Genomic DNA, 52133 nt, shown 5'->3' with positions numbered 1-52133 from the left:
GTTTATTAAACTGGCATTTTACTATTAATTCTCCATAAAAGTAACCGAAGAACCATTATTTCTTGACAGACTAGTAGGTTGGGTTGAGGAACGAAACCCAACATTTTTAGGACTCATAGATGATAAATATTTTTTATTTCCTTTCAATCCCTAATAGGAATTAGAAGAAATTGCAATTTATGGCGACATTTAGCTACTACCTCACACCGCCATGTTTCAATCCCTGATAGGGATTAGAAGAAATTGCAATAAGAATATAAAAAAGGTTGTAAAGGTGTGTTACCTAGTTTCAATCCCTGATAGGGATTAGAAGAAATTGCAATATTTTGAGGCAATGAAGCGAGCCGGGATTGAACCAACTGGTTTCAATCCCTGATAGGGATTAGAAGAAATTGCAATTTCTATATTCGGTTTCTAGAGTTGTTTCTACTGTAGCGTTTCAATCCCTGATAGGGATTAGAAGAAATTGCAATTCCCAAAAATAATTTCCTCCTCATGATTACTGGGTTTCAATCCCTGATAGGGATTAGAAGAAATTGCAATTAAGTGCGCTTAATGCCCGAATTGGATGATCGTGCGTTTCAATCCCTGATAGGGATTAGAAGAAATTGCAATTGTTGGTCAGGGGGAGTTGCACCCTTCAACGAGTCGTTTCAATCCCTGATAGGGATTAGAAGAAATTGCAATCCCCGAAAAGAATAGAGGCAAGTATGCTTTTGAATTAAGTTTCAATCCCTGATAGGGATTAGAAGAAATTGCAATCTATACCGGACTTCTCAGAATAATACTCAAGCAGTTTCAATCCCTGATAGGGATTAGAAGAAATTGCAATCAATCAAGGAATTCATTCCTACTTTTCCAGAGAGTAATCTGTTTCAATCCCTGATAGGGATTAGAAGAAATTGCAATTTGAATCAAAGACTAATAAAGTTCCTCGCACCTATGTTTCAATCCCTGATAGGGATTAGAAGAAATTGCAATGCAATTCTTTGGTTCAAGGTAGTCAATCGCTTTACTCCCGTTTCAATCCCTGATAGGGATTAGAAGAAATTGCAATTTGGGACGCTGGAGATCGAGGGTATGGTGCAATATGTTTCAATCCCTGATAGGGATTAGAAGAAATTGCAATCAAGCCTTGGAAACAATGGGTTACGGCGAAGACGTTTCAATCCCTGATAGGGATTAGAAGAAATTGCAATGCTTAACACCTTGTTGTAAACTCTGCTGTACTCTTGGCTGTTTCAATCCCTGATAGGGATTAGAAGAAATTGCAATTAGAGGATTCTAACATAGTGCAGATATCTTTAAGTGTTTCAATCCCTGATAGGGATTAGAAGAAATTGCAATAAGAAGAAAAGCAATAATAGAGAAAAGCCCAAGGGAGTTTCAATCCCTGATAGGGATTAGAAGAAATTGCAATTGTAGGTCTGCTAACTCCTGATAGTATTCTAAATGGTTTCAATCCCTGATAGGGATTAGAAGAAATTGCAATTCTTTGTACTTGTCGATGTCAACAAAATACTCGGTTTCAATCCCTGATAGGGATTAGAAGAAATTGCAATGGTAGAGAGCAAGGGAAAGGGGAACAAGTTATGGTTTCAATCCCTGATAGGGATTAGAAGAAATTGCAATCACTATTGTAACTATCCGTAAGCTTTGCATCTGTTTCAATCCCTGATAGGGATTAGAAGAAATTGCAATCTCAGATGAGCAATTCCTGGTGTGGTGCGAAACTAACGTTTCAATCCCTGATAGGGATTAGAAGAAATTGCAATTCAAAGTAATCCATCTTTGCAGGAAAGCATTTACTAGTTTCAATCCCTGATAGGGATTAGAAGAAATTGCAATAGATAAAGAAGATGCAAAACCTGCGCCAATGAAGTTTCAATCCCTGATAGGGATTAGAAGAAATTGCAATTGTCATCCTGGTAGACAACCTTGTCATCCTGGTAGTTTCAATCCCTGATAGGGATTAGAAGAAATTGCAATCTATCACCAAGCTGCCTACAACAGCCACAGCAGGGTTTCAATCCCTGATAGGGATTAGAAGAAATTGCAATCTAGAACTCACATCTAATGTTTTGCCGTGTTGGTTAGGATGGCGTTTCAATCCCTGATAGGGATTAGAAGAAATTGCAATCGTGTGGCGTGTGCCACAGTTGCCGCACTATCGAGTCAGTTGTTTCAATCCCTGATAGGGATTAGAAGAAATTGCAATATTCTGTTGATTCATCCACATTAAATAGAGTTACGTTTCAATCCCTGATAGGGATTAGAAGAAATTGCAATTTCTTATGCTTTTTAGGTTGTACAGTAATATCAACATCACGTTTCAATCCCTGATAGGGATTAGAAGAAATTGCAATTCGTGTGTGCGTATGCGTGTACGCGCGCGCTGAGGTTTCAATCCCTGATAGGGATTAGAAGAAATTGCAATACCTTAAGCATTCAGTTAAGCCTACCTAAACTTAGTTTCAATCCCTGATAGGGATTAGAAGAAATTGCAATCAAAACTAGGAGTGGCTTTCGTCATCCACTCCACAGTTTCAATCCCTGATAGGGATTAGAAGAAATTGCAATAGCGGCGACCTGAAACACAGTCTATATTTAGTTTTCAAGGTGCGGTTGCGCGGATGGAATAATCTTAGCATACAGAATTATAACTGGGTAGAATACAAATGCCCAAAACCCTTACTAAATAAAGTGCGCGGCTATTTTTATTCAAAAAAATCTCAAAAGTCTTACACTGCAAGAACTCCAAGGTCAGTTAATCAGAGTTTGTTTTTAACACCTACCCATCCGCGCATTCGGGCGGAAAGCACTGTTTTTATCAAGTTATTGACCAGCTAATACAGTACAGATTCAACAAAGCCACCATCTGACATCAATACATCATGCTGAGTTATGTTAGCGTAGCGAGTTGTAAATCTGGGCTGAGTAATAATACTAATCACTAGCGTTTAGGCTTTTGTTTTTCAACCGTAATTGTAACTAAAAGTCTTCTGAATTGCAGAAAAAGCGAATAAATTAGCTGTTTTTCAGAAAATTATCAATTTTTAATAAAATTTTTATAAAGATTTGATGAACTTTACTTTTTTCGGATAAAAACTATTGACTAGCCTTCAGAAAATTTCTACAAAAATAGTAGTAGGTTAAATAATCAAATTGAGAGACTGTCAGTTCTTAGTTAATTTTTGCCAGGTGAATGCAGATGACTCATGATCTGCTAATGAAAAAATAGGCAGTGTGGTGTTAGTTTGATGTTAGTAACATTTACTTGCATTGAAATCTAACTAAATAACCCTCTCTGATTGGTATTCGTAATCGCAGCAACTTAAATATTCACTCATTGAGTTTGTACCTACATTCCAGTTTTTAGCAACATCCTGATAACAAAATCATCATCAGACTTGAGGTAGATTTTCTGATATTAGCAACCAAAATAATTGGTTGGAGTCAATACCAGCGTGACACCATTGCTCAGAAAATTTTATCAAGTTATTGATGCAAGCTTTTGAGGTGTTTTACCAGATATTGCGTTTTTTGAGGCTTTGGAATATTGAATACTTACAGATAACCCCCCTCATTTACCAATTTAAAGGAGGGTAAACACTTGTCATCACATCTGATTTTTCACGTTATGTGGAAAAGCTAACGCGAAACCTAACCCCCTAACCCCCTTCCCTTGTAGGGAAGGGGGAGAAGTTAAAGCCTCTCTCCTTGTAGGGGAGCCAGTGCGTTGCGGGGGTTCCCCCGTTGTAGCAACTGGCGTGAGAGGTACTCTAGCGAGAAGCCGCTCCGCGTCTTTGGAGAGGGGTTTTCCAGATCCTGTGAAAAGTCAGGTCATCACATAGGCTTAATATCTTGAAACAAGAGAATGTAATGCTCTTTCATCAATCTGAGGAAAGCAAAATAATTGTAGCTTGGGTTGAGCGATAGCCTTTTTGTCATCAGTACAGTTGAGAAACTGGAGAAAGCCGACTAAACCTGATGAATTTGAAACTTTGACCTAAACATAAATTAGACATTACCTGGTAATAATTATGTCTGAATATTTTCATCAAGAGCAATTTATTGAAGGTTATGACTTGCACGAAAGTAAGTTTTTAACACCCTTTCAACGGAAAGCTTTGCTCAAGCATTTACAAACTAATTTGCAGCCAGAATATCGTAAACGCATTGAAATTATGTTACTGGCGGATATGGGGACATCGCAAAGCCAAATCTGTGAAAAATTAGGCTGTTCTCAAGAAATGGCGCGTTATTGGATTGGCATAGCTGAAGCAGGTTTGGCACACAAATGGAATGAGCGACCCATAGGTAGACCCAAAATTGTTAATAACCAATATATGGATAGATTGAAGGAATTAGTAAGTAATAGTCCGCGTGATTATGGTTATGCTTTTACCCATTGGACAGCCCAATGGTTAAGTAAGCATTTAGCATCAGAATTGGGCATCACTATTAGCGATCGCCATATCAATCGCCTGTTAAAACAAATGGGACTTTCTACCAAACCAAAAAATAACCGTCCTCAAGTTACTGAGACTGATCCAGATAATAACATTACAATTTCTGACTTGAAATCTCAGTCTGAAACACCTCTGGATTGGTCGTTTAATTTAATTCGTAATTCGTAATTATCATAATGATTAAGAAGTACGAAAGTTCACAATATTTGGTTTGGAGGTGAGGGAATGCCGTCAGGTTTTTCCCAGCAATATTTAGCGCAACAACTTACTCAAACCTTGGGTGAGTTGTTGTCAGAAAAGGAAATAGAACAGTGTATCCAAGAGTTAGAAATTATTGAACCGCCAATTGCCAAGCAGTTTTGGCAAGCTGCTACAGCTTCGGCGGGAATTTACATCATCCTTGGGGGTAAAGTCAGATTACTTGATAGTTCTTTAAACTTAATCACCACGCTTTCAACAGGAGCGTCTTTTGGTGAACTGACTTTATTTCCAGAACAAGAATTTAGTCCTTATGTTGCTAGGGCTTCTGTTAATTTAAAACTTGCTTATCTACCGCAAGATAGTTTACAAGGGCTGATTAGTGAACATTCTAGCATTGGCGATCGCCTAAAAAAACAGGCAGAAACTTGGGATTTATTGGTGTTCTGTAACCAAAATACCTTACTGCCTGAAAATACTTCCGTCGAAGATGCCTTGAGAGCATTGTTTTTATTTGAACGTCAGACTTTAGCTAGTGGTTCACTTCCCCAGTCGCTTTTGCAAGATACCAAACTCTGGCTTTTACAGCGAGGAGAATTAACAGATACCCAAGGACGCAGATTTATACCCGGAACAATCACCACATCTGCAAATGTAGGTAATTGGCAAGTTACACAATCAGCAGTTGTGTATATTTTGAGAAATACCAATTGGCAAATAGCACTAGAATATTGGCCGCAGTTAACAGAATTCCGAGAATCCAGTGTTAGTATTGAAAGTAACCCCTCCCCATCCCCGGTTGTAGAGACGCGATATGTCGCATCTCTACAACCCCCCCCTCCAGAAAAACCCAAACCACGTCGCTCCTATTTCCCTAGCCCGAAAGTGAGAGTAGGGCATTGGTGGGGAAGAATTACCAAACGCTATCCATTATTTGAACAACAAAGTGCAGCTGACTGTGGTGCAGCTTGTTTAGTCATGGTTAGCCGCTACTGGGGTAAAAACTTAAGCGTGAATCGCATTCGGGATTTAGCCAATGTTAGCCGCAATGGTGCATCCCTCAAAGGTTTAACCACAGCCGCAGAGACGATAGGTTTTACTACCCGTCCGGTGAAAGCCAGTTTGGATAAATTAGCACAACAAACCTTACCTGCGATCGCTCATTGGGAAAATAAGCACTACATCGTAGTTTACGAAATTACCAAAAAACACGTTATTGTCTGCGACCCGGCGATTGGACAACGTAGCCTCATACTGTCAGAATTTAAAGCAGGTTGGACTGGCTACGCTTTATTATTGCAACCCACCAGCCAACTACAAGAGGCACAAGAAGTCAGTACCCCATTCTGGCAGATGTTTGAGTTAGTCAGACCTCACTCACGCGTGCTGCTAGAAGTGTTTGGGGCTTCGGTATTAATTCAGTTTTTGGGACTGATTACGCCCCTATTTACCCAGTTGTTATTAGATAGAGTCATTGTGCAGGGTAGCACGCTGACTTTAAACGCTGTGGGTTTAGGGTTGATGATTTTTGGGTTATTCCGCGTCGCCGTCAATGGACTCAGGCAATATTTACTAGACCATACAGCCAACCGTATTAGTGTGTCACTGTTGGTAGGTTTTATTAAACATACCTTCCGTTTACCCTTAGCGTTTTTTGAATCCCGTTATGTCGGCGATATTGTCTCCCGTGTCCAAGAAAACCAAAAAATCCAGCGTTTTTTGACTGGGGAAGCCCTCTCCATCATTTTGGACTTACTGACGGTGTTCGTTTACGTGGGGCTGATGTTTTGGTATAGTGCGTCTATGGCATTGGTCAGTTTAGCGATCGTGCCGCCGTTTGTATTACTGGCACTTGTGGCTACACCATTTCTACGCCGCATTAGCCGGGAAGTTTTTAGTGCTACCGCCAACGAAAACAGTTACCTCATTCAATCCCTAACGGGGATTCGCTCAATTCGTTCGATGGCAATTGAGCAGACAGTGCGCTGGCATTGGGAAGAACTGCTAAATAATGTAATTAGAAAGACCTTTGCTGGGCAGATTATCAGTAATCAGTTACAGATTTTTAGTTCGGCAATTGAAACCCTAGTTACGACCAGCTTACTGTGGTTGGGGGCGTGGTTGGTGATTCAAAATCAACTTACCATTGGTCAGTTAGTTGCCTTTAATATGCTGCTGGGTAACATCATTAGACCTTTTCAGCGTCTAGTCGTGCTGTGGAATCAATTACAAGAGGTAACAATTTCTACAGAACGCATCAATGATATTCTCGAAGCCGAACCAGAAGAAGACTTACAAAACCAGCCCCGGCAATTTTTACCTCGCTTGAGCGGTCATATTCGCTTTGAAAATGTCACCTTTCGCTATCATCCAGAGAGTGATATTAATGTCTTAGAAAATCTCAGTTTTGAAATTAAACCAGAGCAAACCGTTGCTGTCGTAGGGCGTAGCGGTTCTGGTAAGACCACATTGTTTAAATTAATTTTAGGGCTATATCTGCCGACAGATGGCAAAGTGTTGATTGATGGTAACGATGTGACTAGTATAGCCCTGCGATCGCTCCGTTCTCAAATCGGTGTGGTTGACCAAGACACCTTTCTGTTTGGCGGTACAATCCGCGAAAATATCAGCATTGCTCACCCCGAAGCTAGTTTAGAACAAGTGATAACGGCGGCGCGATTAGCTGGGGCTGATGACTTTATACAACGATTGCCAATGGGTTACGAATCCCAAATTGGCGAAGGTGGCGGTATGTTATCTGGCGGACAACGCCAACGCCTAGCCATAGCCCGTGCTTTGGTAGGTGATCCCCGTTTATTGCTTTTAGATGAAGCAACCAGCCACCTCGATTCAGAATCTGAGCGTCTGATTCAAAATAACCTGAAAACTATCCTTCAAGGACGCACCAGTGTAATTATTGCCCACCGCCTGTCCACCGTGCGTCATGCAGACTTAATTTTGGTATTAGATCGTGGCTTATTAGTCGAAAGCGGTACTCACGATCAATTGATCACACGAAAAGGCCATTACTTTTACCTGAACCAACAGCAACTGGCGACTAATTCGTAATTCGTCATTAAGAATTGGTTGCCTTGGGTATTACTGGGAAATTGTTAAAAAAATGGGCATGGGACAAACAGGACATGGGATATCGGGCATTGGGTAATAGTTCTTCTTCCTTTCTATTCCCTAATCCCCATTACCCCTTATCCCCAGTCCCCAGTTCCCAGTCCGCAGTCCCCCTTCAGAGTAATTTATGCCACACATATCCCACAATTCATCATCTGTGCTAGTCAAGTCACAGCCAGATGATCTGCTACGAGTTGAAGAATCGCGTTCTCTAGATAATGAGCAAACACAAGGGGTAAGCGAGACTAATGATTGGTTTTATGGCACTGAGGAATTACTCGATGCCTTACCCAAACGCTGGACTCGTTCCATGCTTTACCTCTTGATTAGCTTTGCGGTGATTATTATCCCTTGGGCATCTCTGAGCAAGGTTGATGAAACAGGAACAGCCAGAGGGCGTTTAGAACCCAAGGGTGCAACGCAAAAACTAGGTATTGCCGTCGCTGGTAAAGTCAAAACAGTGAATGTGGAAGAAGGGGCGACGGTTAAGGCTGGGCAAGTTTTATTAGAATTAGATGCTGACGTTCTACAAAAAGAATTAGAACAAGCTGAAACTAGGTTAGAAGGATTAACTAATCGGCAAGCGCAGCAAGAATTACTCAAAAACCAATTGATGCTCGCCATTAATATTCAAGAACAGCAGAACCAAGCCCAAGCCTTGGAAAAAATGGCACAAGTGAATCAAGCCCAGCAGCACTTAGATGGTAAACAAAGTACCTACCACTTACAAAAACTAGAAAAACAATCTCTAGTAGAACAGGCTAGGCAGAGAATTAATTCTACTCAGATTCTCCAGCAATTGGCTCAAAGGCGTTTGCAGCGAGATTCCAAAGAAGTTACACGCTATCGTGATCTGTTAAGGCAGGGTGCAATTCCCCAAATTAAAATTGTCGAACTGGAAAACTCTGCCGAAGATAGCCAACGCTCTTTGCTGCAAGCCAATGCAGAGATTATGCAAGCACAGTTGCGTTTAAGAGAAGAAGTCAGTCGCTACCAAGCAACCATTAGTCAAATTCAAGCAGAAATTCAGCAAGCACAACTACGTCTGCAAGAGCAGCTAAGTAGTTATCAAGGGGTTGTCCAAGCGGGTAAATTGGCAGTCCTCAAAAGCCAAGAACAGTTAAAAGACCTGCAAAGCCAAATTACTAACTTGCAATCAGAAATGGCGCAAACCAAGAGCCAGATTGCATCATTTAAGCTACAACAACAACAAAGAATAGTGCGATCGCCTATTGATGGTGTAATTTTTGAGTTACCTGTAGAAAAACCAGGCCCCGTAGTCGAACCAGGACAGATAGTAGCTCAAATCGCACCACAAAATACGCCTTTAATTCTCAAAGCCCAAATGCCCAGCCATCAAAGCGGTTTCTTGAAGGTGGGAATGCCAGTTAAAATCAAGTTTGATGCTTATCCTTTCCAAGATTATGGCGTGGTGCAAGGGCGCGTTAACTGGATTTCGCCGGACTCGAAGATCCAAACTACCGCTCAAGGGAACGTAGAAACCTACGAGATGAATATCACTATAGACCAACCATATATCCAAGCTGGTAATAAACGTATTTTCTTAACCCCAGGTCAGACAGCATCAGCAGAGGTAATTATTCGTCAACGCCGAGTAATTGATTTTGTCTTAGACCCATTTAAGAAATTACAAAAAAGCGGTTTAGAGCTTTAGAAATAAGCTAATACGCGCGATGTGCAATTTATTCTTGAAACCTCTCCCATACCAGGAGAGAGGCTTTAATTATTACTCTCCTTCCCTGTCTTTGCTACGCAACGCTAACGCGAACGACACGCTGCGCGTTGGCGTAGCCTCTCGTTCGCGTAGCGTCTCCCTTTGGGAGAAGAGAATGTAGGGAAGGGGTTGGGAGTTAGGTCTGAGAGAACTTTGCACACGACGTTAATACGGTTCAGATCAGCCCCCCCTTATCTAGAGACTTAATAATCGCGTCTTGAAAACCCAACGACTAGGCTGATCAACCTTTGGAGACGTTGCAACGCAACGTCTCTACAAGCCATGCCATTTTTCCACCACCAATTAATTTAAAGGGAGATTTGTATCATGCCAAAACTTATACAACTATCGATTGCAGACATTATTTATCATCTAAAATTATCTTGTCAAATCCCCACAATTTTAGAAGCGATCGCCACCTCCAGAATTATTACTGAAGCTGCCGTCTCAGCAGGCATTGAAATTAGTGTAGAGGAACTTCAACAAGCCGCAGATAGTATGCGCTTAACTAATCAATTATTCAAAGCAGAAGATACATGGAATTGGCTAAACAAATATTATCTTTCTTTAGATGACTTTGAAGACATGGCTAAAACCAACTTATTATCTGCTAAGTTAGCTGGTCATTTATTTGCAGATAAAGTTGAACCATTCTTTTATGCCCATCAAATTGATTACACTGGGGCTGTAACTTATGAAGTTATATTAGATGATGAAGACTTAGCTTTAGAGCTATTTTACGCCTTAAAAGAAGGTGAAATTAGCTTCCAAGAAATTGCCCGTCAATACATCCAAACCCCAGAAATTAGAAGGGCTGGGGGCTATCAAGGCATTCGTTATCGGCGAGACTTTCGACCAGAAATTGCGGCTGCTGTTTTTGCTGCCAATCCTCCCCAAATTCTTAAACCCATAGTTACCCCAAAAGGAGTACACATAATCGCCGTTGAGGAAATCATTAACCCCGAATTAGATGAGGAGCGACGGATGCAAATTGCCAAAGATTTATTTACACTTTGGTTAGAAGAACAAGTAAATGCTGTAGAAATTGTAGCTGATTTCAACCGCCAAGATAATTCGTAACGATGCTTCCCCCCGCTACGCTTTAAGCGCAGCTATGCCGCAGGCTTTACGTAATTCGTAAAAAGATTTGGGGTGGGGGATAATCACATTTTTGCTACAAACCCCACTCCTTCATATCAACACCATAAATGCTACTTTTTATACACAAGGGCGGGATATAGGTTTAGGTTGATAGTTGATAACTTGATCACAACGGGTTAAGCGTCAAAAAAGTTACGCCATACTAGCTGACTAAGTGGGATGCTAGATTCTGGAACTGAAGTCATATCATTGCCGTCGCTTATCATACAGGTGGTAACATATTAAAGTAAATGATTTAAAACATACAATCATTTAACAAAGCTTAAAGTTGCTTTATTATATTGTTTACCAAAGGTGTGAGTTGAGTTGTGGAATTGAATTAGCGATGACTACTTGTATATCTACTATTGCAGAACGTAACTCTCAAGCTGTACGAGTATGTGAGTTAACCAAGACTTGTTATCAAGACGATCAACAAGTCAAGTTCATGAGCTTGCAAGCAGAGGTAGATTCTCTGTGGCAGGAATTACAAAACCTCAAGGAAAAACGTTTAACAACCACTAGCCCAGAATCATAAAACAAATTTACTGTCGAGCGATCGCAAAATCTTCCCAGTCGTCCACTTAAGCTAAATGCCGATTTGACAGAGTTCTCTGAGGCTATGTCAGCAATAGAGACTATTTCAGGGAAGTTACAATCAATCATTAAGATTTTATTAAAATTTGTATATCAATTTACCATTACTTGCACAAAATTTAAGTCAGCAATCACAAAATTTTTGTGATTGCTGATTTTCGCTCTCGGAATGAGGCATGGGGACATCTATAAGACCTAGATTTAAAAAAGGTGAGCCAAATAGCTATCATTGAATGTGTATTTTGAATTGTTCGTATGCTCACACTGTCTCCCAGCCTACAAGCTAGACTTTCTCAACCCCTCAAAATCGGCTCATTTGCAGTCAAAAGCCGAGTTCTTCAGTCGCCTTTATCTGGGGTGACAGATATGGTATTTCGTCGCTTAGTACGACGTTATGCACCCGATTCAATGATGTACACCGAAATGGTGAATGCTACGGGGTTACATTACGTCAAGCAACTACCCAAAATCATGGAGGTAGACCCCAACGAACGACCTATCAGCATTCAATTATTCGATTGTCGCCCCGATTTCCTCGCAGAAGCAGCCATAAAAGCAGTTACCGAAGGTGCTGACACTATTGATATTAATATGGGGTGTCCAGTCAATAAAATTACCAAAAATGGTGGGGGTTCTTCTCTGTTGCGACAGCCAGAAGTAGCAGAAGCTATTGTTCGGGAAGTGGTGAAGGCTGTTAATGTACCAGTCACAGTCAAGACGCGTATTGGTTGGAATGACAAAGAAATCTTCATTCTCGACTTTGCCAAGCGGATGGAAGATGCTGGGGCGCAAATGATTACTGTGCATGGACGTACCCGCGCTCAAGGGTACAATGGTAATGCTCGCTGGGAATGGATAGCGCGTGTGAAGGAAACACTGTCTATTCCAGTGATTGGTAATGGGGATATATTTTCAGTCGAAGCAGCTGTGAGATGCTTGGAACAAACTGGTGCGGATGGTGTGATGTGTTCCCGTGGGACGTTGGGTTATCCTTTTTTGGTGGGAGAAATTGATCACTTCTTGAAAACTGGGGAGACATTACCAGTCCCAACCCCAATTCAGCGTTTGGAATGTGCCAGAGATCATTTACAAGCCTTATGGGAATATAAAGGCGATCGCGGTGTCCGTCAAGCCCGCAAGCACATGACTTGGTACGCCAAAGGTTTTGTTGGTGCGGCTGAATTGCGGGGACAATTAAGTTTAGTGGAAACAGTGCAGCAAGGTTTAGACTTGATTGATAGAGCTATTGAGCAATTAACTCATGGTTATGAACCAATGGAAGAAGCCGAAAATTTCCAAGTTGCTTAATTATATAGGCGATGTCTTTTGTAGACATCGCCTCTGAAGCTCCATACCGATATAAACCAGAATTTATCCGCTTCTTTTTCAATAACTCTATTTCTAATATATCTGCCGAAGTGCGATCGCAAATTGAAGATACCCTACTTTTACACCTTTATTACATCGGGTTTATGACCGTGCTAGGCTAGAACTTGCCATTGACTACAGTCAGTCTTGCATTCCCAAACTATCTACAGAGGATGAAGCTTGGCTACAAAGTTTATTAATGCCGACCTGAAACCGTGATGTTAACATTTTCATTGAGTCGGCGAACCAGACGCGATAACTCACGAATAATATTAACTGCGATTTCAGGAGTCTCTTCAATGGCATCATAAAGTTGTTCTTGGGTCAGTTCCAAAAATTCGCAAGATTCTAAAGTTGTGACGTTAGCCGAACGGGGTTGCGTATCAAATACTGCCATTTCCCCAAAGTATTTCCCCTGATCTACGACTGCTAGTTGTTTATCTCCAATATGAACTTTCACTCTACCTGAGACAACTATATATAGCGATCGCCCTTCTTCTCCCTGTCTGAAGATGGTGTGATTGGCGGGAAAATGTAACTCGTGCATCACTGAAGTCAAGCGCACAATAAAATCATCCCGCAGTTCCTTAAAAATCGGGACTCGGCGGACAAACAATAAACGATCAACACTACTAAGCATAATTTATAGTTAAAACTTACACATTAAAAAATACGTAAAACAAATATTTTCAATCATGCAATTTTCCTACTATATAATGCTAAATCTTGCGTCGCTGGAAGTAAGCTGTGACGATCGCTGATTTTCGATAATAGGTATAAATTACTGTAGCAACATTGAAAAAATACAGTGCTGCCAACTTGAAGTGAAAAGCAACAAGAAGTCATGCTGTGGTAAATACTCCTGATGGATAGATGCAGAAATGACACAACAGATACTCAAAATATCAATGTCAGTTGTTAGCAAGTATACGCTAGTTTAAAAAGTGCCAAATTAGAGGTGCGCGGCGGGAGTGTGTACCGTGATTACACAAGGAAGATTCCCACACCCCAGAGGACTTGTTGGATTTTATTGAAGAGAAGGGAAAGGAGGTGTCCGCAGCGTTGGCAGTGTTACGCGGGTGAAGGGATGCTATGATTGACAAGAGGAAACCGAGTCTCAGTAGTTTCCTAAACTCACTAGGGTTAAATTTTTAAAACACTCAAACCCGTGAGTTCATAGCTGGAGAGGTGTCCGAGTGGTTGATGGTGACGCACTCGAAATGCGTTTTGGGGAAACTCAACGGGGGTTCGAATCCCCCCCTCTCCGTTTAATCTCATCTCAAACTGTAGGATATTTCTCCTGTGATTGCGATCGCAATGAGATATATTTTGTTTGCATGAATTTTGATCCCTTCAAAAAGTCCAGAGTCAAGTTTGGATGTTACTTCCCTTACCTATCAAAAAAAGGGATATTTAAACACATCCTTTAGGAAGATGACCTGGAACAAGAGTAGTTTTAAATTAATTCTGGTGTGTCGAATAACTGCTTTCTATGGAGGTTTAGCACTAGCTAAACCTTTTCTATAGGTATACGAAATTTTGGGTTATCAGGTGAAAATATTTATTTTATTTCCATTAAATGTATATTTAAAAACTTGCCCACTAGATTTTAGGTTATGTTTACATACCTATCGATAGATGGACTAAAGTAATATATTTTTTATATTACGTAGCATATGGTAAACTCTTGGTTTGTATAGGCTTGGTTGTTATCCAAGCCTATTTTGTAAAAACTTAAAAAACAATTTTTCATTTTAATACTTACGACTTTAATTAGAAAATAATTTTTTATTTAAATACTTTAATTAATTTAAAATAATCTGCTAATTATCAAGTAAAAACTGAATCAGCATCTTTCCATAGATGGGGGATATAAATTTGCTAAACAGATAGAATTTAGCTTGTTAATGCCTGAAAAACGTGTGTGTACCCTGGATTATATTCCAGGGTCTTCTTTTAATTTGATTAATTTAATAGACTGACATAGTTAAATTTGTACATAAGACTTAGGATTAGACTTAGGTTGGTTTGATGCAAGTAACCCCAACATAAATAAGGGTTTTGGGTTTCTTTGCGTTAACCCAACCTAAAAAATTTTGCCTCATTTAAGCCTTGTCATACCACTACAAATTAGGGATTTTTTAAATTAAAAATCTCTATAATGCTGAATACAGAATTAGTATTCTAGAATTGCATACCAGATTTTTTAAATTTTGTACACATCTTTTTGACAGATGAATTATTCTCAAATTAGGCATAAATTAAAAGCATATGGTAAACACCTGGTATGCCTAGGGGCTGAGTGATGACTCAAGCCTCTTTTTACTTTTTATTAGTTTTTTGGACATAAAATTTATTGCTGAGAAGTTAAATCTGACAAGATGATGAATTTACCATTTATAGCAATAAATTGATACATACTAAAGGAAGATGCCATGTCAAAACAGTCGTTTTAAATTAATTTTGTACGTTGTTAAGCACAGCAATTATAGAGGTTTGGTCTTTAACCAAACCTTTTTTATTATCGGCTAAGTTAGCACATATCAGCTTTGAGATGATTTGTATACACTCTATAGGAAGATGAACTAAAGTAAGAGTAGGTTTACATTAATCTTGGTGTAGTAAATGCTTGGTATATATGAAGGCTTGGTTTAACCAAGCCTTTTTTTATGAGTAATGGGGATATTTTTGGATGAAATTTAAAGGTTAGTAGTGAGTTAGCTTCAAGAAACATAGGTGACAGGCTTTCCTGCGGACACTCTCGCAAAATTGTCAACTCTAGGATTATTAAAAGTGGTGCAGGTTAGGAGTTAGTACAGTCTGCGCCTAACTTTCTTTCTAAAATACTATTATTCCGTCTAATTCTGACATCATTTGCTCAAGCATATCTTCCATCATTTCCTCATTCAATGAACGTAGCGTTACTGGGCCACTCAGAAATTCTTTAATTGTCAATTTCTGGTCACGGAAATTTTGGACAAAATCACGAATTTCCGTGACTACATTAATTTGATGATCTATTGTCTCTAGCATCATATCAATAGAGTCAATACCTTGTTTAGCTGCTTTACGAGCATCGGCAACCATTGCGCCTTCAGGAGTATTTTTAGCTAAACGTAGTTCCTGTTTCAAGTTCTCATATTGATTGAGTAGAATTTCATTTTGCTGTTCTATAATTTTACATTTGCGAGTTAAATCATCTTCGCTATTATTATCGATAGATTCGCCGACTTGATGCTTTTGCTCTATTTCTAAGAGTCTTGCCAAATCCCCTTCTTGGTAAGCTTTATTGATTTCCTTCATGATTTCGGTATGGTACTGAAGGGTTTCGTTATCTTGGACTTTATCAGGGTGAAAAATCTCTGCTAACCTCAAAAATGTTTGCCGAACTTTTCTAGATTCATCTGTTCTAGTTGCAGAAGGAGATTCTATAGATTGTTGTGTTTCCCAAGCTTGATGGCTGTCTTTACTTGTTTCTTGGGAATTATCATCTTGAGGACGGAGATTTTCAAACAATTCATCTAGTTCTGTATCTGCATCAGAAACATCAAATTTTAAACTGATGATTCCTGTTAACTGGAGTTGTTGATAAACTGCTTCTATATTTTTTTTTGTTTGTTTACCGAACTTTCTTTTAGTTAAAATTTCTTTGAATAGAGTATGAATTTCTTGGTCAAGTTCTGCCATTTTTCGGAAATTGGGATTGGCTTTGTGAAATATCTCCGTGGCTAAAGAACGCATCTGGTCAACAAAATTCTTTAGTTCTGTTCGCTTTCTCTTAATTTGTTTCAGTAGCGATTGATGTTCCTTTTCTAATCCCTCTAAGCGGATATGTAACTCGGAAAGAGCCAAGGGTATTGTTTTGCTGGTGTGAGGTGGAGACGCAATTTTACGAGGCATGGAAGGTGTAGGTAAATTGAGTGCTTCAAGCAGAATAACTGTCAGGGTATGTATAAATCAACTGACACAAGATATATTTAGTATGTAAGTATTGATAGTACATAACTACTAAGTGTATGATCAAAAGTTGCTTCTGTTATAAGAGTATTTAACAAGCGGGTGCTATGGTGAAACGTCTTTTAGTCGTTGAATCCCCTGGTAAAGTTAAAAAACTTAGTCAAATTCTGGGTGCAGACTGGATTGTCCGTGCTAGTTGTGGTCACATTCGAGAACTCAGCAATGAAGGTGAGGATTCACTGGGATTTAGTATGGATGGCGGTATTGTCCGATGCAACTATGTGCCGCGTGACCAACGGGCTAAGGAGACAATTCAGCAGCTAAAGGCGTTTACTAAGCAGGTTGACGAAGTTGTCTTGGCGACTGACCCAGACCGGGAGGGAGAAACGATCGCCTGGCATCTCAAAGAAGTGTTAGGATTAAGTGATGCGAAACGAGTTATATATACGGAGATTACAGCATCGGCGGTGAGGTCTGCGATCGCTCGCCCCAGAAAGCTAGACTCTAACTTGGTAGGTGCAGGATTATGCCGCGACTGTTTAGATAAGTTGGTAGGTTATAAAGGCAGTCCCCTCGTTTGGGCATTAAATAACGGTGCTAAAAGTGTCGGTAGAGTCCAAAGTGCTACATTACATCTAATTTGTCAGCGCGAAAGAGAGATTCAAACTTTTGTTCCCCAAGATTATTGGAATGTCTGGGTAGATTATGCCGAGGGTTTCCGAGCTTTTTACAAGGGTATGGCAAACTCAGCCCAAGAAGCGGAACAACAAGCAGTAGAAACCCATGATGATGCCGCAGATAATACAACAAAAGCACCAGAATCTAAGCGTGTGCTGTCGGAAGCAGAGGCTACAAAGTTAGTCGAGGAAGCACGAAAATATCCTCACCAAGTTATCCAGGTGGAAGGTAAGACAGTTCAGCGTCAACCGCCTCCACCCTTTACCACCTCCACTTTGCAACAAGCAGCCGGTTCTAAGCTGAGATTTGCCCCAGACAAAACTATGCAGGTGGCGCAAAAGTTGTATGAGGCTGGGTTAATTACTTATATGCGAACAGACTCAGTAATATTGAGTCCTGAATTTTGTGCGAGTGCGCGTCAGTGGTTAGAACAAAATGACCCGCAGAACGTGCCACCCCAAGTAGCCAAGCATCGCAGCAGCAAATCTGCACAAGAAGCCCATGAAGCAATTCGCCCTACAGACGTATTTCGTCCCTCAGCACAATTACGAATTGAATTACCAGCCGATGAATTTAATTTATACGTGATGATTTGGAAACGGGCAGTTGCTTCTCAGTGTCGTTCTGCCCAACTCCGTAAAACTCAAGTGGTCACGCAGTCAGGGAATCTGTTGTGGCAAGCTAGAGGGCAAATCATAGAATTTTATGGTTATGCCAAGTATTGGAATAATCTCAGCAAGGATTCGGTTTTACCTTCTGTGCAGCAAGGACAGGCTCTAAATCTGGAAAATGCCAATTTTGAGCAAAAACAGACACAACCGCCGCCACGCTACAGTGAACCCAAATTAGTGCAGTTAATGGAACGTAAAGGCATTGGTCGTCCCAGTACCTATGCGCCTACTGTCGCCACCCTCAAGCATCGGGGTTATGTGGAGTTGGCAAAGGGAAGCTTACAACCCACAGCTTTAGGATTAGAAGTTGATGCCTTTTTACAGAAAGCACTGCCGGATTTACTAGAGGCAGAATTCACCGCTAAAATGGAAGATGCTTTGGATGCGATCGCTCAAGGTAAACAAGGCTGGCAGCAATATCTCACTACTTGGAATCAAGATTACTTTGCACCAGCACTCACTAAAGCAAAAACTGTAGTGGTGAGTGGATCAAATATTATGGCATCTGCTACACGCCAGTATGAAACCTCTAGGACACGCTGCCCTGAGTGTAATAATTTTCTTTCTAAGATTAAAAGCAGTAAACTTAAGAAAAAATATTTTCTCAAGTGTACTAGTGGCTGTGCAAACATTGTACTGTTTTGGAGCGATCGCAGCAAAACTTGGGAAGCACCCAGAAATCAAGCCAGCGCAGGAGAGAATCAGCAAAAGCCGCCTGCTAAGGTCACGTCTTATCCTTGTCCTGTATGCAAACAGCCTTTAGAGGAGTACAGTTACACCAAAGATGGACAGCCCAAAACCATGCTGCGGTGTTCTAATCCCCAGTCACGCCAAGATAAAAAACATAAAGATGTCGCTTATTTCAGCACACAAAAAGGCTGGTGGAGTCCTAAGTTGGGTAATTTAGGAGAGTAATGACCTTTTTCAATTCAAAATTTTGTTAGGAAGAATAAGAATAATTTTGAATTAATTAATTCTGGGTACATATGTTAACCGAAATGTATTGGAAGTGATGAGCCAAGGTAGATCAGGAAAATTGATAAGTGCAACAGCAACCCGTTCCCACAAGATTTGAAAATTTAAGCTAACATAGGTTTTGAATTAACTGTCAGTTTTAGACTTTATGCCTCAAAACCATAACAGCAATTCCCGAAAAACAAGAAAATTTAAACCTAAATTTAGTTATCTTTTGGTAACAATGGTTACTTTAGTAGTTGCATTTCCTTGGTTATACGAAGTTAAAACAAAAGCTGGAATTAATATATCAAAGAGTCGCCACGCGGGTACTTTTATCGAAAAGCATACACGAGGACTATTTCGATGTGAGTGGCTGTACCCTTATCATTGCGATCGCTCTCAGATGAATTAGATTAGCATCTTGGGTTTGTAGTAAGCACTCTAGTGCTTAGAAAATCAGGACTAAAATGCTTACTACAAACTTATTGTTTTATGAATTTCTCAAAGATGTAGAGGAAACAAAAGGCTTAGTTCCATCCTCAGAATTGCCAGTAAATGCGTAGCGTTGTTCAGGAACAGGATAACCAGCTTCGCCAAAGGTTTGTTTGATGACTTTATTCGTGTCAAAATAAACCTGCCAGTAATGTTCATTATTACAATAGGGACGTACCGCTAATACAGTCCCTGCCAGATTAAAATCCAAAATCTCTACATCTGGGGCTGGGTTATTTAACACATGGGGAATTTGGCTGATTCGCTGTTTTAATAGCCTAATTGCTTCGTTATGATCAACTTTGTGATGTAGTTGTGCTGTGAGATCAACACGACGGTAAGGATTGACAGAGAAATTTTCAATATTGTCAGCAAAGATTTTATTATTAGCAACAATCGTCATCACATTATCAAGTGTATTGATAGTTGTTGTAAACAGTCCAATTTCTGCCACTTTTCCTGTTACACCTGCGGCTGATATCATGTCACCTATTTTAAAGGGACGAAAAATCATTAAAAAAGCACCAGCTGCAAAGTTTGCTAATAATCCACTCCACGCTGCACCAATGGCGATACCAATTGCTGCTAACAATGCAGCAAAAGAAGTAGTTTCAACACCAAAAAAGCCAAGAATTGCCACAATTAGAATAATTTTTAGCGTTACTGAAATAATATTCAGTAAATAGCTAATTAGTGTCGGCTCAATATTTTGGCTGCGGAAACCGCGACGTAGTAATTTTAAGCCAAAATCAATCAACCTTTGACCAATAATCCATATGGCGATCGCGCCTAATAATTTCAAACCAAATTGTGTTAAAAGTCCAATGGCAACTGGCCAAATTTGAGTTAAATTCATAGAATTTTCTCGATTTGTAAAATTACTAAAGTTGACAAGAGATTCAGGATAAATTTCTGAAATTATTGGTACTTGCCATAATGGTGTGAATAAGCAGAAAACCCCACCTCTTCCTAAAGAGAGGTTTTGTCGCTGCTGATTTTTAGAAGCTACTTACTTAGTTAGAGTTTTCGCTGAAACTAACAATAAATAATTAACTAAAAAAAGTAGATAAAGTATTTACTTTACCTACTTTGCACTTATTATTTTGTTGTTAATTTAATACGTTGCAAATCAGCGCATAGTTTTTACTGTGAAATAAATTCACTTAATGAGCCAGTGGGAACTACAGCATTCATTGCAACTTCTGAAGGACTGCTGACAGCATAACGTTGTTCAGGAACTGGGAAACCCGCTTCACCAAAGGTTTCCTTAATAGCTTTATTAGTATCAAAATACACTTGCCAATAGTGGTCATTATTGCAATAAGGACGCACCGCTAATACTGGCCCTGCCAAATTGAAGTCGAGAATTTCGACATCTGGCGCGGGATTATCCAACACATTGGGAATTTGGCTAATCTTTGCCTTTAATAGTGCGATCGCCTGATTATGATCGACAGTATGATGCAGTTGAGCTACCAAATCAACTCGACGGTAAGGATTGGCAGAATAATTCTGGATATTGTCACCAAAGATTTTGTTATTAGCAACAATTGTTAACACGTTATCAAGTGTATTGATGCTGCTTGTGAACAGTCCAATTTCGACAACTGTTCCCGTCACACCGCCGGCTGTAATAAAATCACCAACGTTAAACGGACGGAAAACAATTAAAAATGCACCAGCCGCAAAGTTGGCCAATAGTCCACCCCAAGCTGCACCAATGGCTATACCAGCAGCTGCTAGTAAAGCTGCAAAAGAAGTTGTTTCAATCCCAAAAAAGCCCAGAACTGCTACAACTAAAACAATTCTCAGGGTGACGCCAATGATATTGAGCAAATAATTAATCAGCGTCGGCTCAATATTTTGACTGCGGAAAGCGCGTCGCAGCAGTTTAAGTCCAAAATCAATCAGTCTTTGAGCAATCAGCCATAGCGCGATCGCACCTACAACTTTTAAACCAAACTCGGTCAAGAGTTTCAGCGCAAATTCTCCAATCTGCGGCAAGTTCATAAATTATTCTTAATTATTGGTATTTATCAAAGAACATACTAGAAATTCTGCTCAAAATGCGTATAAATACTTTTTTTTAAGATTTAAGAATTTTTATTCTACTCACTTTGTTTTCGTCGCTCTTCAATGCGAGCGAAAATTTCATCAAGGGTGGGATTTCCTAATATTTCATCTCTATCTGTTGTGTAATCTCCACTACCTTTTTCAAATTGCTGCATAAATCGCGCCATTCCAGCAGGAGCAAGAGCCTGAGTGAGTGCCTCTATTCCTAACCGTCTAATCTCAGCTTGAGTCAGCTTAGTTACGTCTAGCATCTATTACCTCCAGTTCTTGTGTCTGGTCATCGAAAGGCCGATTCAGACAACACACATCCAAATAAATTAAACACTCCATAGGTACATCTTGCTCGGTATGATATTTGATCTGCAAGCATTTACCGCATAAAAACTAGCTATGACTCAGAACTACCGTATTACCCTACTCCCTGGCGATGGCATTGGCCCCGAAATTATGGCTGTGGCGGTAGACGTACTGAAAGTTGTAGGACAGCAATTTGATATTCAGTTCGATTTTCAAGAAGCTTTAATTGGTGGTGCAGCCATTGACGCGACAGGTGAACCTTTGCCGGCTGCTACTCTAGAAACTTGTCGCAACAGTGATGCTGTTTTACTCGCCGCCATCGGTGGTTATAAGTGGGATACTCTACCCTCTCACCAACGTCCAGAAGCAGGTTTATTAGGACTCCGCGCAGGCTTAGAACTATTTGCCAACTTGCGCCCAGCCCAAATTCTACCCCAGCTGATCGATGCCTCCACCCTGAAGCGGGAAGTCGTGGAAGGTGTAGATATTATGGTAGTGCGTGAACTCACAGGCGGTATTTACTTCGGTAAACCCAAAGGGATTTTTACCACCGATACAGGCGAGAAACGCGGTGTCAATACAATGGTTTATACAGAATCAGAAATTGATCGGATTGGACGAGTAGCCTTTGAAGCCGCACGCAAACGCCAGGGGAAACTTTGTTCAGTGGATAAAGCCAACGTATTAGAAGTATCGCAGTTGTGGCGCGATCGCATGATCAAATTATCCGCAGAATACCCAGACGTGGAACTCTCACATCTATATGTAGATAACGCCGCCATGCAATTGGTACGCGCTCCCAAGCAGTTCGATACTATCGTCACAGGCAACTTATTTGGTGATATCCTCTCTGATGCAGCAGCCATGCTGACAGGTAGCATTGGAATGTTACCCTCTGCCAGTCTAGGTGCTGCAAGTCCTGGAGTATTTGAACCAGTCCACGGTTCTGCACCCGATATCGCAGGACAAGATAAAGCCAACCCCCTCGCCCAAGTTTTAAGCGCAGCGATGATGTTACGCTACGGCTTAGATCAACCCCAAGCCGCAGACAAAATAGAACAAGCCGTATTGCAAGTTTTAGCACAAGGCGATCGCACCGGAGATATCATGTCAGCAGGGATGAATCTTTTGGGTTGTCGCGCTATGGGTGACTCACTCATTAAAGCTATTAGTTAAGAGTGCTGAGTGCTGAGTAGTGAGTAATGAGTAATGAGTGCTGAGTGGTGAGTAATGAGTAATGAGTGCTGAGTGGTGAGTAGTGAGTAGTTAGTGGTGAGTAGTTAGTGGACATTATATTTTTCTCCCCCTGCTTCCCCTGCTTCCCCTGCTTCCCCTGCTTCCCCTGCTTCCCCTGCTTCCCCTGCTTTCTTTTCCCCAATCCCCAATCCCCAGTCTTTTTCAATAATTTTCTAGTTTAATCGGCCAAATTGGCAACCGTTACCAAAAGTTTCAGCTAAACTAGAAGCAAATCTAGCAAATACGCAGCAATATAGTGTACGCTTTACGACAAGAGCAAGGAAAAGCTAATTTTACTGCCCCCAGAAGCCAGTCTCCTTTGATTGATCCTGCCGTAATCAGAGCTGCGGGGCAAATTTACTACACCCACTGTGAAGTACATCCCGAAATAGCTGGCCAGCCTTCAGGTGTGGCAATTAATCGCATGACGCATCGGGGTAAAGTAATTTTTACCAGTCAACCAGTTCTTTTACCTCAAGAGTGTTTTGTACCCTTGAGCCAAATTGAATCTCATATGTATTAGTGATTACTCTGTGGGTATCTATTAACTTCAAGTGTCGGACAAAAGGCTAACTAAACTTTGAGGATAGAATTTCACCTCAGCTATTTTCTTTTGCGTTTTTTAGCTGAAAGTTTGGCAAGTGTTCCTCTGAAAACAATTGAGATAGGAATCACAGCAATAATTAAAGATGGGATGATAGCTAAAGAAATTGAAGATATAGAAATACTTACAACTAATAAAAACAAACCTCCAAACAATATCCAACCTGCAATTAGCACCCACCAAGGCATTGTTCCAGAAGACATAGTTCTCATGGCTCTACCTCTGACGTAAATCTCACCCATTGGATCATACGCAGAGGGAATTCTCTCGTGATAAACAGGTTCTCTTTGGGCAGGAACTTCAATCCTAATTTTATCTGAGTTGAAATTACTGTCTTCGCCAAAAAAATCTTCAGTTTTGTTGTTGTTACTCATAGTTTGTGGTTGGTAATTTTAACTACACTATCCAGGCATAGTAACAATTCAAAATTAATAAATCCACGCAGGACAGAGATTTTGATGCAAAAATCTGTCACGACTATACTACACAACTGCTAGTCGGGGAATTTCGGATTTTACTGACAAAGACTTCATAAAACTTAATCAGACAATTTCCGCAATACCACCAAAATCTAACTTAGGGACTTTCAATAGGAAAAGTATCCAATTTTGTAGCGTGCGTTAGCGATAGCGTAACGCACCGCCAGATATCTTGGTACTGGGTTGACACTTTCTGGTGGGTTGTTTAGCTGAGAGTTTTGCAAGTGTTCCTCTCCAGACAATTAAGACAGGAATTGCACCAATAATTGAATACGGGATGATAACCAAGAAGAATAATATTAAGGAAAAAGATATTAAAAAGAACATTGAAGGTATAAAAATATTTAGAAGCAATGAAAAAGAAGCACCAAATAATATCCAACCTGCAATTAGCACCCACCAACGTACTCTTCCAGAAGACATAGTTCTCATGGCTCTACCTCTCAAATGAATCGTACTAGAGGTAATCTTCTCCTGATCAGTAGGTTCTATGTGAGCAGGGATTTCAATTCTAATTTTGTTGAAGTCGAAATTGCTGCTTTCGCCAAAAAAATCTTCAGGTTTGCTGTTGTTCATAGTTTGTGGTAGGTAACTTTAACTACATTCTCAAGGCATAGAACCAATCCCAAGTTAGGAAATCCACGATTGACAAAGTTTTTCATGCCATAACCTACCACGACTAGACTATAAAATTGCTAATCGGGGAATTTCAGATTTATTTACAAAGACTTAATAAAACTTAATCACACAACTTCCGCAATTACACATAACTCTAACTATTCACAAGTTAGCGATCGCGTCTAAGAAAGTACCACGCTTCCTCGACAAAAGGCGAAAGATCAACGACAAATGACTCAGAACTTGTGACAAATAATTATATGGATACTTTGATAGTAGCCGTGGCGAGTATGATTGTTTTCGCCTTGGGTGCATCGATTGGCAGCTTTATTAACGTTGTAGTTTATCGATTACCTGCTGGATTATCAATTCTCTGGCCGCCTTCTCGTTGTCCCCATTGCTTAAACCAGCTAAAAGCCTATGATAATGTGCCTGTGCTGGGTTGGGTGTGGTTAAAAGGGCGATGTCGTTATTGTAAAAGCAAGATTTCTCTGCGTTACCCAGTGGTAGAAGGGGTGACAGGGATAATCTTTCTCCTCATATTCTTTTTATTTAACGTCTCAATCTTGACAATCGGATACTGGGTTTTTTGTAGTTGGTTATTAGCATTATCACTGATCGATTTAGATACGATGACTTTACCCAATGCCCTCACTAAATCGGGGTTAGTGTTGGGAATTATCTTTCAAATGGGACTAGGTTATATTACTGAAGCCAGCATTGAGGGAGTAGTCAAACACCTGATGATGGGGATAGTGGGATCTGTATTAGGTTTATGGTTATTTGATGCGATCGCAATTCTCGGTATTTTCCTGCAAAAAGAAGCAATGGGTGCAGGAGATGCCAAACTAGCAGCCATGATGGGTGCGTGGCTAGGTTGGAAGCATTTACTCTTGGCGGGGTTTATCGCCTGCACCCTAGGAGCTTTAGTCGGTATCGGCGCAATTCTACTTTCAAAACGCAAATGGGGACAAAAAATCCCCTTCGGCCCCTTTTTAGCCGCCGGTGCATTCTTCACCCTATTCGGCGGCGAAGCAATTTTATCAGCTTACCTACGATTGTTTTTTTAGGGCTGAGTGAGAGAGTGCTGTTAGCGGTAGCGGGGCGTTTAGCCCGTGCTGAGTAGGTAGACATATTTTTCTCCCCTTGCTTCCCTTGCTTCCCCTGCTTCCCCTGCTTTCTTTTCCCCAATCCCCAATCCCCAGTCCCCAATCCCCTAAATTTTCATGACTGTAGCGTTCATTACCCCATTTACGCTTGACATTTTGGTAATATCAGCTTGTGACCAGTATCACCCTCTAATTGAAAAGTACCTGTTGGTAAATGCTCAATGCTTGTCAACTGGCAAGGCAAACTGCAATCTTGGGGGCAAGATTTCAAGTCGGAGGTTGAGGAAAGGCATACTGTTGGGGGGTTGGTATGATAACGACTTTAATTTTGCCAATACATATACAAGAAGAGACGAACCAGAGACTTGTATTGGCATCAGTATTTTCGTTAAGCTGGCAACCAAAGATGCAAATTTAGGTCTGAATTGCTTATAAGCGTAATTTGGTGATGTAGTCAACAGTTACAGGCTAATAATCAATAGTCAATAAAATTACTCAAGACTAATGATAATTAAATTATCCTAGCTGCTTGACTGATTTTCGACCTCGTACCCACTTGAATAAGATAAAAATGGCAAACAACGAAGAATCACGCGGTTTAAAGTCTCTATTTGATTGGTTCGCAAATCGCCGTAAATCGGGAGCAACGAACCCCGAACGCCAAGAACGTGAGATTGCTGACGGGCTATGGCACAAATGTACTAAATGCGGTGTGTTGACCTATACTAAAGACCTTCTAGCTAATCAGATGGTGTGCGCTGAATGCGGACATCATAATCGGGTAGACAGTGATGAACGTATTCGTCAATTGACAGATCAAAACACTTGGCGACCAATTGACGAAAATTTGCGTCCTACAGATCCTTTGCAATTCCGCGATCGCAAAGCCTATAGCGATCGCCTGCGGGAAATGGAAGACAAACTAGGTCTTCTAGACGCAGTGAAAACTGGTTTGGGTCAAATCAATGGTTTACCCATTGCTCTAGCTGTGATGGATTTCCGCTTCATGGGCGGTAGTATGGGTTCTGTCGTGGGCGAAAAAATTACCCGCCTCATTGAACAAGCTACCCAACGGCGTTACCCAGTCGTTATTGTTTGCACCTCCGGGGGAGCGAGAATGCAAGAAGGTATGCTCTCCCTCATGCAGATGGCGAAAATTTCCGCCGCCCTAGAACGTCACCGCAGTGCTAAATTACTTTACATACCTATTTTGACTAATCCCACCACAGGCGGTGTAACAGCTAGCTTTGCTATGTTGGGAGATATTATTTTGGCAGAACCTAAAGCCACCATTGGTTTTGCAGGTCGGCGCGTGATTGAGCAAACCCTCAGAGAAAAACTACCAGAAGATTTCCAAACGGCTGAAGACTTGCTCAAGCATGGCTTTGTCGATGACATTGTACCCCGCACCCAATTAAAGTCCACCCTAACCAAACTCATCGCTTTACACCAACCCATCCCTACCGCCCCTCCTATGGTGCTGTGGGAGACTATGACTCTTAGTACCACAGCTGTTGAATGAGAGAGTAGGGGAGCAGGGAGCAGGGAGCAGGGGGAGCAGGGGGAGCAGGGGGAGCAGGGGAAGCAGGGGAAAATTTTTCTAAATCCCAATCCCCAGTTCCCAATCCCCCAATCCCCCAATCCCCAGGAGTTCTTTAATTTTGACTTTTGACTTTTGACTTTTGACTTTTGACTTTTGACTTGATTTGTCCCTCACTCCCTGACAAACACTAACGGAATCAAAGCTACTAGGCGCAACATACCCGAAAGAGCAAAAATTCCCAATAAACCGCCATGTTGAGCAAATTGGGCAATGCAACTACCGATAGTTGTACCTAAAGCACCACTAAAGCCAGCCACAGCAGACGCGATCGCAAAATAAAGTGACTGGTTTTTTATTGGGGCAATTTCTAGCTGCATATTGTTATTACATAAATCAATAGCTGCCCAAGTTCCACCAGTTAAAATATGTAACAGTGGCAAGCAAAACCACAAATCAAAATTATTAGTATCTATCCCTAGCCATAAAAATGGTGTCACCGCTACTAAAACACCAATAAAAATCAGAATTAAACGATTACCAATTTTGTCTGCTAACTTGCCCCAAAATATCATCAAGAGCATATTAGCTCCTGTCTGCAAACTAGCATAAAGCGTCACCCAACTGACATCTAAATGCAGCGTATCCAGCATATAAAGATTAAAAAAAGGTGCGCTGAGATTTACAGCCAGCATCCACAAGGCAGAATAAAACAGAAACATCAAAAAGTTAGAGTTTTTCCAGATACTGTCTGTAGTATTTACTGGTAGAGATGTAGTTTTGGGTAAAGATTTAGCCGTATTGCTATTTTCAGCTTGCTGGCGAGGATACTCAACGATCGCATTTTGGACTTTGGGATTAATATCTAGTTTGAAATACTGACAGCCCAAACTCAGCATACCAAAGACGATACTCACCAACAGCACTACACCATAACCTTGGAGAGTACCGCCGTACCAATGAGAAATCAACAAACCCGCTAAAGGTACACACAGCAAGTTAGTTAGACTAGCTGCACTATTGCGTATACCAAAATACCTACCGCGCAACTTTCGGGGAACAATCACGGCTAGCCAACTCAACCAAGATGCGCTTCCCAATCCCCCTAACAGGTGGCTAGCTAAGACAATCGATAGAGTCAGTATTTCTAATTGTAGGGAATACACCCATCCCCAACTAAAACCAACAACCCCAATCAATAAAATCAGCCACAACAGTCTACCAATTCCAACCGTCCACAGTGCATATTGAAATCGGCTGGTACTGCGTTCAGATAAGTAAGCACCCAACGGCTGAATCAGATTTACCAACATTGGGATTGAAGACATCATCCCAAACACCACCGGACTAGCATCTAACTCCACCAAGAAATTACTTAATAAAATTCCACCAGTTGCTAGGGAAAACACAGCTGCGAAAACTGCATCCGCAGTAGACGCTTTTAGACTGGTGCGAATCGCATTCTTAGTAAATCGGGTGCTAGATTTGGAGCTAGGAGTAGGAGTGAGCGGAGCTTGAAGTTGCGGAATCTGGGGAAGTTCCAGAATCAGAGACGAAGCTGTTTCAATCTGAACCGAATCCATAGACAGTATTTATGGGTAACGCACCCTAGCGTGAAATCAGCTTGAGGCATTCAGTATGCCCTCAGAAGCTTTGGTGATAATTCTCGATATTTTACCTTGCATTTCTCAATAAAACTTCGGAATAGGTAGATAAAAATTTAGAAAATTTAACAAAAAAATTAAAATGTGTAAGTTAGGTTGAGGAACGTAGGTGCAGCCTTTCCTGCGGAACTTTGCGCCTACGCAAAGCCTAAACCGAACCTCCAATACACACACTTATCCGCACCGTATTGACTAACTACTCAGCACTATTTTTGTGATGAAAAAAAGCTTTTGGCGGTTTTGGGGAATAGTAATAGCGATCGCCATTACTATTATTAGTTGTCATAGTCTACCCAAACCCAACCATGTCACCATCAAACTCAGTGGCTGGGGAGGTTCGCCTGTAGAGCAAAAATTATTAACACAAGTTCTGCAAGACTTTGAAGCCGAACATCCCCAAATCAAGGTCAAATATGAGGTAATTTCTGACCAATACATGGATGTGATGAAAACTCGCTTAGTTGGGGAAGCCGCGCCTGATGTTTTTTATCTAGATGCGCTGGAAGCTCCTTTTTTGATGAGTCAGAATGTCTTAGAACCTTTGAATAATTACATCACACCCAAATTTGACCTTGCAGACTTTGAACCAACTTTATTAAACAGCTTTAAATATCAAAACTATATTTACGGTCTTCCCAAAGACTATTCCACCTTGGCACTGTTTTATAACAAAAAAGCATTCGCGGCGGCTGGGTTGAACACTCCGCCAACCACTTGGGATGAACTCCGCACCTACTCCAAGCAATTAACGGGTAAACTCAACAGATACGGCTTTGGAGAAATGCCGGAATTAGCACGTCAGATGTATAAAATTAAAGCCTTTGGTGGACAAGTCATTGACGCAAACGGTGACGCTGTATTTGCTAGTCAGCAAGCTTTGCAGGGATTACAGCTAGTCATCGACCAATATCGCCAAGACCGTTCCTCAGCCCAAAAATCTGACGTGGGGACAAACTCAGGTAGTGAAATGTTTGGTCAGGGTAAGGTTGCAATGGTGATTGAAGGTAACTGGTCAATTCCTTACCTGCAAGAAACCTTTCCCGAATTAGAATTTGCTACCGCAGAAGTACCAACTATTAATAATAAAAAAGGCACAATGGTTTATACCGTTGCCTACGTGATGAGCAAGCAATCAAAACATAAAGCTGAAGCTTGGGAGTTAATTTCTTATCTCACAGGTAAAGCGGGAATGCAGAAATGGACAGGAAAAGGGTTAGCTTTACCAACACGCCAATCAGTCGCCGAGAAGTTGGGATATGACCAAGATGTGTTGCGATCGCCTTTAGTCGCTGGTGTTAATTACGCTACACCCTTGCAAGTTGGTAAACATCCAGCCACCATTGTCAACAATTTTGATAACCAGTTTATCAGTGCTTTATTAGGGCAGCAAACATTAAAACAGGCAATGTTGCGAGCGCAAAATGAAGCTAATCAGCAAATCCGAGCGATGGAGTGAACAGGTAATCAAAAAATATCTTTGCGCTTTTGTAAGTAAAATGTCATCATCAAATAAATGATTGTATGTAAGCACAAAACACCCCAATTTACACTTAAATTAGACCATGTGGCTTCATAGATAGATGTAGGTTCAAATGGTTGGGGAACTGTACTACCATTACCTAGGATGATTGGTGCAGGAACTAGGGCATTCAGATTAACTAAAGTACCATAAGCTCCCACTGACCAACGACTGAGCATTAACCAAGAAACTATACTAGCAGCACCTTCTATTTTGAATAAAACGCCAGAAAAAATAATTTGCGGTAGCAATAGCAGTGGTAAAGCACTATTAGCTTGACTAATATTTTTTACAAAGGATGAAACTAGTAAACCTAGACTAATACTAGTTAAAAGTGTCAGAAATGTAGTGATTACTAATCCTAATTGCCAAGGGATTAAGTCGGGCTGTGGTGATTTAAAACAAATCAAAATTATTGTTGCTATCAATAAAGTTTGAAGAAGTGCTAAACCCGAAAGAATTGCTACTTTAGAACTGAGATAAGCCAATAAACCTAAGTTAACTAACCGTTCCCGCAGATAAATTGCTGACTCTTTCACTATTTCTTGTAATGAACTAGAAAGTCCTACCCATAATGCTGCACAAGTAAAGATAAATAACACCCGCAAAGCTAAAGGTGCAAGGGTCGCATCGGATTGTTCTCCTAATACTAAGGGTTCTTGACCTCTGATGGCGAGAGTCATTAAACTAATTCCGATGGGTGCAGTTAAAAGTGCTAAACCAAGGTTAACGCGATCGCGCTTTTGAATCTGCAAGTAACGTTGCGCTAGAATCTGGAACTGTCCCCAAAAGGAAGTTCCAGAACCCTGTGAATTAACTAGATGTGTCTGTGGCGTTTGATTTCCAGGACTGAGGTGATTTTCAATATAAAACCGATAATCATCGGATTGGTGAAATCTGGTAGCCTGATCAACGACATTTTCGGGATTTTCTAGCTGATTATAAATATCCGCAAAATCATCTCTGACACCAAAAAACTGTAAACATTCATCAGGAGGGCCGAAATAACATAATCTTCCTCCTTGACCGAGAAAGACCACGCGCTCGCATAGTTTAATATTAGCTGTAGCGTGAGTCACTAAAACCACCGTCCGCCCTTGATCAGCTAATTTCCGCAGTAACTGCATCATCTTCTTATCCAACCCCGGATCAAGTCCTGAAGTCGGTTCATCTAAAAAAAACAACTTCGGATCAGCTAACAATTCCACGCCGATACTTACCCGTTTCCGTTGTCCCCCACTCAGTTGGGACACCTTCGCCTGACGACGGTGGGACATTTCTACATCTTGTAAGGTCTTTTCTACCACATTTACCACATCAATATCTGGTGGTAGTCGTAACTTAGCGGCGTAAGTCAGCACTTCTTCCACCGTCAATTCTTGGTGAATAATATCGTCCTGTGGGACATAACCAATATGGATGCGGTAGAGGTGGAAATTATTTCGCAGATTTTCACCATTGAGGTAAACTACACCTTGAGTTGTTTGCTCAATTCCCAACAGGGTACGCATCAAAGTGGACTTACCCGCACCGCTACCACCCACCAAAGCCACAAACTGTCCTGGTTCAATGGCTACAGATATATCATCCAAACGTCGCTTGTCTTTATCTTGAATGACCAAATCACAAGCATCTAAACGAATTTGATTACCTTGATCGATAAATTGTAATTCATCACCACGCAATACCAGGGCAAATGGCCCAATACGAATCAATGCACCTGGGGAGAGTACGGTACTGCTGTTAATTCGTTGTCCATTGACAAACACCCCATTGGTACTGTGATCACGCAGAATGTAGCGTCCTTGAGTATCAGTATCAATGGTGGCGTGACGACGGGAAACTGTAGGCGCGTCTAAAGGTAAACTAGAATCGCCATCGCGTCCCAGTAAAACAGACCTGTTTTTGAGAGAAATTCCTTGTGAAATCGGCGCAGGATTCACTACAGGATTGGCTGGATTATAGTATTTCAGCACAACCATATTTTGGGGATCTTGACCAATACTGATTTCTGTATCGTGTGTTAGATAATGCCCAGAATCGGAAGTGATGCGGATGCGATTAATATACAGTCCATTCGTACTAGGCTTTTGACCATCCCCATCATAAATTCGGTAATCTTTGCCATCTTTATATAACAAGGCTTGACATCGCCCCACAACTTGCCAATCTTCTGGGACAACTAGATCAGCCATTGATTGTTCACGCCCAATTATATGCTGTTGCTGGTTGAGTTCAAAGTGTAATATGTTTCCTTGTTTTTCCAAGCTTAAATATGGGTTCGTAATGACACCATTTTTATTTGTATTCATAGAATAAACGTTTTGTATAATTTTCTTGATTTTCAGTTAAATATATGTTTTTGCACCAAATTTTAACAAAGTATTTTTCTGATTTATAAAAGTATATATTCGGAGGCAGATGTATTCAATTATGCTAAAATAATTTTTAATTATTAAAATATAATAATTATGCAAACACCTACATTATTAAATCATCGCTATCGGGTGATTCGGGTATTGGGGGCTGGTGGATTTGGCGAAACATTTTTAGCAGAAGATACCCAAATGCCGTCAGGTCGGAGATGCGTTATTAAAAAGCTCAAGCCTGTAGAAAATAACCCGCAGATTTATCAGTTAGTGCAAGAACGGTTTCAACGAGAAGCTGCCATATTAGAAGAATTAGGCGATGGGTTCAATCAGATTCCTAAACTATACGCCTACTTTGTAGAAGATGATGACTTTTTTCTAGTCCAAGAATATATAGAAGGCGAAACACTACAGGAAAAGTTGCTGCAACAAGGACTTTTAAGTGAAAGTTCAGTCAGAGAAATTTTGAGTAATATTCTGCCGGTTCTGGATTACGTTCACAGTAAACGTATCGTCCATAGAGATATTAAGCCAGAAAATATTTTGATTCGCCATGCTGATGGTAAACCCGTGTTGATTGACTTTGGTGCAGTCAAAGAAACAATGGGAACAATAATGACTGTTTCTGGTGAATCCAGTCGGTCGATAGTGATTGGTACGCCTGGATTTATGCCCAGTGAACAATCAGCAGGTCGCCCCGTATTTGCTAGTGATTTGTATAGTTTGGGGCTAACAGCAATTTATTTGCTAACTGGTAAGATTCCGCAACAATTAGAAGCTGATCCGGGGACGGGTGAGCTGATCTGGCGACACCATGCTTTAAGCATTAGTCCCAGTTTTGCAGCATTTTTAGATAAAGCGATCGCCTCTCACTCACGCGATCGCTACTCCACCGCTAAAGAAATGCTTCAAGCCTTACAACATGGTGTAACACCAATCGCCCCAACCATACCAGTTTCGCCTCCTACATTAGTTTCTGCACCCCCAGCATATGTGCAGCAGCAGCAAACAGTAGTCTCCGCACCACCCGCAGGAGTTCCATCTCAACCACCTGTTTATTCTCAGCCACCAGCACCAGTTAGCAAAGGAATGGGTGATTGGCAAAAAGCAGTCATCATCGGCGGCGTAATTGGGGCCTGTGTCATTGGCGGTTTATGGATAACTAGGCCATCGGAAACGCAAACCAGTTCCACACCAGTAGAAACAAATGCTTCATCAACATCTGTCTCGACTCCTCAGCAACAGCAACAGCAACAGCAACAGCAACAGATACAATCTCCCAATCCACCTGTAGAAGAACCGATTAATCAAAGACCACCTGTCGAAGAACCGCAGTTTTCCTCTCCCAATTCATCAATTACCCAACAAGAAGCCGTAGCTTTAATTCAGAATTGGCAAGAGGCTAAGAGAGTTTTATTTGCACCACCTTATGATCGCCAACGTGGGGCTGAACTAACAACAGGTGAAGCATATAGAAAGAATATTGGATCAGGCAGTTCACAGGAATGGTTAGAAAATAATAACTCTTATTATAGATATGGCGTACAGAGGATCGATTCTGTTAGAAGATTTGTTGCTAATGACAACCAAGCAACCATCGAAGTTGTGATCACTGAAGATCGTAAATTGTATCGAAATGGAAAATTAATAACCGATAAAAATACTGCTTTTGAAACTGTACTAGTACGCTACTCTTTACAAAAAGAGAATGGGCAATTAAAAATAGCTGACTACGCTACCGTACCCTGAAATTAATACTCCTTCAATTACTAGATGCAAATAAATGAAAAATACAGCTAGAAAGATTTCACCAGCACTATTTGGCATGACTTTGATTTGCTTTTTTTTGCCGTTCACGAAACTTTCCTGTCAGCAACAAGAAGTTATGACTTTAACTGGTATTCAGTTAGCCACAGGTACAAGTATTAAGCAACCTAGCTTTGGAGGAGTGGGAAAAAGAGAACAAAAAATACCAGGAGAGCCTTTAGCAATGCTGGCGATCGCTTCCAGTATTATTGGCTTTGCAACTAGTTTTATGAAAGCCAATAATACCGCGATCGCACCAGCTGGTTCTGGAGCAATTGGCTTCATTTTATTGTTAATGCTCAAGTCCAAAATTGATGATTCTATCGTCAGAGAAGGACAAGGTTTGATATTAGTTAGTTACGGATTGGGATTTTGGTTAGCGTTTCTACTTTTTGTCGCTGCAACTGTAATAAATATTTATAGCCTTATACCAGACAAAACAGAAGAGAATCCTCAAGAATAAATAATATTATCTTGTAAGAAGGTTGAGCTTGTGCCTGAAAACCCTCACATCAAACAACGCAATCAAATAATTACTGAACTGCAAGCAGACTTAACTCATGCTTATCAAGTAATTAACCAACAGCAAGAATATATCAATCAACTAGAAGAACAATTATCACAAAAATCTCCAAAGACACATATTTCCTCTGCACCTTCAGATAAATCAGCTTATCCACAAGGAAAAATAAAAACTCGATATCAGGTAAAAAAAAGAGTGTTACCTTATCAAAAAAAATCTGGTAAATTGTCTCAATTGCAGTTTACCGCCATAGTAGCTGTTGTTGTCGTATTCATTACCTTTATAGGTTCTGCATTAATGCGCCGACCCAGTTCCAATCCATCTAAACAAACTACAGATAAAGCTGCAACTTCACCCAAATCAACAACATCATTTCCACCTGCGCCAAATTTAACACCTATTCCTCAAAATAAATCTAATCCTGTTATTTTGCCTCCAAAAGCATTAGTAAATTCAGAATTATCAGAATTAGTATATAACGTTCAAACTCCTCCCAACTTTCGCAAAAGTAAAACTCTGCAATCTACAGTTGATGCTGCTGTTAATCTAGCTGTTTCTCAAGGACTACCAAAAAAGCCATTATCAATTACATTAATTGATGTAAAAACTGGTGAATATGCACAATATCAACAAGAAAAGCCGAGGTTTCCCGCCAGTGTAATTAAAATGTTCTGGATGGTGTATTTATATGGTCAAATTCAAAATGGTAGGGCTGATGAGATAGCATTTACGCCATATATAGATGCAATGGTTAAAAAGTCTGATAATAATGCTGCTAGTACAGTTATAGATGCAGTTACTCAAACTGAATTCACAAAAGACTTAAAAGAAGAAAATTATCAAAATTGGCTAAAAAAACGCAATCAGTTAAACATTTTCTTTCAAAAAGCTGGCTATAACAAAATTAATATTAATCAGAAAACTTATCCTATAACTGATAAAAAAATCTATGAACCCCAAGGTGCTGATCTGAGAATGCGAGGCGACCCAAAAGACCCAATTAGAAATAAAATTACAACACAGCAAGCAGCTAGGATTTTGTATGAAATTTACAGTTCTCAGGCTATATCCCCACTTTACAGTGAAAAAATGGCTAACTGGCTATCAATAGATGCTGAGACAAGAATTGAGAAAAGAGAACAGCAAGATCCTAATGTGTTTAACCCAGTCAGGGGATATTTCAGTGAGTCTTTACCCACAGATGTTTACTTTGGTGGTAAAGCAGGCTGGACTTCTGCATCTCGTCAAGAAGCTGCATATATAGCCACAAGAGATGGAGCTACTTATATTCTAGTTGTCTTTGCTGAGGATCGTGCTTATGCCTACGACTGGAAAATTTTCCCCAAAATATCTGATTTAGTATTTAAACGTATGACAAATACTAATTAAAAAATTTAATCTTGCTCAAATTCAACTCATCACCAATGCTCATTGGTTCACAACCAGTGCGTAAGTCCTATAATAGTTACGCCTCTGGAGATATCGACCTCTGCTTGGGTGGAGAAATCCCTCCTAGTAAGCCCTGACTTTTCACGGGATCTGGTGGAAAAACCCTTTCCAAAGACGCGGAGCGGCTACTATACGAGAACGCTTTGGCGCAGCCTCTCGTAGAGAAGAGCGAACTCGCTAGAGTACCTCTCCCCTACAACTGTAGGGTAGAGACGTTGCATACCATGTCTCTACATACTCCCCCTTCTCTAGTAGGGAAGGGGGTTAGGGGTTTAGGTTTCACGTTAGCTTTTCCACATAACGTGAAAAGTCAGTTAGTAAGCTGAGTCGGGGAAAGAGGAAACCCAAGAAGCGATTCTTGGAATCCCCCGTTTTCTAAACGGGGGAGTATGTCAATAGAATGAAATAATCAAGCCTTGGAGAATCTCCAATCAACAAGCAGCCTATAGCCCCCTCAAACAGATAAAATTTATATTATGAATGCTACACAAGAACAACTAAAAGTAAAACTTGAGCAGGCTTTGGTCGCTGCTTTTGGGGATGAGTACGCTGGAGTAGATCCGATTTTAGTTGCTGCTAGCAATCCTAAATTTGGTGATTATCAAGCCAACGTTGCGTTGTCGCTGAGTAAGAAATTAGGACAGCAACCAAGAGCGATCGCCTCTGCTATTGTAGAAAAATTAGATGTCTGTGCAATCTGTGAAACTCCAGAAATTGCGGGGCCTGGTTTTATCAATCTCAAACTCAAAACCGCCTACCTAGAAGCCCAACTTCACGCTATTCATGCAGATACCAGACTAGGCGTTCCCACAGCTAAACACCCACAACGGGAAATCGTCGATTTTTCCAGTCCGAATATAGCTAAAGAAATGCACGTCGGACACTTGCGTTCTACCATCATCGGTGATTCCATCGCTCGTATTCTCGAATTTCGCGGACATGATGTATTGCGGTTAAATCATGTCGGTGATTGGGGTACGCAATTTGGAATGTTAATTACTTACCTGCGGGAAGTCTACCCAGAAGCCTTAACCACTGCAAATGCGCTAAATATAGGTGATTTAGTCAGTTTTTACCGCAAAGCTAAACAAAGGTTTGATGCAGATGAAGTCTTCCAAGAAACAGCACGCCAGGAAGTTGTCAGATTACAAGCAGGTGCAGAAGATACTCTCCATGCTTGGAAATTATTATGTGAACAATCACGCCAAGAGTTTCAAATAATTTATGACTTGCTAAATGTCAAAGTAACTGAACGCGGCGAATCTTTTTACAACCCCTTACTACCAACAATTGTAGAAGAATTAGAGAAATCTGGTTTATTAGTAGAAAATCAAGGTGCAAAATGTGTTTTCTTGGATGGCTTTACTAATAGAGAAGGTGAACCTTTACCCTTGATTGTGCAGAAATCTGATGGTGGTTATAACTACGCCACAACAGATTTAGCTGCACTATGTTACCGGATTCAACAAGATGAAGCCAAACGGATAATTTATGTCACCGATGCTGGACAAGCCAACCACTTTGCCCAATTCTTTCAAGTAGCGCGTAAAGCTGGATGGATTCCTGATGATGTCGAACTGGTTCATGTACCTTTCGGTTTGGTATTAGGTGAAGATGGGAAGAAATTTAAAACCCGTTCTGGCGATACTGTCAGGTTGCGGGATTTGTTAGATGAAGCAATTTCTCGCTCTCATAGAGACTTGGAAGCTAGATTAAAAGAAGAACAACGGGAAGAAACGGACGAATTTATTAACAACGTTGCTGAGATAGTTGGTATCAGTGCGGTGAAATACGCTGACTTGAGCCAAAACCGTACTAGTAACTACATTTTCAGCTACGATAAAATGCTGGATCTCAAAGGTAATACTGCACCCTATATGTTGTATGCTTATGCCCGGATTCAAGGGATTAGCCGCAAGGGTGAGATTAACTTTGCCGAGTTGGGAGATAATGCCAAAGTCATATTGCAGCATGAAACAGAATTTGCACTGGCTAAATTCTTATTGCAACTAGGTGAAGTGGTTAGCACTGTAGAGCAAGATTTGCAACCTAATCGGTTATGTGAATATCTCTACGAACTGAGTAAAAAGTTTAATGTGTTTTATGACCGCAATCAAGGAGTCCAGGTATTGAGCGCAGAAGAACCACTGCGGACATCCCGTTTGGTTCTATGTGATTTGACAGCTAGAACCTTGAAATTAGGCTTATCTTTGTTGGGGATTCAAGTATTAGAGAGAATGTAATTTTGTAACCTGGCGACTGGAAGACTGGAAGTCACAGCTACACAAACAAAACCCACCTAGGTGGGTTCAAAACCCTTGATTTTTCATTAGTCCGCGCACCATTCGGACTTAGTTTGTGTAGCGAATATTCGCCCAATACTTTTTAAACATCCTCTTATACCAATATAAATATGCTCAAACTATTCCAGTGGTGTAAAAAAATACTATTTAAATTATTGGCAAGTGTGATATTTTATACTACTATTCCCTTGCCTTACATCAAGGATTTAGAGTTTCACGAAGTAGCATATTTTGCGCCTTTTGTGGGATTAGTGATTGGCGGAATTTTAGGATTACTTGATGTAGGAGTGAATTATTTGGGTATGCCATTGCTGACTCGTAGTGCTTTAATAGTAGCCGTTTGGATGGGTATAACTGGCGGACTACATTTAGATGGGGCGATGGATACGGCTGATGGTTTGGCTGTGGGTAATCCAGAACGACGATTAGAAGTAATGGCGGATAGTGCTACAGGTGCATTTGGTGCAATGGTAGCGATCGCCTTAATATTATTAAAAACTACTGCCTTGGTAGATATCACAGACAACCGTTGGCTGATGTTGATGGCTGCTTGTGGCTGGGGACGCTGGGGACAACAGCTAGCAATTCTCCGCTATCCCTACTTAAAACCTACTGGTAAAGGTGCATTACACAAACAAGCTATCCGTTCCTATCAAGATTTACTACCGGGACTGTTGTTAATGTTAGCTGTTAGTGGCTTAGTTTGGCTGCTAGATGGACACAGATTAGTTATACCAGTAGTCATGGCGATCGCTGGGAGTGCGATCGCCACTTTTACAGCTGCTTGGTTCAACCACAAATTAGGCGGACATACAGGCGATACCTACGGCGCAGTCGTAGAGTGGACTGAAGCTTTATTTCTTTGTGTCCTAACTACGATTTAATTCGTAATTCGTAATTCGTAATTCGTAATTAGGTAGAGACGTGTTATGCGTAAAGAAAACGCAATTTTGTGTTTCTACTTAATTACTCAGCACTCAGCACTCAGCACTCAGCACTCAGCACTCATTACTCTACTTCATAGGTTGTAATTTCGTCACTTTTAATTTAAAAGCCCCAACTCCAGTTTCCCCAAAAGAGCGGACACGAATAATAAAAGTCCCTGTTTCGTTAATGCGGGTAAACAGTAGAGAATTACTAGTACCATCAGGCCCATCATCATTTTCTGCTAACGTCGAACCATCAGGTGCTAGTAGTGTAATGATACTATCAAAACTTTCAGAAGTTAAATCAACTGCTAAGTTATCACCCTTATTCAACTTCACTGCATAATCACGAGCAAATCCACCCTGGCCGGTGGGAATATCTTTTTCTGAGAGCGTATCACTAATTTCTTTAAAATCAGTCAACATAATTGGACTGTACAACTTATTGTTTTGAGCCAAAGTTGCTGTTGTAGTGATACCAAGTACAAATAATGTTGCGGGAAATATGATGATTCTACTGAAATTTTTAATAATATCTCGACTGAGCATAGTAGGCGATGTTCCCAAAATAACAGGGTAATTTGGTTAATTATAGATTTCTCAGAGATAGCTTGCCCATTAATTTTTGATATATTTGTCTTTGACAGCAGTAGCAACTGCGGCTAACCCTAAGACTTTGATTCCAGATTGACACAGTGTTTGCACAGCAGACTTCGCAGTCGCGCCAGTCGTGTAAATGTCATCCACTAACAATACTGACGTTTTGGGGTGGAACTTGAGAAAATCTGACCCAATAGCAAAAGCTTCAGCCAAGTTTTTTTCTCTATCATCTCCCGATAAACCAAACTGCGCTTCAGTCTCGCGCACTCTTATCAAACCATTTAGGTTCAATTTTAATCCAGTTGTTTGACAAAAGCTTTGGGCAATTAAGGCCGCTTGATTGTAACCCCGTTGTTTTTGCTTACTGGCGTGCATGGGAATTGGTACGACTACAATTTGTTGCTCTTGATGAAGAGAATGTAATAACCAAGTTTCCCCTAGCCATTGTCCCAAAGGACGAGCAATTTGGGGTTGATGATCATATTTCATCACAGCGATCGCACGTTTGATCACCCCACCATACATCCCCCAACTAAATACAGGTATTGGCTGTTTCCACAAAGCTTGCGGCTGTTGATGATGACATTTTTGTAACTGTCTGGTGCAGTTTTCACAAAACACACCAGATGTAGAACGTTGACACAAAGGACAGTTAGATTGCAGAAATAAATCAAGAAAACCTTTGAGCATTATTAGACCTCTTGCAAAAGTCCGAAAATAAGATGTGCCATTCTGAATGAAATGTAGAATCTTTGAGGTGTTTCGCTTCGCTCAACATGACAGCTTCAGCATTTATGCAAGAGGTCTATTTTACAGCCTCCTACTAGCACAGCAACGCACTAGCATCTCCTTCACTATCACCTGTCGCCTGTCACCTGTCGCCTATCGAGATATTTCACATAAACGCGATCGCAGCGTGAAGTTTCTACACCTGTCGCTGGCTGATAGCCATTGTGTTCATACAACTTGACTGCTTCTACCAACACACTGGCGGTTTCAATCCAAATTTGCTCAAAACCACGGTTGGCGATCGCTGCTTCTAACTGTTGTAACAAATATTTCCCTAATCCTAAACCCCTAACACTGGGTAAAAGATACATTTTCCTGATTTCAACGGACTTTTCCGCCCGATGGGTGGGATAGTATGCCCCCGTACCGACTATTTGGCTTTGGTGTTCAATTACCCAAAACTCGCCGCCTGTGGCTAAGTAACATTCTTCCACTTCCAGGACATCGCGGTCAGCAGCTTTAGGTTCCCAACCCAAACCGTATTCTGATAATACGTAACTGATGACGGCGGCAGCTTTAGTGCGATCGCTTTTTTGCCAGTTACGAATTAAGAAGTCTTTGTAGTGGCTGTTCATTACCATTTGTGGGTCAAGTTTGTACGGAAAAGTCTTCTGGATTTATTCCCGAATTTACCCAGCGTATAGCTTCTCTAGCTGATTCTAACTCAGGTAACACTCGCAAAGCATGAATTTATGTCCCTATATGCGAGTCAGGGAGTCGAGTTGTGGATCTGGGATTTCCTGACAAATGCGATGGTCTCCGACGATCGGGCATCACCTACTGTGGGGCATAGCTCATCGTTTCAATTTCTTATGCTAGGATATTTTTGAGAGTTACACGTTACGTAACCCATAACATATACTGCTGTTTTATTGCTATCCAAGTATGTCTCCGTCAGACGAATACACTAAATACAAGGATAAAAGAACGGAGAAATTTGCTTCAGGAGAAAGAGTTAAAGAGTTTCAATCTTTTGAAAGACAGGCTCAAAAAAGACTTGACATTTTAGAAGCAGCCCCTCACAAAGAAGCTCTGATGCAATTACCAAGTAATCGTTTCGAGTCATTAGGAGGCGATAGAAAAGGTCAGTACATTATCCGAATTAATGAGCAATGGAGAATTTGTTTTAACTGGCCTGATGATTTTCCTAAGCCCTTCAACATAGAAATAACAGATTATCACTGAAGGAGATTTAAATGGCACGTTCACCTATCCACCCTGGAGAAATTCTTGCTGATGAAATTATTGAACTCAGCATGACTGCGAGTGATTTAGCTCGTGTTCTCCATGTTCCTAAAAACAGAATTACCGAAATTATCAATGGTAGAAGAGGGATAACAGCTGATACAGCTTTGCGATTAGGACAATATTTTGGTACTGGTGGAGAATTTTGGCTAAATCTTCAGAAAAACTATGAATTGAAATTAGCTGAACAAACAGTAGGGAAGACAATTCGGGAAACAATTAAACAAGTAGCAAAAATCTAATTTAAATTTACACCCTCAATTCCCCATCCAGCAAAACCCTAATTCAAGCTGCTCATATTGCTGAATATTTCAATCAAATTACCATCAGGATCGCGAAAATGGGCTGTTCTTAATCCCCATTCAGGACGATCCATTGGTTGCGTCACAATGATGGCATTCTTTTCTTTGAGATGATAATATAACTCATCTACATTATCCACTGCAAATACCAAAGCCATTTTATTTTGACACTCCATTGCTGAAGGTTGATAAGCACTAGGAATTGCTTCCGCCATTAACTCTTTTCTAAACAAAGCCAGCTTGACACCGTCCCCGGTATGCAACTCAGCGTAACCGCTATTTTCATCACCCCAATCAATAACAAATCCCAGCGCATCGCGGTAGAACAAAAAACAGTCTCTGTAGTTGGATACAAGTAACCTGATATGTGTTAACTGTAGGAACATAAATAACGTGTGATTCTATTAACTATGAATTCTAGGTTCTGGATGTAAATTTGCAAGTAACTCGCTTTCAACTATTGATAATTCATCTAGTCGTTCGGTGACAATTTCTCGGTCAAAATAAGTATCAGCTAAAACCCAATAAATACCGAAGTGTCGCGCTTCTGATGCCATTAAACTTTTATAAAACTTAGCTAATTCTAAATCAGGACAGTGTGTAGCTAATAATCCTAAGCGTTCGTGACTACGCGCTTCAATTAAGCCAGTCACGAGTAAGGAATCTAAAAACCGTTCTGGTTCTTGAGGACGCACAGCCGCTTTCAACCCCACACCATAGGGAGGTGGAGGTAAAGGTGCTAGAGGTATATTTCGCTTTTCTAGCCACTGATTCACCAAGTCAAAATGTTCGAGTTCTTCACGGGCGATCGCAGTTAATTCTCTCACCATTTTAGTGTTAGAAGGATAGCGAAACATAAAGTTTAACGCTACCCCTGCCGCTTTGCGTTCACAGTGGGAATGATCAAGCAAAATGATGTCTAAATTAGAAACCGCTTGTTCTACCCAAGCATCACTCGTTGGTTGCTTGAGTGCATTGATAGTTGACAACACGGAAGTAAGCACAGGGTAATAAAATTAAATAAATTGGCATTGCGCTGAATATCCCAGCAAACTAATCTTAATGTGACTGGCGATATTTTTATTTGTTTCTTTATATAAACTGCAAAAGCTTCTTTAATCAGAGGCGTTGGCGTTCCGCATCGTAGCATAACATCACAACTCAGTGATTTTAACGACTTGGAGGGATCTATTTCTTTATAATTATACCAATAAGTAAATCACCAGAATGCAGGAAATCACTTACCTAATAGCACAATTGTTGCTGTTAACTCAGATCCAATCAAACTAATTTAGGGGAAATTCCTCAACATCCTGGTGCTTTTTTAGCGGTATTTCCGCTATTAGGGTAAAAGTAAAGGGTTTTGAAAGCATATAACAGCTATTAGATTTTTTTTGTATCAACACGCACAGTTTCTGCGATTTTGAATCATTCACTATTAAGAACATTATTAAGCTATAAAATCTTGATATTAACAGAGTTATATATTTTTTATTTTCTCTGTCATGGGTAAAAATCATAAGATTTTAGACACCCTTTTTCTTTAAGCAATTGAGTTTCTTAGCAGTGATTCATGCTTGAGAATGGAATTAATTAAGATACTTGTATCTTTTAATCCACTAGCAAAAATCTGTGATAAACATATGAAAGAGGGAATAATATTGGTATATACGTACTTGTGTAACTCCTCTGTACATCGGTCAAAACATACAAATCAGTAAACTAAATGGAATATCAGGTTTACTTTAACTCGATATATCATTAAAATAATTTCAGCAAGAAATTCGCAGAACTTTACATGGACTGGATTACTCTACTGCGATCGCTACAGTCTGATTTTATTAAAAGGTTATCATCTGGTTGTTTACTTCATTGTGAAAATGAAGGTCAATATAGTGAATTGACAATTATTGCCGGTGAAAGATTAAAAGCCTTACGTAATTTCTGCTGGCAAATGGCGGAAAAATATAAACGAGTTTCGCCAGTCCGGGATGTTTTTATTAGCTACCTCAAAGGAAAATTGGGTGAGGAAGTTGTTAAAGAACGTTTAGCTGATTTTATTACAGAAGTAGATTATGAAAAGCGATTTGGTGGTGATGGGAAGATAGATTTTACTCTCACTGCTGATCCATCTCTTGGTATTGAGGTAAAATCTCGTCACGGGAGTATTGATAGAGTGAGATGGTCAGTTAGTTCTGAAGAAGTTGAAAAAAATGCAGTGGTAGTCTGCATTTTGATTCAAGAAGTGGTGCATGAAGCACAATCAGAATATCACTTGTTATTAGCTGGATTTCTCCCCACGCGGATGATTAAATTGAAAACTGGTAGCATATCTTTCGGGATAGATCAATTATTGTATGCTGGTGGCTTATATTGTTATTTAGAACAGTTACAAGCTGCTAGCAATAATCATATTGTAAACAAAAAAACTCTATTGTACAAACATGATAATAAACCAGAATCCATCTCTCAGCTAAAGATAAAACAAGCAGATATTAACAATTCCATTGTATCCAGAGAAACAGATTTAAACCTAGACTATAAACAATTGGGTGATGAATGTTTTAGTAAAGGGGAGTATTCAGCATCTATTAGTCACTATACCCAAGCTTTAAAGCTGAATTTGCAAAATACAGAATTATATTACAAACGGGGTTTAGCTTATGATCAATTAGGAGATTATAAAAGAGCGATCGCAGATTATTCTCAAGTCATAAATATCAATATAGATGATGCTAAAGCTTACCATAAACGCGGTTTGGCTTTATCTCAATTGGGAGCATATGAAGCAGCAATTGATGATTATACCCAGTCAATTAGAATTAATCCTCATGGTGCTATCGCTTATAAAAACCGTGCAGAAGCACGCTCTTGTTTAGGAGATAATCAAGGAGCAATTGAAGATTATAATCAGGCAATTAAAATTAATCCTCAGTATGGGGATATAAATAAAAATCGTGATATTGCTCGTTATATTGTCGGCAATCAGCCGGGATTTAACCAAGCAATACAGCTTAACCCTAATGATGCCAATGCTTACAAGAATCGTGGTAATGCTCGTGCAGATATTGGAGATTATCAAGGCGCGATCGCAGATTATACTCAAGCAATACAGATTAATCCCCATCTTGCCGATGTCTATTATAACCGGGGTAACGTGCGTTGTGATGTAGGCGATGAAGAAGGTGCGATCGCAGATTACACCCAGGCAATACAAATTAATGCTAATTATGCCGATGCGTATTATAACCGAGGTAATATTTATGCTGGCATGAAAAATCTACAAGCGGCAATTACAGATTTTCAAAAAGCAGCAAATATCTATCGTCAAGAAGGGAATTTAGCAGCACTCAAAGATACAAAAGACAGAATTTTAGAGTTGGAAATAATAGAATCAATCGATATTCTAAATTTTTAGTTTAAGAATACCACCCCACAAAAGCTAGGCTGTTTCTCCCCGCTTATCTAGCGTATTGTTTCACTCATCCGTAATTTCAGCCAAAAAATGGGAAATACAAGTTAAGTATTCCATTGAAAATAGGCCTTGCAAAATGATTTTGAACTTAAAAAATCTTGGTAATGTATGTGCAGTAATTTTATTACTTAGTGCTAGCAGCTTTCATCAGTCAGCTATAGCTAATACTAACAATCAAAAGCAAATATTAGCACAACAGCAATTTAAACCAGCTAATTCTCAGTCGCACCCAGTTTTTAAGTCTATTTTGCCTAAATTAAAGCAAAAGAGCCAAATTCAAATCTTATTACCAAAATATATTCCTGAAACTGACGGCACAAACCCAATTTACGCCATTCTAGAAACTGCTACACCCAAAAAATATGAAATTCTCCTGGGTTTTACTCCTGACTGCACAGGTGGAACAGCTTGCCGTTTGGGTGTAATTTCTGCTGAAGCCGTCACCCGCAAAACACCCCGCCTCACTGGTAAACGTGTCATTTTAGCCAAGGGTATTACTGGCTATTTTGTAGATTTTCGTTGTGGTGCAAATTGCTCAGATGCTACCCTAACTTGGCGACAAAAGGGTGTGCAATATGTTCTTGGGTTGAAAGCTGGTAAACGTGAGTCTTTAATCAAAATGGCTAACTCTGCCATTAGTCTATAGATTCATAAAAATCTTTCTTCCCCTGTCACCTGTCACCTGTCACCTGTCACCTATTCCTAGCGTGTTACGATCTCCTACAAAATGTTGGGTAGGGTGCGTCAGTATGAATAATTTCTGAGTATAGTTAGGTTCTATCTCACTGACGCACCCTACAGTTTGGATATTTTTTTATCTGGAAGTCCCTTATCATTAGCTACAAGGGATAAATCTAAGTATCTGGGAATGTGAGGAATGTCAAATCAGGTTAAACGTAAATCCCGTACCCGCCAACTCAAACGCCGTCCGTTAGGATTAATCTTCACCATTTTGGCTTGGAGTTTGGTGATGGGTTGGCTGTTAGCCTTAGCCACTAGCGTCCAAAGTGCCACCCCTGTATCAAAAATTGGCACAGTTGATGTAGTTCCCGCAAGATACCAACTAGGACAGGAATTATATCTGGAAAATTGCGCTAGTTGTCACATTGCTTTGCCACCTGCGGTTTTACCCACCCAAACCTGGAAAAACCTCCTAGAAGACTCACAGCATTATGGTGCAACCCTTAACCCTCTATTAGATCCAAGTCGTACTCTAGTTTGGAGATATCTTTCTACCTTCTCACGCTCTCAGCTAAAAGACGAAGCAACACCCTATCGCGTGAACAATTCTCGCTATTTTAAAGCTTTACATCCCCAAGTTGATTTACCACGCCCTGTGCAAATCAGTAGTTGTGTCAGTTGTCATCCCAGTGCGAAGGAGTACAATTTTCGTCGCCTGAGTTCAGAGTAGGTACAGGTGACAGGGCAGAATGAGTATCGCCTACTCACCACTCATCACTCACCACTCATTACTCATCACTCACCACTCATCACTCACCACTCACCACTCCCTAATCAGTCGGAGTTATCTGCCTCATCTGAGGGTGAAATGATACTATTAAAAGAGTTTCCAATTTAAACTGGGAAATCAAACGGATCATCTAAATACATAGATTGAATCTAATTTTTGCTGTTTTTGAGTTAATTTTCATCTCATACCCATCTATTACTTAAAATGGCTGGGTTGGGTTAAATTCTTATAATCAATAGCCAAAACCTTTTAATTCCCATCCCCTCAATTTATTTCCATAATCTGCCATGCTAAAACTCTTGTTGGGCGACCCCAACGCTCGTAAGCTGAAAAAATACCAACCCTACATTACAGAAATTAATCTCTTGGAGGAAGACATTCAAGCTCTTTCCGATGAGGATTTGAAAGGCAAAACAGCAGAGTTTAAACAGAGGCTTGCCAAAGACGAAACCCTGGATGATATTCTGCCAGAAGCCTTTGCTGTGGTCAGAGAGGCAGGAAAGCGAGTCTTAGGTTTGCGGCATTTTGATGTCCAGATGTTAGGCGGTGTGATTCTACACACTGGGCAAATTGCGGAAATGAAAACTGGTGAAGGTAAAACCCTAGTGGCTACCTTACCGAGTTATTTAAATGCGATCACTGGTAAAGGTGTACACGTAATCACGGTTAACGATTACCTGGCTCGTCGGGACGCAGAATGGATGGGGCAGGTGCATCGCTTTCTGGGTTTGAGTGTAGGGTTAATTCAGGCGAGCATGACTCCCAGTGAACGCAAGAAAAATTATGATTGCGATATCACTTATGTTACTAACAGTGAAGTAGGCTTTGACTACCTGCGGGATAATATGGCTACATCAATGGCTGATGTGGTACAGCGTAATTTTAATTATTGTGTAATTGACGAAGTAGACTCAATCTTAGTTGATGAGGCGCGGACACCATTAATTATTTCTGGTCAGGTAGAAAGACCGACAGAAAAATACATCCAAGCTGCGGAAATTGCCGTCACTCTGCAAAAAGATGAGCATTACGATGTTGACGAAAAAGCTCGTAATGTGCTGTTAACTGATGAAGGTTTTGCAGAAGCAGAAGATTTGTTAGGGGTTACAGATTTATTTGACCCGGAAGATCCTTGGGCGCATTTTGTATTTAATGCAATTAAAGCTAAAGAACTGTTCCTGAAGGATGTGAACTACATCGTCCGTAATGGCGAAGTGGTAATTGTCGATGAATTTACAGGGCGTGTGCTACCTGGAAGGCGTTGGAGTGATGGCTTGCACCAAGCCATTGAAGCCAAAGAACACGTAGACATTCAGCCGGAAACTCAAACTCTAGCCACAATTACTTATCAAAACCTGTTCTTGTTGTATCCCAAATTGGGTGGGATGACAGGAACGGCGAAGACAGAAGAAGCCGAGTTTGAAAAAATTTACAAATTAGAAGTCGCGGTCATTCCTACCAACAGAATCAGAAAACGGGAAGATTGGTCTGATTTGGTATTTAAAAAAGAGACCGGTAAATGGCGAGCGATCGCTAGCGAATGTGCCGAAATGCACGAACTAGGTAGACCTGTTCTCGTGGGAACTACTAGTGTAGAAAAATCAGAATATCTCAGCCAATTACTCAAAGCCCAAGGCATTCCCCACGAATTGCTGAATGCGCGACCAGAAAACGTCGAACGGGAAGCAGAGATTGTCGCCCAGGCAGGACGCAGGGGTGCTGTAACTATCGCTACGAATATGGCGGGACGGGGTACGGATATTATTCTCGGTGGTAACTCCGAGTATATGGCGCGGCTGAAACTGCGAGAATACTTCATGCCACGCATCGTCAGACCAGATGATGAAGACGTGTTTGGCGTACAAAGGGCTACGGGACTACCAGGTGGACACGGTGGCGGTCAAGGCTTCACTCCTGGCAAAAAAGTCAAAACTTGGAAAGCTTCCCCGGAGATTTTCCCCACCCAACTTTCTAAAGAAGCAGAACAGCTATTAAAAGAAGCCGTAGATGTGGCGGTGCGGGAATATGGCGATCGCTCTTTACCAGAACTAGAAGCAGAAGATAAAGTAGCTGTAGCCGCCGAAAAAGCCCCCACCGATGACCCTGTAATTCAGAAATTGCGGGATGCTTACAAACGGGTGAAGCAGGAATACGAAGATTTTACCGAACGGGAACATAACGAAGTTGTAGAACGGGGTGGTCTGCACGTAATTGGTACAGAACGCCACGAATCACGACGGATTGATAACCAGTTACGGGGACGCGCCGGACGACAAGGCGACCCCGGTTCGACAAGATTCTTCCTCAGTTTAGAAGATAACTTATTGCGGATTTTTGGTGGCGATCGCGTTGCCGGTTTAATGGAAGCCTTCAACGTTGAAGATGATATGCCCATTGAATCTGGTATGCTTACCCGCAGTTTAGAAGGCGCACAAAAGAAAGTCGAAACCTACTACTACGACATCCGTAAACAGGTGTTTGAGTATGACGAGGTAATGAACAACCAACGCCGCGCCATCTACGCCGAACGCCGCCGCGTGTTGGAAGGTCAAGACTTGAAGGAACAGGTGATTAAGTACGCCGAAAAAACGATGGATGACATCGTGGACTATTACATCAACCCTGATTTGCCCTCAGAAGAGTGGGAATTGGAAAAGTTGGTGGAGAAAGTCAAGGAGTTTGTCTATTTGCTGGCTGATATGCAGGCGAGTCAATTAGAAGACATGGGAGTAAGCGAGATTAAAGCTTTCCTCCATGAACAGGTGAGAATCGCCTACGACCTCAAGGAAGCGCAAATTGACCAAATTCAGCCAGGATTGATGCGCCAAGCTGAACGGTTCTTTATCTTGCAGCGTATTGATACCCTGTGGCGGGAACACTTACAGCAAATGGATGCTTTACGTGAGTCAGTAGGATTGCGCGGTTATGGACAGAAAGACCCGCTTATTGAGTATAAGAGTGAGGGTTATGAGTTGTTCTTGGATATGATGGTCAACATCCGCCGCGATGTGGTTTACTCGCTGTTCATGTTCCAGCCTCAGCCTCAGCCGATGGCGCAAGCTTCTTCTGAGATGGTGTAAGGGTAACGGAATAATTTCACGCAGAGACGCAGAGGAGGACACTTGCGTGGACGGGTCTCCCGACTTGAGCAAAGTGTCCGTCGCGCAGAGAGTTTTTTGAGTGCCTCTGCGTTTTTGTTTTAGAGAACTCATTTAAGTTAGGATCTGGGAAAAGGAGGTCTATGATGATTTACCTTTCTGCTACGGAAGCAAAGCAAAATTTTGCAGAATTTTTAGATCAAGCTCAGAAAGAGCCAGTAACAATTCAGGGTCATGATGAAGATTTAGTCGTCGTGCTTTCTGTGGCGGAATATCACAAACTTAAGGGATTGTTAAAAGAAGAGTTTCAGCAATTTTGTGATCAAGTTGGTAAGACGGCTGAACTGAGAGGAATGACGGAAGCAAAGCTCAACGAAATTCTTCACAGTGATGAATGAGCTAAGAATCGTTATTGATACTAATTGTTTTGTTAGTCGGCTATTAACTCCAAACTCTATAACTGCTCAAGCTATCCGTAAGGCTTTTGATGACCATTGCATTCTTATTTCTTCGGAAACACTAGCAGAACTAACAAAGGTTCTTGCTCGGAAAAAGTTTGATCCTTATGTGAGTGCTGAAGATAGACAAAGGTTTATTGCTTACTTAATAAGTCTTGCTGATATGGTTGAGATTATAACATCAGTAAAAGTTTGTCGAGATCCAAAAGATGATAAATTTCTATCACTAGCAATTGCTGGAAATGCTAATTTGATTATTACAGGCGATGCAGATTTGTTGGTACTTAATCCTTATCAAAATATCTCTATAATCTCACCAAAAGCTTTTATTGCAGAACTAGATACAGAAAATTGAGTCTTAGATAATGTGCCATAAATAAGAGATTCTCAGGAGTTGGCTGATATGAGTAAGCTGGTAATGCCAAATCTTCAGGGTAAGCAAATGGGACAAGTTATAGTTACCTTTACTGTGACGAATCGAGTTGATCAAGTTTTAGCCCAGCGCGGCTTTATTTCTCATGAGGAGATTCGGTCTGTAACACTCGATGATGTTTTAGTTGATACGGGTGCAACTTTACTTTGCCTACCCAGTAGCATTATTAATCAATTAGGTTTAACTCCAGGTGGCGAAGCTAAGGTAGAGACTGCGGCTGGAGTGCAGCAAGGGCGAATTTTTCGAGATGTGGAACTTAGTATTGAAGAACGTCACGGAACTTTTGATTGTTTGGAACTCAATACTTCTCGGTTAAGGATTAAGCAGTATTAAGAATAAAAAAAGTGAGTGGT

General features: G+C 40.7%; 44 protein-coding genes, 1 tRNA gene and 1 CRISPR repeat array. Of the genes, 30 read left to right on the top strand and 15 right to left on the bottom strand.

Features of this window, described 5'->3' with window-relative positions; genetic code table 11:
- Positions 1–140: 140 nt before the first annotated feature.
- A CRISPR array of direct repeats spans positions 141–2580; the repeat unit is 37 nt; unit sequence GTTTCAATCCCTGATAGGGATTAGAAGAAATTGCAAT.
- Between the two features lie 1463 nt (positions 2581–4043).
- The 8 genes from ACM0OR_RS17785 to ACM0OR_RS17750 all read left to right on the top strand — a co-directional run bounded on the left by ACM0OR_RS17785 (position 4044) and on the right by ACM0OR_RS17750 (position 12850).
- Positions 4044–4640: a helix-turn-helix domain-containing protein gene (locus ACM0OR_RS17785; RefSeq protein ID WP_414577780.1), complete on the top strand. Its 597-nt coding sequence runs from the start codon at positions 4044–4046 to the stop codon at positions 4638–4640.
- A gap of 57 nt (positions 4641–4697) precedes the next feature.
- Positions 4698–7739 carry an ABC transporter transmembrane domain-containing protein gene (locus ACM0OR_RS17780; protein WP_323266820.1) on the top strand — a complete coding sequence of 1014 codons (3042 nt, stop codon included), beginning with the start codon at positions 4698–4700 and terminating at the stop codon, positions 7737–7739.
- Positions 7740–7926: 187 nt separating this feature from the next.
- Positions 7927–9474, top strand: a complete 1548-nt coding sequence (locus tag ACM0OR_RS17775) for an HlyD family efflux transporter periplasmic adaptor subunit (protein WP_323266821.1) — start codon at positions 7927–7929, stop codon at positions 9472–9474.
- Positions 9475–9861: 387 nt separating this feature from the next.
- A complete protein-coding gene (locus ACM0OR_RS17770) occupies positions 9862–10614 on the top strand; it encodes a peptidylprolyl isomerase (RefSeq protein ID WP_323266822.1) in 753 nt (250 codons plus the stop codon).
- A gap of 406 nt (positions 10615–11020) precedes the next feature.
- Positions 11021–11212: a hypothetical protein gene (locus ACM0OR_RS17765; RefSeq protein WP_414577777.1), complete on the top strand. Its 192-nt coding sequence runs from the start codon at positions 11021–11023 to the stop codon at positions 11210–11212.
- Between the two features lie 314 nt (positions 11213–11526).
- Complete coding sequence (gene dusB, locus ACM0OR_RS17760) at positions 11527–12579, top strand: tRNA dihydrouridine synthase DusB (protein WP_414577776.1); 1053 nt, start codon at positions 11527–11529, stop codon at positions 12577–12579.
- 11 nt (positions 12580–12590) lie between these two features.
- On the top strand, positions 12591–12761 hold the full coding sequence (locus ACM0OR_RS17755; protein WP_414577774.1) for a hypothetical protein: 171 nt from the start codon (positions 12591–12593) through the stop codon (positions 12759–12761).
- Positions 12762–12769: 8 nt separating this feature from the next.
- Positions 12770–12850 carry a hypothetical protein gene (locus ACM0OR_RS17750; protein WP_414577781.1) on the top strand — a complete coding sequence of 27 codons (81 nt, stop codon included), beginning with the start codon at positions 12770–12772 and terminating at the stop codon, positions 12848–12850.
- On the opposite strand, the gene ACM0OR_RS17745 is transcribed toward ACM0OR_RS17750, so the two are convergent.
- A complete protein-coding gene (locus ACM0OR_RS17745) occupies positions 12836–13279 on the bottom strand; it encodes a cyclic nucleotide-binding domain-containing protein (RefSeq protein WP_414577773.1) in 444 nt (147 codons plus the stop codon). The genes ACM0OR_RS17750 and ACM0OR_RS17745 overlap by 15 nt on opposite strands.
- 542 nt (positions 13280–13821) lie before the next feature.
- Between ACM0OR_RS17745 and ACM0OR_RS17740 the strand changes: the two genes are divergently transcribed.
- Positions 13822–13906, top strand: a tRNA-Ser gene (locus ACM0OR_RS17740).
- A 1571-nt stretch (positions 13907–15477) separates the two neighbouring features.
- Here ACM0OR_RS17740 and ACM0OR_RS17735 read toward each other — a convergent pair.
- On the bottom strand, positions 15478–16539 hold the full coding sequence (locus ACM0OR_RS17735; RefSeq protein ID WP_414577771.1) for a molecular chaperone DnaJ: 1062 nt from the start codon (positions 16537–16539) through the stop codon (positions 15478–15480).
- A gap of 164 nt (positions 16540–16703) precedes the next feature.
- On the opposite strand from ACM0OR_RS17735, the gene topA reads away from it, so the two are divergent.
- Both topA and ACM0OR_RS17725 read left to right on the top strand, forming a co-directional pair.
- Entirely contained in the window at positions 16704–18860 is a 2157-nt protein-coding gene (gene topA, locus ACM0OR_RS17730; protein WP_414577769.1) for a type I DNA topoisomerase, read from the top strand.
- Between the two features lie 283 nt (positions 18861–19143).
- On the top strand, positions 19144–19314 hold the full coding sequence (locus ACM0OR_RS17725) for a hypothetical protein (protein WP_414577768.1): 171 nt from the start codon (positions 19144–19146) through the stop codon (positions 19312–19314).
- A 78-nt stretch (positions 19315–19392) separates the two neighbouring features.
- On the opposite strand, the gene ACM0OR_RS17720 is transcribed toward ACM0OR_RS17725, so the two are convergent.
- The 3 genes from ACM0OR_RS17720 to ACM0OR_RS17710 form a co-directional block, all read right to left on the bottom strand.
- A complete protein-coding gene (locus ACM0OR_RS17720) occupies positions 19393–20250 on the bottom strand; it encodes a mechanosensitive ion channel family protein (protein ID WP_414577766.1) in 858 nt (285 codons plus the stop codon).
- Positions 20251–20537: 287 nt separating this feature from the next.
- The gene (locus tag ACM0OR_RS17715; RefSeq protein WP_414577765.1) at positions 20538–21404 is read right to left on the bottom strand and encodes a mechanosensitive ion channel family protein; all 867 of its coding nucleotides are present in this window, start codon (positions 21402–21404) and stop codon (positions 20538–20540) included.
- 98 nt (positions 21405–21502) lie between these two features.
- Positions 21503–21718, bottom strand: a complete 216-nt coding sequence (locus tag ACM0OR_RS17710) for a hypothetical protein (RefSeq protein WP_414577764.1) — start codon at positions 21716–21718, stop codon at positions 21503–21505.
- Positions 21719–21857: 139 nt separating this feature from the next.
- On the opposite strand from ACM0OR_RS17710, the gene leuB reads away from it, so the two are divergent.
- A complete protein-coding gene (leuB, locus tag ACM0OR_RS17705; RefSeq protein ID WP_414577763.1) occupies positions 21858–22940 on the top strand; it encodes a 3-isopropylmalate dehydrogenase in 1083 nt (360 codons plus the stop codon).
- Here leuB and ACM0OR_RS17700 read toward each other — a convergent pair.
- Positions 22933–23055, bottom strand: a complete 123-nt coding sequence (locus ACM0OR_RS17700) for a hypothetical protein (protein WP_414577762.1) — start codon at positions 23053–23055, stop codon at positions 22933–22935. The two genes, leuB and ACM0OR_RS17700, sit on opposite strands and share 8 nt — an antisense overlap.
- Positions 23056–23256: 201 nt before the next feature.
- On the opposite strand from ACM0OR_RS17700, the gene ACM0OR_RS17695 reads away from it, so the two are divergent.
- On the top strand, positions 23257–23523 hold the full coding sequence (locus ACM0OR_RS17695) for a hypothetical protein (protein WP_323266767.1): 267 nt from the start codon (positions 23257–23259) through the stop codon (positions 23521–23523).
- 80 nt (positions 23524–23603) lie between these two features.
- Here the strand turns inward: ACM0OR_RS17695 and ACM0OR_RS17690 are convergent, their stop codons facing one another.
- Both ACM0OR_RS17690 and ACM0OR_RS17685 read right to left on the bottom strand, forming a co-directional pair.
- Positions 23604–23978: a hypothetical protein gene (locus tag ACM0OR_RS17690; RefSeq protein WP_414577761.1), complete on the bottom strand. Its 375-nt coding sequence runs from the start codon at positions 23976–23978 to the stop codon at positions 23604–23606.
- Positions 23979–24224: 246 nt separating this feature from the next.
- Positions 24225–24659, bottom strand: coding sequence for a hypothetical protein (locus tag ACM0OR_RS17685; protein WP_414577759.1), 435 nt, complete (start codon positions 24657–24659; stop codon positions 24225–24227).
- A gap of 302 nt (positions 24660–24961) precedes the next feature.
- Here ACM0OR_RS17685 and ACM0OR_RS17680 point away from each other — a divergent pair, with 302 nt between their 5' ends.
- Entirely contained in the window at positions 24962–25771 is an 810-nt protein-coding gene (locus ACM0OR_RS17680; RefSeq protein WP_414577757.1) for a prepilin peptidase, read from the top strand.
- A 610-nt stretch (positions 25772–26381) separates the two neighbouring features.
- A complete protein-coding gene (gene accD, locus ACM0OR_RS17675) occupies positions 26382–27332 on the top strand; it encodes an acetyl-CoA carboxylase, carboxyltransferase subunit beta (RefSeq protein WP_414577756.1) in 951 nt (316 codons plus the stop codon).
- 191 nt (positions 27333–27523) lie between these two features.
- Here the strand turns inward: accD and ACM0OR_RS17670 are convergent, their stop codons facing one another.
- On the bottom strand, positions 27524–28933 hold the full coding sequence (locus ACM0OR_RS17670) for an MFS transporter (protein ID WP_414577755.1): 1410 nt from the start codon (positions 28931–28933) through the stop codon (positions 27524–27526).
- Between the two features lie 298 nt (positions 28934–29231).
- Here ACM0OR_RS17670 and ACM0OR_RS17665 point away from each other — a divergent pair, with 298 nt between their 5' ends.
- Positions 29232–30470: an ABC transporter substrate-binding protein gene (locus ACM0OR_RS17665; RefSeq protein WP_414577753.1), complete on the top strand. Its 1239-nt coding sequence runs from the start codon at positions 29232–29234 to the stop codon at positions 30468–30470.
- Between the two features lie 8 nt (positions 30471–30478).
- Here the strand turns inward: ACM0OR_RS17665 and ACM0OR_RS17660 are convergent, their stop codons facing one another.
- Positions 30479–32845 carry an ATP-binding cassette domain-containing protein gene (locus tag ACM0OR_RS17660; protein ID WP_414577752.1) on the bottom strand — a complete coding sequence of 789 codons (2367 nt, stop codon included), beginning with the start codon at positions 32843–32845 and terminating at the stop codon, positions 30479–30481.
- Between the two features lie 159 nt (positions 32846–33004).
- Between ACM0OR_RS17660 and ACM0OR_RS17655 the strand changes: the two genes are divergently transcribed.
- The 5 genes from ACM0OR_RS17655 (at position 33005) to cobS (ending at position 39867) form a co-directional block, all read left to right on the top strand.
- Positions 33005–34651 (top strand): protein kinase domain-containing protein, encoded by a 1647-nt coding sequence (locus ACM0OR_RS17655; RefSeq protein ID WP_414577751.1) that lies wholly within the window; start codon positions 33005–33007, stop codon positions 34649–34651.
- 34 nt (positions 34652–34685) lie between these two features.
- On the top strand, positions 34686–35171 hold the full coding sequence (locus ACM0OR_RS17650; protein ID WP_323266761.1) for a hypothetical protein: 486 nt from the start codon (positions 34686–34688) through the stop codon (positions 35169–35171).
- A 30-nt stretch (positions 35172–35201) separates the two neighbouring features.
- Complete coding sequence (locus tag ACM0OR_RS17645; RefSeq protein ID WP_414577750.1) at positions 35202–36620, top strand: serine hydrolase; 1419 nt, start codon at positions 35202–35204, stop codon at positions 36618–36620.
- Positions 36621–37156: 536 nt separating this feature from the next.
- Positions 37157–38923: an arginine--tRNA ligase gene (argS, locus tag ACM0OR_RS17640; protein WP_414577749.1), complete on the top strand. Its 1767-nt coding sequence runs from the start codon at positions 37157–37159 to the stop codon at positions 38921–38923.
- Positions 38924–39093: 170 nt separating this feature from the next.
- Positions 39094–39867 carry an adenosylcobinamide-GDP ribazoletransferase gene (gene cobS / locus ACM0OR_RS17635; RefSeq protein WP_414577748.1) on the top strand — a complete coding sequence of 258 codons (774 nt, stop codon included), beginning with the start codon at positions 39094–39096 and terminating at the stop codon, positions 39865–39867.
- A gap of 129 nt (positions 39868–39996) precedes the next feature.
- Here cobS and ACM0OR_RS17630 read toward each other — a convergent pair whose 3' ends face one another.
- The 3 genes from ACM0OR_RS17630 to ACM0OR_RS17620 form a co-directional block, all read right to left on the bottom strand.
- A complete protein-coding gene (locus tag ACM0OR_RS17630) occupies positions 39997–40458 on the bottom strand; it encodes a PPC domain-containing protein (protein WP_190696609.1) in 462 nt (153 codons plus the stop codon).
- A 69-nt stretch (positions 40459–40527) separates the two neighbouring features.
- Positions 40528–41199, bottom strand: a complete 672-nt coding sequence (locus ACM0OR_RS17625) for a ComF family protein (RefSeq protein ID WP_414577747.1) — start codon at positions 41197–41199, stop codon at positions 40528–40530.
- A 167-nt stretch (positions 41200–41366) separates the two neighbouring features.
- Entirely contained in the window at positions 41367–41873 is a 507-nt protein-coding gene (locus tag ACM0OR_RS17620) for a GNAT family N-acetyltransferase (RefSeq protein WP_323266756.1), read from the bottom strand.
- A 310-nt stretch (positions 41874–42183) separates the two neighbouring features.
- Between ACM0OR_RS17620 and ACM0OR_RS17615 the strand changes: the two genes are divergently transcribed.
- Both ACM0OR_RS17615 and ACM0OR_RS17610 read left to right on the top strand, forming a co-directional pair.
- The gene (locus tag ACM0OR_RS17615; RefSeq protein WP_323266755.1) at positions 42184–42483 is read left to right on the top strand and encodes a type II toxin-antitoxin system RelE/ParE family toxin; all 300 of its coding nucleotides are present in this window, start codon (positions 42184–42186) and stop codon (positions 42481–42483) included.
- Positions 42484–42494: 11 nt separating this feature from the next.
- Positions 42495–42785 (top strand): HigA family addiction module antitoxin, encoded by a 291-nt coding sequence (locus ACM0OR_RS17610; protein WP_323266754.1) that lies wholly within the window; start codon positions 42495–42497, stop codon positions 42783–42785.
- 38 nt (positions 42786–42823) lie between these two features.
- Here ACM0OR_RS17610 and ACM0OR_RS17605 read toward each other — a convergent pair whose 3' ends face one another.
- Both ACM0OR_RS17605 and ACM0OR_RS17600 read right to left on the bottom strand, forming a co-directional pair.
- On the bottom strand, positions 42824–43231 hold the full coding sequence (locus ACM0OR_RS17605) for a VOC family protein (RefSeq protein WP_323266753.1): 408 nt from the start codon (positions 43229–43231) through the stop codon (positions 42824–42826).
- 18 nt (positions 43232–43249) lie between these two features.
- Entirely contained in the window at positions 43250–43849 is a 600-nt protein-coding gene (locus ACM0OR_RS17600; protein ID WP_414577746.1) for a tRNA-(ms[2]io[6]A)-hydroxylase, read from the bottom strand.
- 794 nt (positions 43850–44643) lie between these two features.
- Here ACM0OR_RS17600 and ACM0OR_RS17595 point away from each other — a divergent pair.
- The 7 genes from ACM0OR_RS17595 (at position 44644) to ACM0OR_RS17565 (ending at position 52113) form a co-directional block, all read left to right on the top strand.
- Entirely contained in the window at positions 44644–46263 is a 1620-nt protein-coding gene (locus ACM0OR_RS17595) for a tetratricopeptide repeat protein (protein WP_414577744.1), read from the top strand.
- Positions 46264–46396: 133 nt separating this feature from the next.
- Complete coding sequence (locus ACM0OR_RS17590; RefSeq protein ID WP_414577742.1) at positions 46397–46966, top strand: hypothetical protein; 570 nt, start codon at positions 46397–46399, stop codon at positions 46964–46966.
- Between the two features lie 231 nt (positions 46967–47197).
- On the top strand, positions 47198–47731 hold the full coding sequence (locus ACM0OR_RS17585; protein WP_323266749.1) for a cytochrome C: 534 nt from the start codon (positions 47198–47200) through the stop codon (positions 47729–47731).
- 347 nt (positions 47732–48078) lie between these two features.
- Positions 48079–50871 carry a preprotein translocase subunit SecA gene (gene secA, locus ACM0OR_RS17580; RefSeq protein ID WP_323266748.1) on the top strand — a complete coding sequence of 931 codons (2793 nt, stop codon included), beginning with the start codon at positions 48079–48081 and terminating at the stop codon, positions 50869–50871.
- Positions 50872–51032: 161 nt separating this feature from the next.
- Positions 51033–51287, top strand: coding sequence for a type II toxin-antitoxin system Phd/YefM family antitoxin (locus tag ACM0OR_RS17575; protein WP_414577740.1), 255 nt, complete (start codon positions 51033–51035; stop codon positions 51285–51287).
- The gene (locus tag ACM0OR_RS17570; RefSeq protein ID WP_414577739.1) at positions 51280–51702 is read left to right on the top strand and encodes a putative toxin-antitoxin system toxin component, PIN family; all 423 of its coding nucleotides are present in this window, start codon (positions 51280–51282) and stop codon (positions 51700–51702) included. Before ACM0OR_RS17575 ends, ACM0OR_RS17570 begins: the two co-directional genes overlap by 8 nt.
- A 48-nt stretch (positions 51703–51750) precedes the next feature.
- Positions 51751–52113, top strand: a complete 363-nt coding sequence (locus ACM0OR_RS17565; RefSeq protein ID WP_414577738.1) for a retroviral-like aspartic protease family protein — start codon at positions 51751–51753, stop codon at positions 52111–52113.
- The last annotated feature ends 20 nt before the right edge of the window (positions 52114–52133 follow it).

Source organism: Anabaena sp. CCY 9402-a, from assembly GCF_963920945.1.
Taxonomy (GTDB): domain Bacteria; phylum Cyanobacteriota; class Cyanobacteriia; order Cyanobacteriales; family Nostocaceae; genus Trichormus; species Trichormus minutissimus.
This window is presented reverse-complemented; position numbering and strand designations above follow the sequence as displayed.

What these genes read in the sequence shown, in the direction of transcription:
- ACM0OR_RS17630 (WP_190696609.1), bottom strand. Translation starts at nt 40,458, where the DNA reads ATGCTCAGTCGAGATATTATTAAAAATTTCAGTAGAATCATCATATTT.
- cobS (WP_414577748.1), top strand. Translation starts at nt 39,094, where the DNA reads ATGCTCAAACTATTCCAGTGGTGTAAAAAAATACTATTTAAATTATTG.
- ACM0OR_RS17690 (WP_414577761.1), bottom strand. Translation starts at nt 23,978, where the DNA reads ATGAGTAACAACAACAAAACTGAAGATTTTTTTGGCGAAGACAGTAAT.
- ACM0OR_RS17660 (WP_414577752.1), bottom strand. Translation starts at nt 32,845, where the DNA reads ATGAATACAAATAAAAATGGTGTCATTACGAACCCATATTTAAGCTTG.
- secA (WP_323266748.1), top strand. Translation starts at nt 48,079, where the DNA reads ATGCTAAAACTCTTGTTGGGCGACCCCAACGCTCGTAAGCTGAAAAAA.
- ACM0OR_RS17610 (WP_323266754.1), top strand. Translation starts at nt 42,495, where the DNA reads ATGGCACGTTCACCTATCCACCCTGGAGAAATTCTTGCTGATGAAATT.
- ACM0OR_RS17625 (WP_414577747.1), bottom strand. Translation starts at nt 41,199, where the DNA reads ATGCTCAAAGGTTTTCTTGATTTATTTCTGCAATCTAACTGTCCTTTG.
- ACM0OR_RS17755 (WP_414577774.1), top strand. Translation starts at nt 12,591, where the DNA reads ATGTCTTTTGTAGACATCGCCTCTGAAGCTCCATACCGATATAAACCA.
- ACM0OR_RS17725 (WP_414577768.1), top strand. Translation starts at nt 19,144, where the DNA reads ATGGTTACTTTAGTAGTTGCATTTCCTTGGTTATACGAAGTTAAAACA.
- ACM0OR_RS17595 (WP_414577744.1), top strand. Translation starts at nt 44,644, where the DNA reads ATGGACTGGATTACTCTACTGCGATCGCTACAGTCTGATTTTATTAAA.
- ACM0OR_RS17570 (WP_414577739.1), top strand. Translation starts at nt 51,280, where the DNA reads ATGAATGAGCTAAGAATCGTTATTGATACTAATTGTTTTGTTAGTCGG.
- ACM0OR_RS17780 (WP_323266820.1), top strand. Translation starts at nt 4,698, where the DNA reads ATGCCGTCAGGTTTTTCCCAGCAATATTTAGCGCAACAACTTACTCAA.
- ACM0OR_RS17615 (WP_323266755.1), top strand. Translation starts at nt 42,184, where the DNA reads ATGTCTCCGTCAGACGAATACACTAAATACAAGGATAAAAGAACGGAG.
- ACM0OR_RS17620 (WP_323266756.1), bottom strand. Translation starts at nt 41,873, where the DNA reads ATGAACAGCCACTACAAAGACTTCTTAATTCGTAACTGGCAAAAAAGC.
- ACM0OR_RS17585 (WP_323266749.1), top strand. Translation starts at nt 47,198, where the DNA reads ATGTCAAATCAGGTTAAACGTAAATCCCGTACCCGCCAACTCAAACGC.
- ACM0OR_RS17700 (WP_414577762.1), bottom strand. Translation starts at nt 23,055, where the DNA reads ATGTCCACTAACTACTCACCACTAACTACTCACTACTCACCACTCAGC.
- ACM0OR_RS17655 (WP_414577751.1), top strand. Translation starts at nt 33,005, where the DNA reads ATGCAAACACCTACATTATTAAATCATCGCTATCGGGTGATTCGGGTA.
- topA (WP_414577769.1), top strand. Translation starts at nt 16,704, where the DNA reads ATGGTGAAACGTCTTTTAGTCGTTGAATCCCCTGGTAAAGTTAAAAAA.
- ACM0OR_RS17715 (WP_414577765.1), bottom strand. Translation starts at nt 21,404, where the DNA reads ATGAACTTGCCGCAGATTGGAGAATTTGCGCTGAAACTCTTGACCGAG.
- ACM0OR_RS17785 (WP_414577780.1), top strand. Translation starts at nt 4,044, where the DNA reads ATGTCTGAATATTTTCATCAAGAGCAATTTATTGAAGGTTATGACTTG.
- ACM0OR_RS17670 (WP_414577755.1), bottom strand. Translation starts at nt 28,933, where the DNA reads ATGGATTCGGTTCAGATTGAAACAGCTTCGTCTCTGATTCTGGAACTT.
- ACM0OR_RS17590 (WP_414577742.1), top strand. Translation starts at nt 46,397, where the DNA reads ATGATTTTGAACTTAAAAAATCTTGGTAATGTATGTGCAGTAATTTTA.
- ACM0OR_RS17765 (WP_414577777.1), top strand. Translation starts at nt 11,021, where the DNA reads ATGACTACTTGTATATCTACTATTGCAGAACGTAACTCTCAAGCTGTA.
- ACM0OR_RS17735 (WP_414577771.1), bottom strand. Translation starts at nt 16,539, where the DNA reads ATGCCTCGTAAAATTGCGTCTCCACCTCACACCAGCAAAACAATACCC.
- dusB (WP_414577776.1), top strand. Translation starts at nt 11,527, where the DNA reads ATGCTCACACTGTCTCCCAGCCTACAAGCTAGACTTTCTCAACCCCTC.
- ACM0OR_RS17685 (WP_414577759.1), bottom strand. Translation starts at nt 24,659, where the DNA reads ATGAACAACAGCAAACCTGAAGATTTTTTTGGCGAAAGCAGCAATTTC.
- ACM0OR_RS17770 (WP_323266822.1), top strand. Translation starts at nt 9,862, where the DNA reads ATGCCAAAACTTATACAACTATCGATTGCAGACATTATTTATCATCTA.
- ACM0OR_RS17605 (WP_323266753.1), bottom strand. Translation starts at nt 43,231, where the DNA reads ATGTTCCTACAGTTAACACATATCAGGTTACTTGTATCCAACTACAGA.
- argS (WP_414577749.1), top strand. Translation starts at nt 37,157, where the DNA reads ATGAATGCTACACAAGAACAACTAAAAGTAAAACTTGAGCAGGCTTTG.
- leuB (WP_414577763.1), top strand. Translation starts at nt 21,858, where the DNA reads ATGACTCAGAACTACCGTATTACCCTACTCCCTGGCGATGGCATTGGC.
- ACM0OR_RS17650 (WP_323266761.1), top strand. Translation starts at nt 34,686, where the DNA reads ATGAAAAATACAGCTAGAAAGATTTCACCAGCACTATTTGGCATGACT.
- ACM0OR_RS17575 (WP_414577740.1), top strand. Translation starts at nt 51,033, where the DNA reads ATGATGATTTACCTTTCTGCTACGGAAGCAAAGCAAAATTTTGCAGAA.
- ACM0OR_RS17665 (WP_414577753.1), top strand. Translation starts at nt 29,232, where the DNA reads ATGAAAAAAAGCTTTTGGCGGTTTTGGGGAATAGTAATAGCGATCGCC.
- ACM0OR_RS17745 (WP_414577773.1), bottom strand. Translation starts at nt 13,279, where the DNA reads ATGCTTAGTAGTGTTGATCGTTTATTGTTTGTCCGCCGAGTCCCGATT.
- accD (WP_414577756.1), top strand. Translation starts at nt 26,382, where the DNA reads ATGGCAAACAACGAAGAATCACGCGGTTTAAAGTCTCTATTTGATTGG.
- ACM0OR_RS17710 (WP_414577764.1), bottom strand. Translation starts at nt 21,718, where the DNA reads ATGCTAGACGTAACTAAGCTGACTCAAGCTGAGATTAGACGGTTAGGA.
- ACM0OR_RS17565 (WP_414577738.1), top strand. Translation starts at nt 51,751, where the DNA reads ATGAGTAAGCTGGTAATGCCAAATCTTCAGGGTAAGCAAATGGGACAA.
- ACM0OR_RS17775 (WP_323266821.1), top strand. Translation starts at nt 7,927, where the DNA reads ATGCCACACATATCCCACAATTCATCATCTGTGCTAGTCAAGTCACAG.
- ACM0OR_RS17720 (WP_414577766.1), bottom strand. Translation starts at nt 20,250, where the DNA reads ATGAATTTAACTCAAATTTGGCCAGTTGCCATTGGACTTTTAACACAA.
- ACM0OR_RS17680 (WP_414577757.1), top strand. Translation starts at nt 24,962, where the DNA reads ATGGATACTTTGATAGTAGCCGTGGCGAGTATGATTGTTTTCGCCTTG.